Origin of the sequence: Pseudomonas rhizozeae, assembly GCF_031583775.1 — a bacterium.
Classification (GTDB): Bacteria; Pseudomonadota; Gammaproteobacteria; order Pseudomonadales; family Pseudomonadaceae; genus Aquipseudomonas.
Genome location: NZ_JAVLSB010000059.1, coordinates 169,502 through 226,763 on the forward strand (window position 1 = coordinate 169,502; position 57,262 = coordinate 226,763).

Annotated in this window: 49 protein-coding genes (2 of these 49 cut by a window edge); 18 read left to right on the forward strand and 31 right to left on the reverse strand. The window is 62.5% G+C overall.

Going from position 1 to position 57,262, the window contains the following annotated elements:
• The 8 genes from RG836_RS21130 to RG836_RS21165 form a co-directional block, all read right to left on the reverse strand.
• A protein-coding gene (locus RG836_RS21130) for a transporter substrate-binding domain-containing protein (protein ID WP_310849213.1) crosses the window boundary here: on the reverse strand, positions 1–1,046 show its 5' portion. Its footprint begins 2,578 nt before the window's first position; the window shows 1,046 of its 3,624 coding nt (coding positions 1–1,046); it begins with the start codon at positions 1,044–1,046; its stop codon lies off the left edge, out of view.
• Between the two features lie 10 nt (positions 1,047–1,056).
• On the reverse strand, positions 1,057–1,683 hold the full coding sequence (locus tag RG836_RS21135; RefSeq protein WP_310849214.1) for a response regulator transcription factor: 627 nt from the start codon (positions 1,681–1,683) through the stop codon (positions 1,057–1,059).
• A gap of 189 nt (positions 1,684–1,872) precedes the next feature.
• Entirely contained in the window at positions 1,873–2,328 is a 456-nt protein-coding gene (locus RG836_RS21140) for a response regulator (RefSeq protein ID WP_310849216.1), read from the reverse strand.
• Between the two features lie 278 nt (positions 2,329–2,606).
• On the reverse strand, positions 2,607–3,935 hold the full coding sequence (locus RG836_RS21145) for a deoxyguanosinetriphosphate triphosphohydrolase (RefSeq protein ID WP_310849218.1): 1,329 nt from the start codon (positions 3,933–3,935) through the stop codon (positions 2,607–2,609).
• Positions 3,936–4,004: 69 nt separating this feature from the next.
• Positions 4,005–5,168 (reverse strand): EAL domain-containing protein, encoded by a 1,164-nt coding sequence (locus RG836_RS21150; RefSeq protein WP_310849220.1) that lies wholly within the window; start codon positions 5,166–5,168, stop codon positions 4,005–4,007.
• Between the two features lie 133 nt (positions 5,169–5,301).
• Positions 5,302–5,643 carry a hypothetical protein gene (locus RG836_RS21155; RefSeq protein WP_310849222.1) on the reverse strand — a complete coding sequence of 114 codons (342 nt, stop codon included), beginning with the start codon at positions 5,641–5,643 and terminating at the stop codon, positions 5,302–5,304.
• Entirely contained in the window at positions 5,640–6,023 is a 384-nt protein-coding gene (locus RG836_RS21160) for a phage holin family protein (protein ID WP_310849223.1), read from the reverse strand. The genes RG836_RS21155 and RG836_RS21160 overlap by 4 nt, the downstream gene beginning before the upstream one ends.
• A 1-nt stretch (position 6,024) precedes the next feature.
• Positions 6,025–6,339, reverse strand: a complete 315-nt coding sequence (locus tag RG836_RS21165) for an ElaB/YgaM/YqjD family protein (protein WP_310849225.1) — start codon at positions 6,337–6,339, stop codon at positions 6,025–6,027.
• A gap of 312 nt (positions 6,340–6,651) precedes the next feature.
• On the opposite strand from RG836_RS21165, the gene RG836_RS21170 reads away from it, so the two are divergent.
• The 3 genes from RG836_RS21170 to RG836_RS21180 all read left to right on the forward strand — a co-directional run bounded on the left by RG836_RS21170 (position 6,652) and on the right by RG836_RS21180 (position 8,282).
• A complete protein-coding gene (locus tag RG836_RS21170) occupies positions 6,652–6,888 on the forward strand; it encodes a glutaredoxin family protein (RefSeq protein ID WP_310849227.1) in 237 nt (78 codons plus the stop codon).
• Between the two features lie 107 nt (positions 6,889–6,995).
• Positions 6,996–7,316, forward strand: a complete 321-nt coding sequence (locus tag RG836_RS21175; protein WP_310849229.1) for a transcriptional regulator — start codon at positions 6,996–6,998, stop codon at positions 7,314–7,316.
• A gap of 75 nt (positions 7,317–7,391) precedes the next feature.
• Positions 7,392–8,282 carry a pseudouridine synthase gene (locus RG836_RS21180; RefSeq protein ID WP_310849231.1) on the forward strand — a complete coding sequence of 297 codons (891 nt, stop codon included), beginning with the start codon at positions 7,392–7,394 and terminating at the stop codon, positions 8,280–8,282.
• A 73-nt stretch (positions 8,283–8,355) separates the two neighbouring features.
• Here RG836_RS21180 and RG836_RS21185 read toward each other — a convergent pair whose 3' ends face one another.
• Both RG836_RS21185 and mobA read right to left on the reverse strand, forming a co-directional pair.
• Entirely contained in the window at positions 8,356–8,577 is a 222-nt protein-coding gene (locus tag RG836_RS21185) for a YgdI/YgdR family lipoprotein (RefSeq protein WP_310849233.1), read from the reverse strand.
• 93 nt (positions 8,578–8,670) lie between these two features.
• The gene (mobA, locus tag RG836_RS21190; RefSeq protein WP_310849235.1) at positions 8,671–9,273 is read right to left on the reverse strand and encodes a molybdenum cofactor guanylyltransferase MobA; all 603 of its coding nucleotides are present in this window, start codon (positions 9,271–9,273) and stop codon (positions 8,671–8,673) included.
• Between the two features lie 81 nt (positions 9,274–9,354).
• On the opposite strand from mobA, the gene moaB reads away from it, so the two are divergent.
• Together moaB and RG836_RS21200 are read left to right on the forward strand one after the other, a co-directional pair.
• Positions 9,355–9,894 carry a molybdenum cofactor biosynthesis protein B gene (gene moaB / locus RG836_RS21195; protein ID WP_310849237.1) on the forward strand — a complete coding sequence of 180 codons (540 nt, stop codon included), beginning with the start codon at positions 9,355–9,357 and terminating at the stop codon, positions 9,892–9,894.
• 22 nt (positions 9,895–9,916) lie between these two features.
• Positions 9,917–11,104, forward strand: a complete 1,188-nt coding sequence (locus RG836_RS21200; protein ID WP_310849343.1) for a molybdopterin molybdotransferase MoeA — start codon at positions 9,917–9,919, stop codon at positions 11,102–11,104.
• A gap of 51 nt (positions 11,105–11,155) precedes the next feature.
• Here RG836_RS21200 and RG836_RS21205 read toward each other — a convergent pair whose 3' ends face one another.
• Positions 11,156–11,458 carry a hypothetical protein gene (locus tag RG836_RS21205; protein ID WP_310849239.1) on the reverse strand — a complete coding sequence of 101 codons (303 nt, stop codon included), beginning with the start codon at positions 11,456–11,458 and terminating at the stop codon, positions 11,156–11,158.
• A 356-nt stretch (positions 11,459–11,814) separates the two neighbouring features.
• Here RG836_RS21205 and yegS point away from each other — a divergent pair, with 356 nt between their 5' ends.
• Positions 11,815–12,732 carry a lipid kinase YegS gene (yegS, locus tag RG836_RS21210; protein WP_310849241.1) on the forward strand — a complete coding sequence of 306 codons (918 nt, stop codon included), beginning with the start codon at positions 11,815–11,817 and terminating at the stop codon, positions 12,730–12,732.
• On the opposite strand, the gene RG836_RS21215 is transcribed toward yegS, so the two are convergent.
• The 3 genes from RG836_RS21215 to RG836_RS21225 all read right to left on the reverse strand — a co-directional run bounded on the left by RG836_RS21215 (position 12,716) and on the right by RG836_RS21225 (position 15,138).
• Positions 12,716–13,375: a response regulator transcription factor gene (locus RG836_RS21215; protein ID WP_310849242.1), complete on the reverse strand. Its 660-nt coding sequence runs from the start codon at positions 13,373–13,375 to the stop codon at positions 12,716–12,718. The two genes, yegS and RG836_RS21215, sit on opposite strands and share 17 nt — an antisense overlap.
• Positions 13,372–14,265 (reverse strand): sensor histidine kinase, encoded by an 894-nt coding sequence (locus RG836_RS21220; RefSeq protein WP_310849344.1) that lies wholly within the window; start codon positions 14,263–14,265, stop codon positions 13,372–13,374. Before RG836_RS21220 ends, RG836_RS21215 begins: the two co-directional genes overlap by 4 nt.
• 411 nt (positions 14,266–14,676) lie before the next feature.
• On the reverse strand, positions 14,677–15,138 hold the full coding sequence (locus RG836_RS21225) for a hypothetical protein (RefSeq protein WP_310849244.1): 462 nt from the start codon (positions 15,136–15,138) through the stop codon (positions 14,677–14,679).
• Between the two features lie 460 nt (positions 15,139–15,598).
• Here RG836_RS21225 and RG836_RS21230 point away from each other — a divergent pair, with 460 nt between their 5' ends.
• A complete protein-coding gene (locus RG836_RS21230; protein WP_310849246.1) occupies positions 15,599–16,534 on the forward strand; it encodes a chemotaxis protein CheV in 936 nt (311 codons plus the stop codon).
• Between the two features lie 77 nt (positions 16,535–16,611).
• Entirely contained in the window at positions 16,612–17,418 is an 807-nt protein-coding gene (locus RG836_RS21235) for an MOSC domain-containing protein (RefSeq protein ID WP_310849248.1), read from the forward strand.
• Between the two features lie 73 nt (positions 17,419–17,491).
• Here RG836_RS21235 and ppnP read toward each other — a convergent pair whose 3' ends face one another.
• The 8 genes from ppnP to RG836_RS21275 all read right to left on the reverse strand — a co-directional run bounded on the left by ppnP (position 17,492) and on the right by RG836_RS21275 (position 26,820).
• Positions 17,492–17,776: a pyrimidine/purine nucleoside phosphorylase gene (ppnP, locus tag RG836_RS21240; protein ID WP_010461229.1), complete on the reverse strand. Its 285-nt coding sequence runs from the start codon at positions 17,774–17,776 to the stop codon at positions 17,492–17,494.
• 61 nt (positions 17,777–17,837) lie between these two features.
• Entirely contained in the window at positions 17,838–18,389 is a 552-nt protein-coding gene (locus tag RG836_RS21245) for a 3'-5' exonuclease (protein ID WP_310849253.1), read from the reverse strand.
• Between the two features lie 69 nt (positions 18,390–18,458).
• Complete coding sequence (locus RG836_RS21250; protein WP_310849255.1) at positions 18,459–20,423, reverse strand: acetyl/propionyl/methylcrotonyl-CoA carboxylase subunit alpha; 1,965 nt, start codon at positions 20,421–20,423, stop codon at positions 18,459–18,461.
• Positions 20,424–20,541: 118 nt separating this feature from the next.
• Positions 20,542–21,339 carry an enoyl-CoA hydratase/isomerase family protein gene (locus RG836_RS21255; protein ID WP_310849256.1) on the reverse strand — a complete coding sequence of 266 codons (798 nt, stop codon included), beginning with the start codon at positions 21,337–21,339 and terminating at the stop codon, positions 20,542–20,544.
• Positions 21,336–22,493 carry a citronellyl-CoA dehydrogenase gene (gene atuD, locus RG836_RS21260; RefSeq protein WP_310849257.1) on the reverse strand — a complete coding sequence of 386 codons (1,158 nt, stop codon included), beginning with the start codon at positions 22,491–22,493 and terminating at the stop codon, positions 21,336–21,338. The genes RG836_RS21255 and atuD overlap by 4 nt, the downstream gene beginning before the upstream one ends.
• Positions 22,494–22,512: 19 nt before the next feature.
• Positions 22,513–24,129 (reverse strand): geranyl-CoA carboxylase subunit beta, encoded by a 1,617-nt coding sequence (gene atuC / locus RG836_RS21265; RefSeq protein WP_310849258.1) that lies wholly within the window; start codon positions 24,127–24,129, stop codon positions 22,513–22,515.
• Between the two features lie 3 nt (positions 24,130–24,132).
• Positions 24,133–25,017 carry an SDR family oxidoreductase gene (locus RG836_RS21270; protein WP_310849260.1) on the reverse strand — a complete coding sequence of 295 codons (885 nt, stop codon included), beginning with the start codon at positions 25,015–25,017 and terminating at the stop codon, positions 24,133–24,135.
• Positions 25,018–25,029: 12 nt separating this feature from the next.
• Positions 25,030–26,820, reverse strand: a complete 1,791-nt coding sequence (locus tag RG836_RS21275; protein ID WP_310849262.1) for an acyclic terpene utilization AtuA family protein — start codon at positions 26,818–26,820, stop codon at positions 25,030–25,032.
• Positions 26,821–26,998: 178 nt separating this feature from the next.
• Here RG836_RS21275 and RG836_RS21280 point away from each other — a divergent pair, with 178 nt between their 5' ends.
• The 3 genes from RG836_RS21280 (at position 26,999) to RG836_RS21290 (ending at position 29,601) form a co-directional block, all read left to right on the forward strand.
• Positions 26,999–27,619 (forward strand): TetR/AcrR family transcriptional regulator, encoded by a 621-nt coding sequence (locus RG836_RS21280; protein WP_310849263.1) that lies wholly within the window; start codon positions 26,999–27,001, stop codon positions 27,617–27,619.
• 116 nt (positions 27,620–27,735) lie between these two features.
• Positions 27,736–28,497: a substrate-binding periplasmic protein gene (locus RG836_RS21285; protein WP_310849265.1), complete on the forward strand. Its 762-nt coding sequence runs from the start codon at positions 27,736–27,738 to the stop codon at positions 28,495–28,497.
• 90 nt (positions 28,498–28,587) lie between these two features.
• Positions 28,588–29,601, forward strand: coding sequence for a GNAT family N-acetyltransferase (locus tag RG836_RS21290; protein ID WP_310849266.1), 1,014 nt, complete (start codon positions 28,588–28,590; stop codon positions 29,599–29,601).
• Between the two features lie 207 nt (positions 29,602–29,808).
• On the opposite strand, the gene RG836_RS21295 is transcribed toward RG836_RS21290, so the two are convergent.
• Positions 29,809–30,357 (reverse strand): RNA polymerase factor sigma-70, encoded by a 549-nt coding sequence (locus RG836_RS21295; protein WP_310849268.1) that lies wholly within the window; start codon positions 30,355–30,357, stop codon positions 29,809–29,811.
• 392 nt (positions 30,358–30,749) lie between these two features.
• Here RG836_RS21295 and RG836_RS21300 point away from each other — a divergent pair, with 392 nt between their 5' ends.
• Positions 30,750–43,751, forward strand: coding sequence for a non-ribosomal peptide synthetase (locus RG836_RS21300; protein ID WP_310849269.1), 13,002 nt, complete (start codon positions 30,750–30,752; stop codon positions 43,749–43,751).
• Positions 43,752–43,938: 187 nt separating this feature from the next.
• On the forward strand, positions 43,939–44,751 hold the full coding sequence (locus RG836_RS21305; protein ID WP_310849270.1) for an alpha/beta fold hydrolase: 813 nt from the start codon (positions 43,939–43,941) through the stop codon (positions 44,749–44,751).
• 90 nt (positions 44,752–44,841) lie between these two features.
• Here RG836_RS21305 and dsbG read toward each other — a convergent pair whose 3' ends face one another.
• The 4 genes from dsbG to RG836_RS21325 all read right to left on the reverse strand — a co-directional run bounded on the left by dsbG (position 44,842) and on the right by RG836_RS21325 (position 49,275).
• Positions 44,842–45,609, reverse strand: coding sequence for a thiol:disulfide interchange protein DsbG (dsbG, locus tag RG836_RS21310; protein ID WP_310849271.1), 768 nt, complete (start codon positions 45,607–45,609; stop codon positions 44,842–44,844).
• Positions 45,585–46,451: a TlpA disulfide reductase family protein gene (locus RG836_RS21315; RefSeq protein ID WP_310849272.1), complete on the reverse strand. Its 867-nt coding sequence runs from the start codon at positions 46,449–46,451 to the stop codon at positions 45,585–45,587. The genes dsbG and RG836_RS21315 overlap by 25 nt, the downstream gene beginning before the upstream one ends.
• On the reverse strand, positions 46,451–48,190 hold the full coding sequence (dsbD, locus tag RG836_RS21320) for a protein-disulfide reductase DsbD (RefSeq protein WP_310849274.1): 1,740 nt from the start codon (positions 48,188–48,190) through the stop codon (positions 46,451–46,453). Before dsbD ends, RG836_RS21315 begins: the two co-directional genes overlap by 1 nt.
• A 131-nt stretch (positions 48,191–48,321) precedes the next feature.
• Positions 48,322–49,275, reverse strand: coding sequence for a tetratricopeptide repeat protein (locus RG836_RS21325; protein ID WP_310849276.1), 954 nt, complete (start codon positions 49,273–49,275; stop codon positions 48,322–48,324).
• A 225-nt stretch (positions 49,276–49,500) separates the two neighbouring features.
• Between RG836_RS21325 and RG836_RS21330 the strand changes: the two genes are divergently transcribed.
• The 5 genes from RG836_RS21330 (at position 49,501) to RG836_RS21350 (ending at position 53,899) form a co-directional block, all read left to right on the forward strand.
• Positions 49,501–50,181: a response regulator gene (locus tag RG836_RS21330; RefSeq protein WP_310849278.1), complete on the forward strand. Its 681-nt coding sequence runs from the start codon at positions 49,501–49,503 to the stop codon at positions 50,179–50,181.
• Positions 50,178–51,503 (forward strand): ATP-binding protein, encoded by a 1,326-nt coding sequence (locus tag RG836_RS21335; protein ID WP_310849280.1) that lies wholly within the window; start codon positions 50,178–50,180, stop codon positions 51,501–51,503. The genes RG836_RS21330 and RG836_RS21335 overlap by 4 nt, the downstream gene beginning before the upstream one ends.
• 106 nt (positions 51,504–51,609) lie before the next feature.
• Positions 51,610–52,122 (forward strand): GNAT family N-acetyltransferase, encoded by a 513-nt coding sequence (locus tag RG836_RS21340; RefSeq protein WP_310849282.1) that lies wholly within the window; start codon positions 51,610–51,612, stop codon positions 52,120–52,122.
• 54 nt (positions 52,123–52,176) lie between these two features.
• On the forward strand, positions 52,177–53,589 hold the full coding sequence (locus tag RG836_RS21345; protein ID WP_310849284.1) for an aspartate aminotransferase family protein: 1,413 nt from the start codon (positions 52,177–52,179) through the stop codon (positions 53,587–53,589).
• An 82-nt stretch (positions 53,590–53,671) separates the two neighbouring features.
• On the forward strand, positions 53,672–53,899 hold the full coding sequence (locus tag RG836_RS21350; RefSeq protein ID WP_310849286.1) for an MbtH family protein: 228 nt from the start codon (positions 53,672–53,674) through the stop codon (positions 53,897–53,899).
• A 139-nt stretch (positions 53,900–54,038) separates the two neighbouring features.
• Here RG836_RS21350 and RG836_RS21355 read toward each other — a convergent pair whose 3' ends face one another.
• The 4 genes in view from RG836_RS21355 to RG836_RS21370 are tightly spaced (each overlapping or abutting the next) and all read right to left on the reverse strand, a layout consistent with a single transcriptional unit that may run on beyond the window.
• Positions 54,039–54,944: a metal ABC transporter solute-binding protein, Zn/Mn family gene (locus RG836_RS21355; RefSeq protein ID WP_310849288.1), complete on the reverse strand. Its 906-nt coding sequence runs from the start codon at positions 54,942–54,944 to the stop codon at positions 54,039–54,041.
• Positions 54,945–55,844, reverse strand: coding sequence for a metal ABC transporter permease (locus RG836_RS21360; RefSeq protein WP_310849290.1), 900 nt, complete (start codon positions 55,842–55,844; stop codon positions 54,945–54,947).
• The gene (locus tag RG836_RS21365) at positions 55,844–56,689 is read right to left on the reverse strand and encodes a metal ABC transporter ATP-binding protein (protein WP_310849292.1); all 846 of its coding nucleotides are present in this window, start codon (positions 56,687–56,689) and stop codon (positions 55,844–55,846) included. The genes RG836_RS21360 and RG836_RS21365 overlap by 1 nt, the downstream gene beginning before the upstream one ends.
• Positions 56,686–57,262, reverse strand: the 3' portion of a protein-coding gene (locus RG836_RS21370; protein WP_310849293.1) for a metal ABC transporter substrate-binding protein. Its footprint extends 353 nt past the window's final position; only the last 577 of its 930 coding nucleotides appear in the window; its start codon lies beyond the right edge, outside the window; its stop codon occupies positions 56,686–56,688. The genes RG836_RS21365 and RG836_RS21370 overlap by 4 nt, the downstream gene beginning before the upstream one ends.

Here is a 57,262-nt window from a genome sequence, read left to right on the forward strand (position 1 = left end):
CGCTGGATCTCGAAGCGCAGACCAGTGCGCAGGCGAATCAGCTCCAGAAGGTCGGCGGTGATGCCTCGCAGGTTGCCCTCGGCATCGAAAAAGGTCAGCGGGGCGAACGCCTCGTTGACCACCACTCGTACCACAGGGTGCCCGGCCAGCCAGCGCTCCTCGCGCTCGGTCAGCTGCAGTTTCTGATCGGTCAGCAGCACGTCGCTGCCGGCGCTCCAGCGTTTAGCGATGTTTTCCCGTTCGCTGGCCGGTACGGCCGCCAGCACCGCGTTGACAACGTTGAGCAACACAGGGTTGCCGCGCTTGACGGCAAAACCGAAGCCGTAGGCTTCATGGCGACTGAAGTTGGCCATCCGAATGTTGTTCAGGTAACCCTTGTTGATCATGTAGTGGGTGGAAATGGTGTCGCCGAGAAAGACGTCTGCCTGGCCGAACGCCACGGCATTGATCGCATTCTGATAGGAGGGATAGGTGCTGATGATCGCCTTGGGGTAAAGGGCTTTGATCTCGTCCGGCGGCAGGTAGTGATACATCGTGCTCAGGCGCAGGCCGGCGAGACCATCGGCCAATGAGCGGGTTTCATCTTCGCGGGTGACCAGCACCGGTTGGTCCACCGCGTACGGCCTGGACAGCACTAGGTCAGGATCATGCGCCTCGTAGCCGTTGGCACTGCCCAACAGATCGATGTCGCCATTCTTCAAGGCGTTGATCGCGGTGTCGCGGGAAGTAAAGCGTTTGACCTTGATCGCCAGGCCTGTTGCATCGCTGAGGATACCGGCGTAATCGGCGGTGAAACCTTCGTAGTCGTGACCGCTGACGGTCAAGTCGAAGGGCGGGTAATCCGGCACGGTGGTGCCGAGGATCAATTGGCGTTTATTTTGAATCCATTGGCGTTCGCTGCCATCGAGCGGTACTTGCAACGGTCCTACAGTCGAACGGCTGAGCAGCCGGTAGTTTTCGCCGGGAATCGACGCTGCTGACACGCAAGTGCAAACGCATAAACCTGCACCCAGTAATAGTAGATAGTCCTTTAAACATGTGGGCATCCTGTTTTTCTCACACTAATGCGTTGCGTTTTGCCATCTCGATGAGTTCTACCAGGGAGCCGGCCTTGAGTTTCTGCATGAGTCTTTTCTTATAAGTGCTGACTGTTTTATTGCTGAGGAACATGCCTTTGGCGATTTCCTTGTTGGTCCGACCCTGGGCAAATAATTGCAACACCATTAGTTCACGGTCGTTAACCGCTTTGAACAACTCGAGTTCGGCGTAACGCGCATCATCTCCGCGTACAGGATTCAAGGCCTCACTCGGGAAATAGTTGTATCCGGATAACACTGCCTTGATCGCGCTCACCAGTTCGCTGAGGTCTTCTTGTTTACACACATAGCCTGAAGCCCCGGACTGCATGCATCGCACGCCAAACAACGTGGGGCACTGCGCGGTCAGTACCAAGGTTTTCAGGGGAATGCCCATGGCGTTGAAGCGGGCCAATACTTCCAGTCCGTCCAGTTTGGGAATACTGATGTCGAGAATGATCAGATCCGGCATGCACTCGCGAACCATCTGCATGGCATCGACCCCATTATCCGTCTCGCCGACTACCTTGTAGCCTTCATGTTCCAGCAACATTCGGACAGCCAAACGAATGACGGGGTGATCGTCGACAATAAAAACGGAGTTCATAATCAAATCCCATACGTACGCGAATAAAGCGCGCACCTTAGCTCAGATAAGTGAGCAGCCGCATGGAGCGACAGGCTCGGGACCGCAATATAGGAGGATTCCTACATGTAAATGGGCATCGGCCTACGGGCAAACTAGGTTTTGGTTAAGCTAGTTAAAAATATATAGGCCGATTGTTCTGAAAAAACTTTAGTCGTTGAGCGGCGTTGAGCGCGAGCTGGATGTTGAACAAGCGTGGGGTTGACACTTCGGTTGTTGGTACAGGGAACCCAGGAGTCTGTGCAGTTCCACTTGTTGCAAGGGTTTAATTAAATAACCCAGCAATGGAAGTTGCCGCTGGCGCGCGGTTTGCGACAACGCCTCGAGTTCCGGGCTGGTCAGGCTGCTGAGCAGGATTGCCTGCCGCGCCAGTCCGCGATGGCTGGCGGCGCTGATCAATTCCAGCCCCGGCAGATCGGGCAGGCATTGGTCACAGATCAACAGATCGAAAGGCGTGGCCGATTGCTCGAGTTGCAGCAGGGCATCCGTCGCGCTGGTGGCGACCGTCAGGCAAGTGAAGCCGTAACTGTGCAACAGGCTTTGGGTCGCTTTGAGCTGAAAGGGGTGATCTTCCACCAGTAAGATGCGCAGGTTGTGTTGGGACATATGAATTTCCATGCAAAAGAACGTGCCCGTGCCGAGCGTGAGCAGGTCCCCGTTGAAGTACCGGCATTCCGTTTGCCGTACAGGAGATCTATTTAGTAAGCGCCGCTGGGGGTGTGTCGAGCGGAGATGGCCGGATTATTCAGCGATAAGGCGGAATAATCGATCAGCTACCTCTGTTTTGCTTGTAGGGCGATTCCTTCGACGAAGAATTTCGTTTGGCGATTCAGATATGTCGGCCTTCCATATAGAAAAATCCCACATGAAAGTCCGACGGTTTCCTAATGACGGGAACGTCCCGTCAGCTCCAGGGCCATTTCACTGGCGTAGCTGTCGGTCATGCCGGCGATGAAGTCGATCATCCGAAGGAATGAGGTGTGCAGCGGCCCATCGGGATTCGGCGCGTTGTTGCCGAGCAGGTCGAGAATGCGCCGATTCTTGAACGACGGTGTGCGCCCGCCGTGTTGCTCCAGCGCAGCACCGCAGAACGCATTAAGCAATATTTCCAAGGTGGTGTAGGCGCCGATTTCATGCAACGTCTTGCGCTTGTCCTGGAAGATTTTCTTGCGCGCCATGTCCTTGGCGTTCAACACGCAGCGTTTGGCCGGGCCGTGCATGTGTTCAACCAGGTCACCGTGCAAGGTCCCGGCGAGCAACGCCTCCTGCTGCTCGACGAAGGCGCGGGCGGCGGCGTTGGTCAGGTGCTCGATGGCTTTGCCGCGCAGGATCGCCAGTTTGCGTCGGCGCGAGTCGAGTGGGCCCAATTGGCGATAGGTTTCCGGCAGGTCATCGCCGACCAGGTCGAGCAACAGCGACTCGACTTCGGCGTACTCCAGCAGCTCCATTTCCAGACCGTCTTCAAGGTCGATCAACGCGTAGCAGATGTCATCGGCGGCTTCCATCAGGTACACCAGCGGATGCCGCGCCCAGCGCTGATCCTCGATCTGCGGCAAGCCCAGTTTGTGGGCGATCTGCTCCAGCAGCGGCAGTTCGCTCTGGTAGCAGCCGAATTTGTGTTTCTTGTAACCGAGAGAGTCGGCGTGACGCGCGGTCCAGGGGTATTTCAGGTAGGTGCCGAGGGTGGCGTAGGTCAGCCGCGTACCGCCCTCGAACTGGTGGTACTCCAGTTGCGTAAGCACGCGGAAACCCTGGGCATTGCCTTCGAAATTGAGAAAGTCATTGCGTTCGGCGTCGCTCATCGCATCGAGCCAGCCGCGCCCGGCGGCCTGCTGGAACCAGTGACGGATCGCGTCTTCACCGGAGTGACCGAACGGCGGGTTACCGATGTCATGGGCCAGGCAGGCGGATTGCACCACCATGCCCAGGTCACTGGGGTCGCACCAGTCGGGCAGGGCGCTGCGAATGGTTTCACCGACGCGCATGCCCAGGGAGCGGCCGACGCAACTGACTTCCAGCGAATGGGTCAGGCGCGTGTGGATATGGTCGTTGCTGGTCACCGGATGCACTTGGGTCTTGCGCCCCAGGCGCCGGAACGCGCCGGAGAAAATGATGCGGTCATGGTCTTTGTGAAACGGGCTGCGGCCGAGCTCTTGCGGGCTGTGCAGCGGTTTTCCGAGGCGTTCGCGGGTAAGCAGGGTAGGCCAATCCAAGGCAGGGCTCTCCGTTAGGTGACTGATGCTCTAGCTTCGGGGTTCCGGCTCGCGCCTGCAAGCGCGGCGCTACAGTCCCGCGGCGTCAATATCGATCAGCAGCAACCGCTCGCCGTTATCGAAGAATTGCCCGGCGGTCAGGCAATACTGGTTGCTGGTGGCGTCACGGTAGGTGTTCGACAGGGTCAACCGGCGCTCGTCCCAGCCTTCGGCGAGCAAATGGTAGAAGTACGGGCGCCACGACCAGTTGTGGCCGAGGTAGCGGGTGTCGGCCTCCCAGCCGTTGTTGCGCCACTCCAGGTTGGGCGTCAGTTGCGTGCCGTGGCGGTCGCACTGGTAGAAGCGCAGCAGCCAGGGAAAGGCGTCCAGTTGCGGCAGTTCGCTGAGCGGTGCCTGGGCCTTGGCCCACGCTTGCAGGATCGCCATCAGCTCACTGAGCTGCTGACGCATGAGCATCAGCCGCCCACGCTCGTCGAGTTTTTGCCGGACGTAGCGCTCGCGCAAGGCGGCAAATCGATCGACAAAGGCATCGGTGCGGAAGAAGTCTTCTTCGGCGCGGGCGAAAAGGAATCCCTGGACGAATCGCGAGCCGCACTCCAGGGCAAAATTCAGTTCGGCCTCGGTTTCCACGCCTTCGGCAATGATCCAGCAGCCGGTTTTCTCGGCCATTTGCGCCAGGGCCTTGACCACATCGCTACTCGGGCCGCCCCGGGCCGCCGCCTGGAACAGGCGCATGTCGAGCTTGAGGATGTCCGGCTGCAAGGCCAGCACGCGATCGAGTTGTGAATAGCCGGCGCCAAAATCGTCAATGGCGATCCGCGCCCCGGCCTGCCGATAGCGCGCCACGACTTCCGCCAAGCGTTGGCTGTTGCCACCCAGTTCGGTGATCTCGAACACAATGCGTTGCGGATCGACACCGTGCCGCGCCAATTGCTTGAGGCTCGGCAACGGTTGCTCTGGGCGAAGTCGGCTAATCCAGCGCGGCGACATGTTCAGGCTCAGGAACCAGTCGGCCGGCGCTTCATGCAAACGGCTCAAGGCGTTATCGCGGATTTGCCGGTCGAGCCGTCGCAGGGTAATGGCGGGCATGCGTGGGTCGGCGAACAGCGGCCCGACCGACGTCAGTTGCCCGTCGGCCTGACGCAGGCGGCCCAATGCTTCAACGCCAGCGATACGGCCGGTGGCGGTATCGATGAACGGCTGAAAGCAGGCGAGCGGTTGCCCGTCGATCACGAGGCCTCCTTAGTAAGGTCTTGTTATTGAAAGTCCGCAACGGCTAGACGTGCAGGATCAAACCTCTGGTTCAGAGGTTTGATCTGCCGATGTTGCAAGAATGCAGCCAGATATCAATTGGCCAGGAATTGTCTCAGGGTTTACGCGACGAGCCTTGCATTGCCAGTTTGATCAGCGGCACCAGGCTGGTCCCGAGTCGCACCAGCCGGGTCAGGCCGCCGATTCCACCGCCCTTGGCGCCTTTGCCGGTGAGGAAGCCCAGCAGGGTCACCCCGGCCATGCCCCAGAGCGGGGCATGCTTGATGCCCAGGCCCTGCTGGAAGTTTTGCCCCATCCCGCGAACGCGTTGCAACGGTAGGAGTAACTGCTGGGACTCGTGGCGGATTTCCTGGCGATGCATTTCCATGCGCAGGCGAATCAGGGCCTTGCGCATTTCACGGCGGGAGAGGTTTTGACCGATCTCGGGCAGGCTCATGGCAACAGACGCTCCCTGTCATTGGCCAGCTCTTCGAGCGTGCCGTGAAACGGTGAGGACTCATCGAAAATGGCGGCCCGCAAACGCATCCCGCAGAACACTGCCGCCAGGGTATAAAAGGTGCACAGGCCAATGATGCCGGCCAGTTTGTAGGTGTCCCACAGCAGAATCAGCACCAGCGTCGATAACCCCACCAACAGCAGCAAGGCAAACACTAGCGCCAGCCCGGCGAACAGCAGCAGGCTGACGGTACGGGCCTTTTGCTCTTGCAGCTCGATGCCGAACAACTCGACATGGCTGTGCAGCAGGCCGAGGACGGCGGCGCCCAGGCGCCGCGATGACGAACTTGCACCGGTCGCGCCGGTTTCCCCGATAGCCATATCAGCGCCGAGTGGCCAGCAGGCCGATCAGGAAGCCCACGCCAGCGGCGATGCCGACCGCTTGCCAAGGGTTGGTCTGAACGTAGTCCTCGGTCGCGGTGACGGCAGCTTTGCCGCGCTCGCGCAGGGAGTCTTCGGTTAACTTCAGGGTTTCACGGGCACGTAACAGGCTGTCGTGGATCTGGCTGCGCAGTTCATCCGCTTGATCACCGGCCAGGGTCGCGGTGTGTTCCAGCAACCGCTCGGTATCGCTCACCAGTGTTTGAAAATCGTCCATCAGAATTTCTTGAGCAGTCTTTGCCTGAATGCTGGCCATGTGTGATCTCCGTAAGTGGCGTCTTTTGCGTTCGAGTGTGCGTGCAGCGTTAAGGTTCAGTGCAAGTGGCGGGTCCAGGTTTTGCCGTGTCGTGGTGCGCCGGACCGGGCTCGTGCGCCGTTGGCGGGCATGCGGATTGTGCGCTGGCCGGGCAATCGCTCGCCGGGTTTTCACAGGCTACTGGATTTCTCCCGCAGAGACCTTTATGTCATTGCCGGCGTATCAGCTCAAGGCTGCGGTCAGTCAACACTCGGTCGACGCGCGTTTTGCCTGAGCCTAGAATAATGGCCTACCTTTTCGCGGTTTGTCGTCATGTCTCCTGAATGCCAGCTGTTGGGTACCCTGGGGTGCCATTTGTGTGAAGTCGCCGAAGCCGTGTTGATGCCGTTGGTCGAACACGGCCTGATGGTGGAATTGGTGGACATCGCCGAAGACGAGGCACTGTTCGAACGCTACAGCCTGCAAATTCCGGTGCTGCGGCGCGTCGATAGCGGCGCGGAGCTGTTGTGGCCGTTCGATGATGAACAGGTCGTTGCCTTCCTCATATAAAAGCAGCCCTTGGCGAGAGACGGGAGCATCGGTTACTGTATGCGCATACAGTAAATCGAAGTGCTGGCCGCTGTGTCGGCTGGACGCTACGCCAGAGGGGATACACCGTGGTCAATGTCGAACAATTGAAGAACAGCGTGAACCGGATGTCCGCCGACGTGGTACGCGAGGCTGTCCTTGAATTGCGCCTCGACGGCTTGGTCACTGAAGGCAAGACGCCGTTCAACAAACTGCACTTCAACACTTGCTTCGCGGAAATCGAAGCCTTGTTTCAGCGCGCCGGTTATCATCGCCAACTGGACGTGGTGGGCTATCAAGGTCTGATGTATGCCTTGTATGACCCGGGCCGCTGGGAAGCCGTCGATGTGTTGCGCTGGCTCAAGGAGTTCACCGACGCCGCAGCCAAGGCCGATTCGCTCAGCGCTTGAGGGGCAGGTTTCCCTAGGCTGGGTTTCGCTGCTGCTGGATAATGCCGGCCTGTCTTGAGTGTCCCGAGCGTCCGTATGTCCACATCCAGTTTTTCCGCTGCGCAGTCTCAGGCCAGCACCTTGTACCTGCCGCCGGGTTCCTGGGAGACGGTGCTCGATTGCCTGTGCGGTCATTTCCGGGCGATTGGCCGCGAGCAATGGCTGGATCGCATCGCCCGTGGTCGGGTGCTGGACGCAGACGGCGTCCCGATCAGCCTCGATTTGCGATACAAGGAAGGCCTGCGCATTCACTATTTCCGCGAAGTGCCCGATGAGCAGCCGATCCCGGTCCTCGAGTCGATTTTGTACGCCGATGAACATCTGGTGGTGGCGGACAAACCGCATTTCCTGCCGGTGACGCCCGCTGGGGAATATGTCGAGCAAACCTTGCTGCGGCGTCTGATCCGACGCCTGGGCAACCCGCACCTGGTACCGCTGCATCGCATCGACCGGCACACCGCCGGGTTGGTGTTGTTCTCCGCCAATCCGCAGAGCCGTTCGGCTTATCAGTCACTATTTCCAACACGAGCAATCGAAAAACGCTACGAAGCGATTGCCCCGGCGTTACCTGAGCTGCGGTTTCCCTTGCTTCACAAAAGCCGCCTCGTGGAGGGGGAGCCGTTTTTCCGCATGAAGGAAGGCCCGGGTAGCGCCAACACCGAAACAGCGATTGAGGTCCGGGAGCAAAACGGCGAGTGGTGGCGCTACGGCCTATACCCGGTGACCGGCAAAAAGCATCAGTTGCGCGTGCACATGGCGGCGTTGGGGGCGGGGATCCAGAACGACCCGTTTTATCCGCAGGTGCTCAAGGATGCACCCGATGATTTTGCCCGGCCCCTGAAGCTGCTCGCCCAAGGGCTGAAGTTCCGCGACCCGATCACCGCAGAATTGCGTGAATTTGCCAGCAGCTTGACACTGTCCTGGTAGTACGTGCTTTTGGAGCGCCCAAGAAAAAGCCCGCATCAGATGCGGGCTTTTGCGTTTCAGTCGCTCGCCGGGATCACAGATCCTTGACGGTACGTACCTGATCTTTATTGATGCGGGTTTGTTTGCCGTCCAGCTGTTCGAACTCGTAGAAACCGGTATCGGAATCGAATTGCGGGGTGTCGACAGCCTGGATTTCCCGACCGTCATTCAAGGTGATCACAGTCGGCGAGGCGCAACCGGCGAGGGTGGCCAGGCCCAGTGCGAGCATGAAAGTGGCGAGGGTCCGATGAGTCATGGTGTTTCTCCGTCAATGAATTCTTGAGTGACTAAATTCTGTGGTTACTGAGGCTGTAGACGTGAAGCGCGGCTGCAAGTTCCTTGGCTAGTGTCACTCTGACACGTTGCGGGCCTGGTTTAACAGCTCAACCGTATTCAGGTTAGCCAGTCGCGGGTCGTCTTCCGGGCATTGCAGGGCCGTGGCATTCAAGCCGCGCATGACCCGACCGGGGCTGCGTTCGCCTTGTGCCCAGGCACTTTCAAACGCACCGCCCAGGGCGACCGGGATGATACAGAGCAACGGCTCCCAATGATCGCCCTGGCGCAGCATCAGGGGAAGCGTCGGATTCTGGAAGGCTGTGTTGCGCATACTGTCGATTAATTCAGCAGTGATGCGCGGGACGTCGCACGGCAACACCAGCAGATGCGAATGCCGGGCCGCTTTCAGCCCCGCGCGAATGCCCGCCAGTGGCCCGGGGAAATCGCCTTCATCGTCATGCACCAGTTGATCGGCGTAGAGCGCATAGCTTTCCAGGTTGCGATTGCAGGAAATGATGAGGTCATCGCTGAGCGCCCGAACCTTGCGGTGCAGGTGCGCGATCAGTGGCTCGCCATGCCAGTGCACGAGGCCCTTGTCTTGGCCACCCATGCGTTGGCCGCGGCCGCCGGCCAAGAGCAGAATGGAACACGTCGGCTCGGGGCTGTTCGAGGTCATGACGCTTCTCCTTTGGGGCGGCGGACATTCGGAGCGCTGTGATATAACACCGGCCTGTTTTCACTACAACTGGACGAGCCTATGAAAGCCAAGGCTGATGTACCTTTCGCGCCACTCAACATTGCGGTGCTGACGGTCAGCGACACCCGAACCCTGGAAACCGATACCTCCGGCCAACTGTTTGTTGATCGCCTGACCGCCGCTGGCCACCTGCTGGCCGAGCGAGTGTTGCTCAAAGATGACCTGTACAAAATTCGCGCGCAAGTCGCCCACTGGATCGCCGAAGACGTGGTGCAGGTGGTGTTGATCACCGGCGGCACCGGGTTTACCGGCCGCGACAGCACGCCAGAAGCGGTCACTTGCCTGCTCGATAAACAGGTGGATGGTTTTGGCGAACTGTTCCGGCAGATTTCCGTGGCGGACATCGGCACCTCCACCGTGCAATCCCGGGCCCTCGCGGGGTTGGCCAACGGTACGTTGGTGTGCTGCTTGCCGGGCTCGACCAATGCTGTGCGCACCGGTTGGGATGGCATACTCGCCGAGCAACTGGATTCGCGGCATCGCCCGTGCAATTTCGTGCCTCATCTGAAACAGGCGGCGCCTTGTGAATCCCGCGGGTAAGCCGGGCAAGACCGGTAGCCTGATGGCCGTGGAAGTCGCGCTCGCGCGTTTGCTGGAGATGGCCGAAGCCTCGCCAGTGCTGGAGCGCGAGCGTTTGCCGCTGGCCCAGGCCGAGGGCCGGGTGCTGGCCGAAGACCTGGTGTCGACCCTGGACCTGCCGCCGTGGCCCAACAGCGCCATGGACGGCTTTGCGCTGAATCTGGCCGACTGGACGGGCGAACCCTTGGCGGTCAGCCAGAAGGTGTTTGCCGGTCAAGCTCCGGAGCCGCTGAAGCCTGGAACCTGTGCGCGGATTTTTACTGGCGCACCGGTGCCGGCCGGTGCCGATTGCGTCGAGATGCAGGAGAACGCCGAACTTCAGGCTGACGAGCGAGTGCGCTTTACCGAGCCCATGACGGTCGGGCAGAACATCCGGCCGCAAGGTCAGGAAACCACCGTCGGCGAGTTGGTGCTGTCGGCTGGCACGCGCCTGGGCCCGATCGAACTGGGCCTCGCGGCGTCGCTCGGGCGCGCGCAGCTGGACGTGGTGCGCAAAGTGCGGGTCGCCGTGTTGTCCACGGGTGACGAACTGGTGGAGCCGGGAACTGCATTGGGTCCTGGACAGATCTACAACAGCAACCGGGTGTTGCTGTGCAGTTGGTTGCGACGCCTGGGTTGTGACGTCATCGACGCCGGGATCCTGGTGGATGACTTGCAGTCCACCCGTGATCGCCTGACCGAGTTGCAAGCCGTCGACCTGATCCTGTCCACCGGCGGCGTGTCGGTGGGGGAGGCGGACTTCCTGGGCATTGCCCTGCGTGAGGCGGGTGAGCTGAGTTTGTGGAAGCTTGCGATCAAGCCCGGCAAACCACTGACGTTTGGTCATTTCCGTGGTGTCCCTGTGATTGGCCTGCCGGGCAATCCGGCCTCGACCCTGGTGACCTTCGCTCTGTTGGCGCGACCGTATTTGCTGCGTCGGCAAGGCGTGAGCGATGTCGAGCCGCTGAAATTCCCGGTGCCCGCCGGATTTGCCTGGCCCAAAGCGGGTAATCGTCGTGAATACCTGCGGGGCCGCCTGGAAAACGGTCGAGCGATCATCTATCACAACCAGAGTTCGGGCGTCTTGCGCAGTGCTGCCTGGGCGGAAGGCCTGGTCGAAGTGATGGAAGACCGCACGCTCGTCGAAGGCGAGTGGGTCAACTTCATTCCGCTGAGCGAAGTGATCGGCTGAGACCTTCGCGATCGCCGCCGGGCCTGGTGCAACAGGCCCGGCGGCGGCACCTCACGGGGTCAGCATTGCCACCACCTGATCAAACCGGCTGTTGGCGATCCAGCCCAGCAAACCGATGACGACTGTCGCAACACCGGTGGAATACGCAATCCGGTGCTTGATGCTTCTGACATCGCCTCGCACTTCATCCATGTCTCGACGGATGTATTTGAGGTGGGTCTCCAACTCTACGACACGTGGTTCCATACTGTTGACTCCGATAGGTAAGCCATTGATCGATGGATCAGCCTGCGCGTTGTCGTCCTTGAGCGGTGCCACCCGGCTGAGCGGTGATCGGCGATCATGACCTGGCATGCTGACCACCGACTGTAATCTGGCGTTTGCTGACGGCCCGTGGTGACGGGGCCCTGAACTGTCCAATGGCCCAGGAGGCGCATTCATCCATGTGCTTCACATCCCTGTTTATGAATTGTTTCGGTTCTGGTGGCGCAGCAAAATTGCCGCCGTCGTCACGGTCTCCCATTCCCGCTGCACGGTCAATTGAGCCAATTCGGCAATATTTGTAAGAAAAATCACGAATGCGTGAAGGCTTTTAAGCGAGGCCCGCCAGCACGGCGCTTTGCCGCGCAAATTAATTTGCGCGGCGTGCGACTTTTTCCGCATGTGTCGGGGTCAACAGTGCTAGTGGATATTTCGTAAGGATGAAACGTATGAGTGAACGCAAAGCGATGTTGATTCTGCATGGCAAGCAGGCACTCAACGAAGAGGTGCGCGCCGCCGTGCTGGCAAAGCGCGAGCAGGGCTGGGAACTGGCAGTGCGCCTGACCTGGGAGGGCGGCGACGCGCAGCGTCTGGTGGAGGAAGCACTGGCTGCCGGTTATACGCAGTTGATCGCCGGGGGCGGCGATGGCACCTTGCGCGATATCGCCGAAGCCATGGCCAAGCAATCGTCCGACGCCAGCCTGGTGTTGATGCCGTTGGGCACCGCCAACGATTTCGCCCGCGCCGCCGGTGTGCCGCTGGAGCCGGAGGCTGCGCTGGAGTTACTCGACGTGCCGCCGCGGGCCATTGACCTGGGTGAGGTAGGCGGGCAGATATTCCTCAACATGGCCACTGGCGGCTTTGGCAGCCAGGTCACGGCTAATACCTCTGAAGATTTGAAGAAAATTCTCGGCGGCGCGGCTTACCTGTTCACCGGCTTGACCCGGTTCAGCGAGTTGCACTCAGCCTATGGCGAGCTGCAGGGACCGGATTTCCATTGGCATGGCGACTTGCTGGCGCTGGGCATCGGCAATGGCCGGCAGGCCGGTGGCGGGCATGCGTTATGTCCCGACGCACTGGCGGATGACGGGCTGCTGGACATCAGCATCCTGCCCGCACCGCAGGAATTGGTCGGCACCTTGCGCGATTTGCTGACGGAAGGCTGGGGTATCAGCAATATGTTTGTGCGGGCGCGGTTGCCCTGGGTCGAGATCAAAGTCGCGGAGGGTTTAGACATCAACCTCGACGGCGAACCCCTGCAAGGCGACAGCTTGCGCTTTTCCGCACGGCCAGGCGCTTTGCGAGTGCACCTGCCACTCGGTTCACCCTTGCTCAGTGATTCGCCAGTGCTTAATCATCCAGACTGATGATCTGCTCACGCACGGCGAACAGCACCAGGCCGGCGACGTCAAAGATCTGCAGGCGTTTCATGATCTGCGAGCGGTGGGTTTCCACGGTTTTGATGCTCAGGGCCAGGCCCTGGGCGATTTCCCGGGTCGACTTGCCGCGCACGATCAACCGCAGGATTTCCAGTTGCCGAGCCGTCAGATTATGGGTTTGCGCCAGTTCCGGCTGGCTCTTCTGCGCGCGAGTCAGGGCCTGGCTGATCACCGTGTGGGCGATGGCCGGGCTCAGGTAGCGTTCGTTGTTGCGCAGGGCTTCGAGGGCATGTTCAAGCTCGGTCGCCGTGGTGTCCTTGAGCAGGTAACCATGGGCACCGGACTCCAGCGCTTGCATGATCAGCACCGGGTCGGTGTGCATCGACAGGATCAGCACCTTGCTTTGCGGGCGTACGCGCTTGAGCCGTTGCAACGCTTCGAGGCCGCTGGTCTCCTTCATGGAAATATCCAGCAGCACAATGTCCGGCGACAGTTTCTCGACCATCTCCAGCAGTTGCGAACCATCATTGGCTTCGCCGATCACCGCATAACCGGGGATATCCAGGACCAGGGCGCGCACGCCGGCCCTGATGAGCGAGTGGTCATCCACCAGAAGTAAGTTACAAGTCAATGCAAAACCTTATTCGAACTGGCTCGTTCGAGCGCGCGGGGCGCCCAGGGGAAAATTGCTTCGATTTGCGTACCTTTGCCCGGCTCACTGGTCACGGTCAAGCGCCCGCCAAGCTGTTCGATCCGCTCGCCCATGCCGGCCATGCCTCGTTGCCCTTCGCGGCCCGGATTGTCCGCCGGGGCGAACCCCAGGCCGTCATCGCTGATGTGCAGCGCCAGGCCATCGGGCAGGCGTTGCACGCGCACCAGCAGATTATTCGCCTGGGCGTGGCGAAGGATGTTGGTCACCGCTTCCTGGGTGATCCGGAACGCTGCCACGGCCATTTCCTCCGGGATGCCGGTCAGGCGCTGGTGGCACTCCAGGCTCCAATGCACCGACGTGTTGGCCAGGGTCTTGAGCAGGTGCGCGCGCAGGCTGGCTTCCAGGCCCAGGCTGGTCAATTGCCGGGGATTGAGGATTGCCGAGACGTCGCGGACTTTATTCAGGGTTTCATCGAGGGTGTCGCACAGCACCGCACATTCGCTTTGCAAATCTTCGGGCATGCGCCGCTTGAGCCACTCACCCTGCAATTTGGCCGCGGTGAGTAACTGGCCGATGTCGTCATGCAGTTCACGGCTGAGACGATGGCGTTCGTTTTCCTGGACTTCCAGCAGGCGATCGGCCAATTCCTGCGGCTGGAAATTGATCGAGGTGCGCGACAGGCGATGTTGCAACCACACGCAAGCGACGGCTGTCAGGTTCAAGACCAGCAAGCTCAGCGGCCAGTTGTTGGAAATCTTGTAGATCAGCAGACTGCCCAGCGCCGAACAGGTGCACAGCACCAGAATGAAACGGCGAGCGCTGGTTTGGGAAAGGGGCCAAGAGATCAATGACTTGAGGCTGGCGTACATAGCGGATGGAGCCATTGAATGTTCGCTGCGGGCAGACCGGTCAGAGGTATGACGGTCCCTGTGTGGGCAAATGTGGGGTGTGAATCAATCAATTCAAGTCGAGCCCCTGATAATGACAGGGCGTTTTTTGTGGGGCCATCCTGTGAGTAAACGAGCCAACTACCGGCCGGCATAATAACACCTAGCTACCGCCGGTCGCGTGAACTTATAGCGCGATGCCGTCAGAAATTTACTGTTTCGAGAACCTTGTCTCGCTCAGTAAAGTCGAGTCCGCAATAACCTTGTTTAATGTGAGCGCCGAGGGCTGGATACACGCACTGACAATACTCGGACACGACGTATTGCCGCTTAATCGGCAGGCTTTTTATTGAAAGACTTAAGGTCAACCGCGCTGACGTGGCCGGGCGTGGGTCAGGCCTGTCGCTCGGCATAAGTGACGAGGGTAAACGGCTTGGACTGGGAGGGTGGATGAAACTGGCTCTGGCCCATCTGGAACGCAAAGGCTTCGAGCAGTGAGGTCTGTTCCGAGGTGTCCAGCCCCAATTGCCCGGTGCGCTGGTCGATCAGCTCCAGTTGCCATGCCATCAAGGTGAAGCAGTCTTTCAGCGCGGTCAGGGCCTGGTCGTGCAGCTCCAGCTCGGTGTGGCTGAGCAGGCTGTGGATGTGCAGGGAGAATTCCGACACGGCTTCCAGTGCCAGCGCATCGGCTTTGTTCGCCAGTTTGAGCAGCGTGCTGAGCATGCAGTCGATGGCGTCCTTGTCATTGCTGATCAACTGCAAATGACTCAGGCATTCTTCTGATTTGGCCAGCAACGTTTCGGCTTCGACCAGAAACTCCGGCAAGCGCAGATGCCATTCTTTGCGATTCGGCATGCTTATCTCCACAACGTCATGTCAGGTGATGGAAGGGCACGAGTGGCGAGGGCGGTGCCAGAAGTGCACGCACGCCTGTGGCACAGGTCCACAAGGCCGCGAACCTGCAGGCAGGTCGCAGAACTTGAGCGAGGGGATGGCCACTTTCCTGCGATCGCACACAAAAGCCTGACTCCGTTCATGCAATGAGAATGGCGTCACATTAATGGCTAATGGATATTGCGAATATCAGGTTGGACCTGATTGTTGCTAGGGGAATCCCTTACGCGGGGGAACCAACGGAAAGAATTAGAGTCACGCGAGGGTTGATACAGCAGATGAAATCATATCGCCAGTAAAGCATGATGTTAATGTGACATCAATGCTCGATAATGGCATTTTTAACCGGGGTCAAGGTAAGTGGTTGATTGCCGATAACCTTCTTTAGTGAATTCATCTGAACAAGCCCAGGAGTCATTTGATGGCCGGCATTCTCGACACGGTAGACCAACGCACGCAACTGGTGGGTGAGAATCGCCTGGAAATTCTGATGTTCCGGCTCGCCGGTCGGCAATTGTTTGCGATCAACGTGTTTAAAGTGCAAGAAGTGCTGCAACTGCCCAAGTTGACCCTGATGCCCCAGCGCCATCCGTTCGTCTGCGGTGTGGTCAACCTGCGCGGTCAGACGTTGCCGGTGATCGACCTGTCGCAAGCCATCGGCATGCGTCCGCTGGTGCCGGGGCCCAACAGCACCATCATCGTCACCGAATACAACCGCTCGGTTCAGGCCTTTCTCGTCGGTGGCGTCGACCGCATCGTCAACATGAATTGGGAGGCCATCCTGCCACCGCCCACCAGTGCCGGTCGCCAGCATTACCTGACTGCCATCAGCAAGGTCGACGATCAGTTGGTGGAAATCATCGATGTGGAAAAAGTCCTGGCGGAGATCGTCCCCTACAACGCCAAAGTCTCCCGCGAAAAGCTTGAGGACCCGGTGCTCGAACGTGCCCGTGGCCGCGAAGTGCTGCTGGTGGACGACTCCAACGTCGCGCTCTCGCAACTGCGTGACACGCTGGGGCAACTGGGGGTAAAGATGCACATCGCCAGCGACGGCCTCAAGGCCTTGAAGATGCTCAAGGCCTGGGCCGACACCGGCGTGAACATGACCGACAAACTGCTGATGGTGTTTACCGACGCGGAAATGCCGGAAATGGACGGCTACCGCCTGACCACCGAAATCCGTAACGACCCGCGCCTGCGTGGTCTGTACGTGGTGTTGCACACCTCGCTGTCAGGCAGTTTCAACGATTCGATGGTGAAGAAGGTTGGCTGCGACAATTTCCTCTCTAAATTTCAGCCCGACAAGTTGGTGGACGTGGTGCGCCAGCGCCTGATGCTCGACGCTGTGCCGGCCTGAGACACGGTTTGCGTGCCGGACTTTATTCGGCGCGCCGGCTCGTATAGGGTGTCGCTTTTGCCCTTCAGGAACTGGCCATGCTGCGGCTGAGCGCGCTTTATCGATACCCGTTGAAATCCGCCAAGGGCGAAGTCCTGAATCAGGTCAGCCTGGACAAACTCGGCCTCGACGGGGATCGGCGCTGGATGTTGGTGGACGAAGCCAGTGGGCGCTTCCTGACGCAGCGCGCGGTGGCGTCGATGAGCCAGTTGTCGGCGCTGTGGAATGCCCAGGGTGGCCTCACCCTCAGCGCGCCGGGCCGGGCGCCGATCGACATCGTCTTGCCCGGCAACGAAGCGCAGTTGCGCGGCGTGACCATCTGGCGCGACACCTTGCGCGTGCCTGATGCCGGCGATGCCGCCAGTGCCTGGGTCAGTTCGTTTATCGGTAAGCCGACGCGACTGGTGCACGTGCCGCTGGAGCGCGCCCGCAGCACCCAGGCCGGTTACGGCAAGGATGATGACCAAGTGGCGTTCGCCGATGGTTTCCCGCTGCTGCTGATCGGCCAGGCCTCGGTCGAAGATCTGTCGCAACGGGTCGGTCGACCGCTGGAAATGCTGCGGTTTCGTCCCAACCTGGTGGTCGAGGGCAGCGAGGCTTATGCCGAGGATGGCTGGAAGCGCATCCGCATTGGCGACGTCGAGTTCCGTGTGGTCAAGCCGTGCTCGCGCTGCATCCTGACCACCATTGACCCGCAAACCGGCGAGCGCAGTGCCGATCGCGAACCGCTGGCCACCCTGCAGGGCTACCGCGCCCAGGAGAACGGCGCAATGTTCGGCCAGAACCTGGTCAATGACGGCAATGGCCGCCTCGAAGTAGGCATGCCGATCACCGTCCTCGAATAAACCACAAGGCCTGAACGAAAAATGCCCGTCTCTGCTGGAGACGGGCATTGTTCATGGCGCTGGAAAACCCGGATCAGCCGCGGTATTCGCACAGGTAAGCGGTGTCGACCGCGACCTTCAACTGGAACTTGCTGTTGGCTGGCACGTTGAATTGGCTGCCGGCGGCGAAAGTTTCCCAATCGGTGCTGTCAGGCAGCTTAACGGTCAGTGCGCCGGTGACGACGTGCATGATTTCCCGCTGGCTGGTGCCGAATTCGTATTCACCCGGCGCCATGACGCCGATGGTCGCCGGACCTTCAGCGGTGCCGAACGCGATCGACTTGACGGTGCCATCGAAGTACTCGTTGACTTTGAACATGGGCGATTCCTCGAAAAGGGCTGAAAAAGGCCGGCCAGTATGCACAAGCCCCTGGGTGACGTCACCTGTCGGCGGGCGGGAGAATCAGCGGCAACAACCGTGCGGTATTGCGCGCATCTTCCAGCGCCCGGTGCTGCTGGCCGCTGAACTGCATGCCGGCCAACTGCAGCGCGCTGTTGAGGCCCAGCGGCCTTTCCAGGCGCCGTGCCTTGGCAAAGCGCTGCTTGAGGTTGATGTGCGGCACGCGGCTGAGGCCGCTGTCGAGGTTGAGCGTTTGCCATTCCTGCAGCAACTGTTTGCGGTCGTAATCGCCCCAACTGACCCAACCTTGCAAGTCCGGTTGGTGCGGGGCAAGCCAGCGTTCGAACGTGCTCCAAACGTCCGGCAGCAGTTGCGCGCTGTCGACATTGGCCTGGGTGATGTGCGTCAGTTCCCGACAAAACAGGGTCAGCAGCGGCCGTCGCGTCGGTTGCACGAAGCACTGGAAATGATCCTGCTCGCGACCGTTGCGGTCCACCAGGGTGGCGCCAATTTCGATGATCTCCATTTCAGTCACCGGCCAGCCACCCTCATCGGTGGTGGCTTCCAGATCAATAACCAGCCAGTGCGGCATTGCGGTGTTCCTGGTATCTGCGTCGAGTTGGTTTGAGCGTAGCCAAACCCGGCGGTTCCGCCCAGGCGCTTATTCCACTTCCAACAAAATCTGACGATTCTTGACCTGATCGCCCACCTGCACCTGCAAACGCTTGAGTACCCCATCGATGCCAGCCTTGAGCGGGTGCTCCATTTTCATCGCTTCCAGCACCACCAGCAGTTGCCCCTTGCTGACCGCGCTGCCCTCGCTGACCAACACGTCGACGATCGCCCCGTCCATCGGTGCTTTCAGCGTGCCGGAGCGAGCGCTGGCCTGTGCGTCGACGACAGGCGCCTGGGTGCGATCCTCGAAGCGCAGACCGCCGGGCCCGGTGCACAACCACAACTGGCCGGCCGCAAGTCGATAGGCGCAGCGCTTGCGCACGCCATCGACTTCGACCCGAGCAATACGCCCATCGGCCTCCAGCACGCGAACCGCGAGCGTCTGATCGCCGGTCAGAATCTGCAACGTACCGTTCGCCAGCGCGGTCAGTGCCACCGGCCACTGCTGTTCATCCTGGCCCAGTCGATAACTCAACGGCACGCTGGCATTGTTGCGCCAACCGGCCAAGGCCTTGGGCTGAGGCACGGCGGCGGCGTGATAGAGCAGGGCGGTGGCGATCGCCAGTTCGGCGGCGGTAGGTACTTGCGGGTGCAGGCAGGCATGCTCGGTGAAATGTTCACCGATAAATCCGGTGCTGAAATCGCCAGTGATGAAATCCGGATGATCGAGCAACGCTGCGAGCAGCCGCTGATTGCCCTGCACCCCCAGCAGCACGCAATCTTCCACCGCCCGCAGCAGTTTGCGCCGAGCCTCTTCGCGGGTAGCGCCGTGGGCGATGATCTTGCCCAGCATCGGGTCGTAAAACGGGCTCACGATTTGGCCTTCGAGCAAGCCATGATCGACGCGCACGCCCTCGCCCGACGCCGCTTGCCAGCCGTGCACATGGCCGGTTTGCGGCAGAAAGCCCTGGGCCGGGTCTTCTGCGTACAAGCGCACTTCCATGGCATGGCCGTTAAGTTGAACTTGTTCCTGGCGCAACGGCAGCGGCAGCCCGGCTGCGATGTGCAGTTGCCAGGCCACCAGGTCGAGGCCGGTGATCAGTTCCGTCACCGGGTGCTCGACCTGCAACCGGGTGTTCATTTCCAGAAAGTAGAACTGACCCCGGGCGTCGAGCAAAAACTCCACGGTACCGGCGCCGACGTAATCCACCGCGCGCCCGGCCTTCAGCGCGGCTTCGCCCATGGCTTGGCGCAGCTCGGCGGTCATTACCGGGCAGGGCGCTTCTTCGATGACTTTCTGATGGCGGCGCTGGATCGAGCAATCCCGTTCGCCGAGGTAAATCAACTGGCCGTGCTGGTCGCCGAACAGCTGGATTTCCACGTGGCGCGGATTGATCAGCGCCTGTTCGAGGATCAGTTCATCGCTGCCAAAACCATTGAGCGCTTCAGAGCGCGCAGTGCGGATCTGCGCCAGCAACTGCTCGCTGCCATGCACTAGGCGCATGCCGCGTCCGCCACCGCCGGCGCTGGCCTTGATCATCAGCGGATAGCCGATGCGTTCGGCTTCGCGGCTGAGGGTTGCATCGTCCTGCTCGGTGCCCTGATAGCCGGCGATGCACGGTACACCGGCGGCGAGCATGGCAATTTTCGACAGGCGTTTGCTGCCCATCAGCTCGATGGCAGCGGGGCTCGGACCGATAAAGGTCAGGCCGGCGTCCTGGCAGGCCTGGGCGAAACCGGCGTTTTCTGAAAGGAAGCCGTAACCGGGGTGGATGGCGTCGGCGCCGCTGCGTTTGGCCGCCTCGAGGATCGCCGCGCTGTTGAGGTACGACTGCTGCACCGGCGCAGGGCCAATGTGCACTGCTTCGTCGGCCATGCGTACGTGCAGGGCGTCGGCGTCGGCGTCACTGAACACCGCCACCGTGCGGTAGCCCAAGGCCTGGGCAGTGCGCTGGATGCGGCAGGCGATTTCACCGCGGTTGGCGATCAGGATTTTGCGGATGGCGGGCATGGGGACTGTCCTTGAGGTGTTCGGTGAAAGTCAGGGCTTATTCGCGAGCAGGCTCGCTCCCACACTGGATTTCGGCGCTCACGAAGCCCTTGTGGGAGCGAGCCTGCTCGCGAAGCTTTTAGGTGGCCCACCCCGGTTTGCGTTTCTGCATGAACGCCAGGGTCCCTTCGATCCCTTCCGCGCCGGCCACCGCTTTGCTGAACAGGTTGGCGGCTTCATCGAGCAAACCTGCCGGCAGCGGCGGGGCGCTGTCGAGCAGCAGTCGTTTGGTCACGGCATTGGCTTCCGGCGCGCAACACAGCACCTGCGCCAGCACTTCGTCGAGGCGCTCGGCCAGGGCCTGGGCATCCTGCTCAACGAAATGCACCAGCCCCAGTCGCTGGGCCTCCTGGCCGTCGAAACGCGCGGCAGTCAAGGCCAGGCGGCGGGTCTGGGTCAGGCCGATGCGCTGCACCACGAACGGCGCGATTTGCGCCGGCAGCAGGCCGAGGCTGGTTTCCGGCAGGCCGAATTGCGCCTGATGGTCAGTGAGGGCGATGTCGCTGACGCAGGCCAGGCCAAACCCGCCACCGAGCACCGCGCCCTGCAACACGGTGATCACCACTTGCGGCGCATGTTGCACCGCTTCGAGCAGGGCGCCGAATGCACGGTTCAGGTCGCGGTAAGCCGAGGGGCCACGGGCGCGCGCGTTGACCATGTCCTTGAGGTCGGCGCCGGCACAGAAGTGGCCCCCGGCACCGCCCAGCACAATCGCCCGCACATGGCGGTCGCCCTGCACGGCGGCGAACACCGCGCGCAGTTCGGCGACCATCTGCAAGCTCATGGCGTTGCGGCTGTCGGAGCGATTCAGAGTGATGTGCAGCACGCCGTTGTGCAGTTCGAGCAGCAGCGTCTCGCAGGCAGGTAGGGTGTTCATTTCTTTTTCCCCGGCAGGATGCCCATCAGTTTGCAGATGATCCCCAGCATGATTTCGTCGGCGCCGCCGCCAATCGACACCAGCCGCACATCGCGGTAAGCGCGGGCCACCGGGTTGTCCCACATGAACCCCATGCCGCCCCAATATTGCAGGCAACTGTCGCTGACTTCCCGGCCAAGGCGCCCGGCCTTGAGTTTGGCCATTGACGCCAGCCGCGTGACGTCCTGGCCCTTGATGTACTGCTCGGTGGCCTGATAGACCAGCGCACGCAGGCATTCGATTTCGGTTTGCAACTCCGCCAGGCGAAAGTGGATGACCTGGTTGTCGATCAGCGGGCTGCCAAAGGTCTGGCGTTGCTTGCAGTACTCAACGGTGCTGTCGACGCAATATTCCAGGCCTTTGAGCATGTTGGCCGCGCCGAACAGCCGCTCCTCCTGGAACTGCAGCATCTGCATCATGAAGCCCGCGCCTTCGTGGCCGATGCGGTTGCGCTGCGGCACGCGCACGTCGTCGAAAAACACTTGGGCGGTTTCCGAACTGCGCATGCCGAGTTTGTCGAGGTGCGCGCTGAGGCTGATGCCCGGCGTGTTCATCGGCACCATGATCAGCGACTTGTTGATGTGCGGCTTGTCGTCCGAGGTATTGGCCAGCAGGCAGATGAAATCCGCGCTCGGCGAGTTGGTGATCCACATCTTGCTGCCATTGATCACGTAATCGTCGCCGTCCTTGCGCGCCGTGGTCTTCAGCCCGGCAACGTCGGAGCCGGCGCCGACTTCCGAGACGCCGATGCAACCGACCTGCTCGCCGCTGATGGCCGGCCGGAGGAATTCTTCGCGCAATTCATCGGAGCCGAAGCGGGCGAGGGCCGGGGTGCACATGTCGGTCTGCACCCCGATCGACATCGGAATCCCGCCGCAATGGATGGTGCCGAACTCCTCGGCGGCGACGATCGAATAGCTGTAGTCCAGACCCATGCCGCCAAACTGTTCAGGCTTGGAAATCCCCAACAAGCCAAGCTCGCCGGCCTTGCGGAAGACGTCATGGATCGGAAAGCGTCCAGCCTTTTCCCATTCGTCGACGTGCGGATTGATCTCGCTGTCGACAAATTGCCGGACGGTGCGGCGTAGGGCCTGGTGTTCCTGGGTGATGATCATTGTTGTTGTTCTCCTCAGATCAAAAACGCGCGACGCCGAAACTGTTGGCCTGCAACGGGCGGATTTCAGCCTCGTGGCAGATGCCGAGCAAATAGCCGAGCAAGGTGCGGGTATCCCGTGGGTCGATCAGGCCGTCGTCCCATAGGTTGGCGCTGCCGTATAACGCGGTGGACTGGCTGTCGAGTTTCTGCGCGGTGACCTGTTCCAGCATGTCGAGCATCTTCGGGTCGGGCACCAGGCCGTCCTTCAACTGCTTGGCTTCGGTGACGATGCGCAGCACTTTGCCGGCCTGGGCGCCGCCCATCACCGCCGTGCGGCTATTGGGCCAGGCGAAGATGAAACGCGGATCGAGGCCCCGCCCGCACATCGCATAGTTGCCCGCGCCGTAGGAACCGCCAACCACCAGCGTCAGCTTCGGCACCCGGGCATTGGCCACCGCTTGAATCATTTTCGCGCCGTGCTTGATCACGCCTTGCTGCTCGGATTCGGTGCCGACCATGAAGCCCGTGGTGTTGTGGAAAAACAGCAGCGGCGTCTGGCTCTGGTCACACAATTGAATGAATTGCGCCGCTTTGGCCGCGCCTTGCGGGGTGATCGGACCGTTGTTGCCGATCAAGCCGCAAGGCCGGCCCTGGATCTGCAAATGGCCGCAAATGGTCTGCTGGTCGAACTCGCCCTTGAACTCGAGAAAGCGCGAACCGTCGGCGATGCGCGCGACGATTTCGCGCACGTCGTAGGGCTTTTTCGGGTCATCGGGAATCAGCCCCAGCAGTTCTTCGATCGGGTGCAGCGGCTCTTCAAAAGCAGGCGCGGGGGACAGCGGCAGACGCGCATTCCACGGCAACAGGCTGACAATCTCGCGCACCAGGCGCAGGCCATCGGCGTCGTTCTCCGCCAGGTACTCGGCGGTGCCGGCGACTTGCGCGTGCATCTCGGCGCCGCCCAGTTGTTCATCCGTGGCGATTTCCCCGGTGGCGGCTTTCAGCAACGGCGGGCCCGCGAGAAACAGCTTGGCCTTGCCGCGCACCACCACCACGTAATCCGAGAGCCCCGGCTGGTAAGCACCGCCGGCAGTGGCGGAACCGTGCACCACGGTGATCTGCGGCAAGCCCATGGCCGACATCCGCGCTTGATTGGCAAAGCTGCGCGCGCCTTCGACGAAAATCTCCGCCGCGTAATTGAGGTTGGCGCCGCCGCTTTCGGCCAGGGTGATCACCGGCAGTTTGTTTTCCAGGGCGATCTGTTGCAGGCGCAGGGATTTCTTCAAACCACTAGGGGAAATGGTCCCGCCCTTGATCGCGCTGTTATTGGCTATCACCAGCACCCGTACGCCGGACACATAGCCAATCCCGGCGATCAAGCCGCCGCCAGCGGCGCTGCCGTCCTTGTCGTCGTGCAGTTTGTAGCCGGCCAGGCTCGCCAGTTCGAGGAACGGCGCTCCGGGGTCGAGCAGCAGGTTCAGGCGCTGGCGCGGCAGCAGTTGCCCGCGCTTGTCAAACTTGGCCTGGGCTTCGGCAGCTTTGTTCAGCAGGTTCTGTTCGAGCTGGCGCAGGTGCGCGATGCCGGCCAGCATCACCTCGCGGTTCTGGGCGAATTGCGCACTGTGCGGGTCGAGCTGCGATTGAATCACCGGCATGGTTTATTCCTCACCCTTGGGATCGGCAGGCTTGAGCACATCCGGCAGATAGGCCCGGTGAAAGCCATTGAACGATTCGCTGTGCGACGCCTTGTGCAGCGGCCAGGCGCGGTTGCCGAGGCTGGCGGCGCCATCGATGCGCAGGGTGCTGCCGCTGATGAAGGAAGCGGCGGGGCTCAGCAGGAAGACGATCGCCGCGCTGACCTCCGACTCGGTGCCGATGCGCTTGAGCGGCACGTGCTCGCGCAAGGTCGGGATCACCGCTTTGAACGCGCCTTCGTAGGTGTCCATGCCGCTGGAGGCGATCCAGCCCGGCGCCACCGCGTTGACCCGCACCCCGGCGTAACCCCACTCGAACGCGGCGGTCTTGGTGAAGTTGTCCATGCCCGCACGCGCCGCGCCGGAGTGGCCCATGCCGGGCATGCCGCCCCACATGTCGGCGAGCATGTTGACGATGCTGCCGCCGTGTTTGCTCATCGATTGGTTGAACACTTCCCGGGCCATCAGGAAACCGCCCACCAGGTTGGTGCGCAGCACGGTTTCGAACCCCTTTTGATTGATCGACGCCAGCGGTGCCGGGTACTGGCCGCCGGCATTGTTAACCAGGCCGTGAATTGACCCGTGGGTGCGGATCAGCTCAGTGACCAGGGCCTTGACTGCCTCTTCATCACGAATGTCGCAGGCCTGCCAACTGGCGCGGCCGCCGTCCTCATGGATTTCGGCGGCGACTTTTTGCAGCTTCTCGGCCTTGCGTCCCACCAGCACGACATGGGCGCCGAGGGCCGCCAGTTCGTGGGCGGTGCAACGGCCGATGCCACTGCCGCCGCCAGTGACGATGTGCGTCTGGCCGGCAAACAGGCCGGCTCTGAAAATCGAATCGAAGGCCACGGTGACGCTCCTTTAGTTGACCTGGTCAGCGATGCTTTGCGGCACCGGAATCTGGATCTCGAGCAACTGCTGGGCGAACGCCTTGCCCTGCGGGTCGATGCGCAGACTGGCAATGCCGCCACCGCCAAGGGCGTTCTCCAAGAGGAAATTCAAACTGTGCGTGCCGGGCAAATACCAGCGTTCGACACGGCCATGGATCGGGTCGAGCACATGGCTCATCCAGTCGACCACCACCTCGGGCGTCAGCGCTTCGGCGATCCACGGCAGGTACTCCGGCTCGCGGGCCATGACCCCGATATTGCTGTGATTGCCCTTGTCGCCGGAGCGCGCTACAGCCAGTTTGATCAGCGCGACACTGGCGTCGGCGCGGCCCTGGGGCTTGGGCAATGGGTGGACGATGGGCAGGTCCGCCGGGTCGAGTTGATCGACCTCGGGCAGGGCGCAAGGATGGCGCGCGCCGCTGAAGTCGACCTCTAAATGGCAAGCCGATTTGTCGATCAGAAACGAGAACAGGCGGATCAGCGGATACACCGTTGGCCGCCCGCCGACGATCCCGGTCAAGCCTGGCGCCATGCCGGTGGCGGCCTGGGCGATTTCCCGGGAGAACAGGATCAGCGCCTGTTTGCTCGGGTGCCGCACGGCGAGTTTGATCACCACTTCACGGCTGTCCTGGCGCTGGCCGTGGGCGCCGTAGGTGGCTTCGCTGCCGAGCAGTTCGATATTGACTTCGGTGTAGGGCGGCCAGCCCCGTTGGCTGAACATCTCCGAGGTCTTGGTGATGATCGCCTGGCTGACCCGCTGCGCCTTGGCCACCGCATCGATGCCGGCGATCAGGCAACTGGCGGTGCAGCGAAAGCCGTCGGGGTAGGTGGCGCTGACCTTGTACTGGTCGGTGGTCGGCAAACCTTTCGCGCCGTGGACCTGCACACTGTGTTTGCCTTGCTGCAGCAACTTCACCTGGCTGAAATCACAGACCACGTCGGGCAGCAGATAGCCTTGCGGGTCGCCGATTTCGTAGAGCAATTGTTCGCCGACGCTCAGCGGCGTGACCAATCCCCCCGAGCCTTCCGGTTTGCTGACGGTGAACTGGCCGTCGGGGCTCACCTCGACGATCGGGAAGCCGATGTGCTCGTAGTCCGGCACGTCGCGCCAATCGGTGAAGTTACCGCCGGTGCATTGCGCGCCGCACTCGATCAAGTGCCCGGCCAGCGCCGCTTGCGCCAGTTTGTCGTAGTCCTGCCACGACCAGCCGAACTCATGCACCAGCGCCGCGCTGACCACGGCGCTGTCGACCACGCGGCCAGTGATCACAATATCGGCGCCCAGCTTCAGCGCTTCGACAATGCCCGGTGCGCCGAGGTAGGCGTTGGTCGACACGCACATGGGCGGCAGTGGCGCGCCGTTGAACATTTCCCGCAGGCCTTGGCTGGCCAGATGCTTGAACTGCGGTTGCAGGTCGTCGCCCAGCAGCACGGCGATCTTCAGGTTGACGCCAGACTTGTCGCACGCCGCTTGCAGCGCGGCGGCACAGGCCTGCGGGTTGATGCCGCCGGCGTTGCTGATCACGCGGATCTGCTGTTCGGCCAGTTGCGGCAGCAGCGGCACGAGCACGTCGATGAAGTCCGTGGCGTAGCCGGCCTGCGGATCTTTCATCCGCGCGCCGGCCATGATCGACATCGTGATCTCGGCCAAATAGTCGAACACCAGGTAGTCCAGGCGGCCGCCGTGGACCAGTTGCGCGGCGGCGGTCGAGGTGTCGCCCCAGAACGCGCTGGCGCAACCGATGCGAATGGATTCAGGCATTGTCACCTCCGACAGAAGTGCGTCGAGACTACCAAGCAAGCGCTTGGTTTGTAAACGTCTAAACTTATCTATGGCCAAGCGCTTGCTTGGTTGTGCTGGCCGGCTTAAATTGCCCGCGCAATCACGCCGCTTTGATCCGGCGTTTGCGCCTTGATCGAACGACTGTAGGAGAGAACGGGTGGACGAGCAAAAAGCCCTTGGGGTGATGCGCGATCTGGTCGACAGCGGCCAATTGACCGACCCGGACAGCGCCCGTGGCAAATTGCTGCAAACCGCGGCTCACCTGTTCCGCAACAAAGGTTTTGAGCGCACTACCGTGCGCGACCTGGCTGGCGCGGTGGGGATTCAGTCGGGGAGCATTTTTCATCACTTCAAGAGCAAGGACGAAATCCTCCGCGCCGTGATGGAAGAAACCATTCGCTACAACACTGCGCTGATGCACGCGGCGTTGGCCGAGGCGACCAATGTGCGCGAGCGGGTGCTGGCGCTGATCCGTTGTGAGTTGCAGTCGATCATGGGTGGCAGCGGCGAGGCGATGGCGGTGCTGGTCTACGAATGGCGCTCGCTGTCCGATGAGGGCCAGGCGCAAGTGCTGGCCCTGCGCGATATTTATGAAGATCTGTGGCTGCAGGTACTGGGCGAGGCCAAGGCCGAAGGCTATATTCGCGGGGATGTGTTCGTGACCCGGCGCTTTCTCACCGGGGCGCTTTCGTGGACCACGACCTGGTTCCGTCCGGACGGCAGCATGAACCTCGATCAGTTGGCCGAAGAGGCGTTGATTCTGGTGTTGGAAGAATAACCGGCACAAAAGTGGCGAAGTGCGCGAAACCGCCTAGCTTGAATGGATTGCAGCGTGTCTTTATCGGGGAGTGAGTGGTCTTGAGGTTTTCGCCAATCCGGATGGCATCGCGAGCAATGCTTGCGGCCTTGGTCGGGCTGATCGTTCCTGAGGTGTCTGCGGCGCAACTGGTGCGGGTCGGGGCGGCGCATTTTCCGCCGTACACCGTGCGCCCCGAATCGGGCGCCGACACCGGATTGCTGCCGCAATTGGTCGAGGCGCTGAACCGCTCGCAGCAGGACTATCAATTTGTCCTGGTCCCCACTTCGATTCCCCGGCGCTTTGGCGACTTCAAGCAGGGCCGGGTCGACATGGCGATTTTCGAAAACCCCAATTGGGGCTGGGAAGACATCCCTAATACCAGCGTCGATATGGGCCTGGAAGATGCAGAGATCTTCGTCGCCCAACACCAGCCGGATCGTGACCAGACCTATTTCGCCGACCTCAAGGGCAAGCGCCTGGCCTTGTTCAGCGGCTACCACTACGAATTCGCCAACTTCAACGCCGAACCGAAATACCTGGCGAAAAACTACAACGCCACGCTCACCTATTCCCACGACAGCAACCTGCTGATGGTGCTGCGCGGCCGCGCCGACATCGCGTTGGTCACGCGTTCGTATCTGAGCGATTACTTGCTGCGCAACGAAAAAGTCGGCGACCAATTGCTGGTGTCCGAGCGTATCGATCAGGTCTACCACCACTACGCAATCATCCGCCCGGCCGCACCCATCAGCGGCGAAGCGTTCGGCAAACTGCTGCAGGGCCTGCGCGACAATGGCGAGCTGCTGAAGATTTTCGATCCGTACAAAATCAGCCTGGTGCCTGTGCCCAAGCCCTGATACATCCACTGATTGCTGGCCGCGCCTAAATTTCCGCGCTCGGCTCACGTCACATCGTTGAACTGTCGACGATTACGTGAGCCCCGACCCATGTCCCTTCCGAATGACCTGAGCACCCTCGCATTGCCCTTTGGGCGCTGCCTGCACGCCGATGAAAGCGAAAACCGCGTGAGCGTGAGCCTCGACGGTCAGCCGCTGATCCACTTGCAACTGAGTCGTGAGCACGATGCGCCGCTGCAAGTGCTCGAGCACGCCAGCGGTGCGTTGGCCCAGGGGCTGTGGGCCGGATGTTATTGGCTGTTTGCCCGTGATCCGGACTGCCAACGCCTGACCTTGCAGTTGGCCGAGGTGCCGACCGAGGTGTTGCTCAGCGGTTTGTTGCTGCGCAGCGAGGTGGCCGGCCAGTTTCGCTGCGAGCGCACGCTGTTCTGGCAATTGCCGCAGCCGTGGCTGGCACACACGGGCAGTGGCCATTATCCACAGCAACTGGTGATGAGCGGCGGCAAACGCCATCCGCTGCGGGCGCCGAAACCACAGGGCGAAGTGTATCGGCGCTTCGACGCGCGGTTGGGAGCCTGGGTATCGCTGCGCACGGTGGATGTGGAGCGAGATCTGCCGCGTTTCAATCGCTGGCAGAACAACCCGCGGGTCGCCAGCTTCTGGCAGGAGCAGGGCAGCCTCGAACAGCATCGCGCGTACCTGGAAAAACTCGCGGCCGACCCGCACACCGTGACGTTGATTGGGTGTTTCGACGATCAGCCGTTTGCCTATTTCGAAGCCTATTGGGTCAAGGAAGATCGCCTGGCGCCGTTCTATGACGCCGGCGATTACGACCGTGGCATTCACATGCTGGTGGGTGAGGAAAACCATCGCGGCCCGCATAAAGTGGCGAGCTGGTTATCGGCGTTGGTGCACTACCTATTCCTCGACGACCCGCGCACTCAAAGGGTGGTGGCCGAGCCCCGCGCCGACAACGCGAAGATGATCGGCTACATGCAGGGACAGGGTTTCCATCACGAGAAAGAATTCGACTTCCCGCACAAGCGCGCGGCGTTGGTGATGGTGGGGCGTGAGCGATTTTTTGAGCGGTGCAGTTTGGCTTGATTCACTCCAGTGACCAGGCCTGTGGGGTGAGCAGGCTCTTAAAAAATGATCCTGCTGACAAGCTTTTGTGGCGAGGGAGCTTGCTCCCGCTTGAGTGCGAAGCACTCACAAAAATTGCCTGTGCCGGCAAATTTTTGGGGCCGCTTCGCAGCCCAGCGGGAGCAAGCTCCCTCGCCACAGATAAGCCCGTCACCACAGCAAATTTCCTCAGCGCCGGGCAAACGTATCGCTGCGCGTCCCCGAGACCTTGCGGCAATGCACCAGCGCGTCGCGAATCATGAAGTTGACCAGGGTCGGCGACACCCCCAGTTCCTTGGCGATGTCCTTCTGTGGCACGCCGTGCAAGCGATACATCTCGAACGCGTAGCGGGTGCGGCTCGGCAGTTCGGTCAGGGCATCGGCAATGTTCTCCAGGGTGGAGAAATTGATGTGTGACGTTTCCGGCGACGCACCGTGAATCACCACGTTCAACCCTTCCTCTTCAGTGCCGGAATACTTCTGCTCCAGGGCCTGCTTGCGGTAGTGATCGATCGCCAGGTTGCGCACGATCTGGAACAGGTAACTGAGCTGAGCCTTGATGGAAGAGGTGATCTGCGGCGCCGATTGCAGCCGAAAGTAAGCGTCTTGCACCACGTCTTCAGCACGGGAGCGGCAACCCGTGATTCGCGCGGCAATCTTCACCAGGATCAGGCGGTTGTCGACGAACGCTTGAAGTAAGGGTGAATCGCACCTGCTTGTGGACAGTTGTTCCGTCATGGAAACCACCTTGCTGCAAAAAGTTAGTAGGCGACGGACAGGGGCGAGTCGGCCTACACATCGAGCGACAAATTAGGTTGAATGATAATGATTGTCAATTGAGAAAGAGAATTAATGATTCACGAAGGTGCAGACTGAGAACTGCGGCACGCTGACGCAGCACGGCGCCGATCCGCACGCGCCCCGGCCCCGCTGACTGGCGAGGTTAATGACTAATTATTTCAAGATCCCATCCGTTCTCATTGGTGAATGGTTGCGGGCAACGCCCCCGCTGACACCACGTTCCCAATGCCTTGCGCGGTCGGCCAAAGACCACGTCCTGCATGCCCCGAAGCGGCGTGCGCAGTACTCGACCGATTCCACTTGCAAGCCGAATTCAGGCAGGAAACCTCATGATCGACGCGTTCGAACTCCCCAGCACACTGGTCCAAGCCCTTCAGCGCCGCGCGGCCCTGACGCCGGACCGGGTAGCCCTGCGTTTTCTCGCCGACACCCCAGAGCAGGCCATCGTCCTGAGTTATCGCGACCTCGATCAGCGCGCCCGCACCATTGCCGCAGCGCTGCAGAGTGAGGCAGCCTTCGGCGATCGCGCGGTGCTGTTGTTCCCCAGCGGCGCGGATTACGTCGCGGCGTTCTTCGGTTGTTTGTACGCCGGGGTGATCGCGGTGCCGGCCTATCCGCCGGAGTCCGCCCGTCGTCACCATCAGGAGCGCCTGCTGTCGATCATCGCCGACGCCGAACCGCGTCTGCTGTTGACCAGCGCGCACTTGCGCGACGCCCTGTCGCAGATTGAACAAGCGCCGCCGCTGCTGTGCGTCGATACCCTCGACCCCGCGCTCGCCCAGCACTGGCAAGCGGTGGACCTGCAGGCCGATGACTTGGCCTTCCTGCAATACACCTCCGGCTCCACCGCGCTGCCCAAGGGCGTGCAAGTCAGCCACGGTAACCTGGTGGCCAATGAACTGCTGATCCGCCACGGCTTCGGCATCGACCTGAACCCCGACGACGTGATCGTCAGTTGGCTGCCGCTTTATCACGACATGGGGTTGATCGGCGGCCTGCTGCAACCGATTTTCAGCGGCGTGCCTTGCGTGTTGATGTCACCGGCGTACTTCCTCGCGCGGCCGTTGCGCTGGCTGGAAGCAATCAGCGAATACGGTGGCACCATCAGTGGCGGGCCGGATTTCGCCTACCGCTTGTGCAGCGAACGGGTCAGCGACTCCGCGCTGGCGCGGCTCGACCTCAGTGGCTGGCGCGTGGCTTATTCGGGCTCGGAGCCGATCCGCCTCGACAGCCTGGAACAATTCGCCGACATGTTCGCCGCGTGTGGCTTCAGCCCTGACAGCTTCATGGCCTCTTACGGTTTGGCCGAGGCGACCCTGTTCGTCGCCGGCACCGCCCGTGGCCAAGGCATCGGCCATGTGCGCATCGACAACGCGGCGCTGGCGCAAAACCGCGCCGAGGCAGGCGAGGGCGCGGCGATCATGAGTTGCGGCATCAGCCAGCCAGAGCACGCGATATTGATTGTCGACCCCGCCAGCCTGGCGGAACTGCCCGACAACCAGATCGGCGAACTCTGGGCCGCCGGGCCGAGCATCGCCCACGGCTACTGGCGCAATCCCGAGGCCAGCGCCGAGACCTTCGTCCAACATGCCGGCCGCACCTGGTTGCGCACCGGTGACCTGGGTTTCCTCCGCGACGGCGAATTGTTCATCACCGGGCGCCTGAAAGACCTGCTGATCGTCCGTGGTCACAACCTCTATCCGCAGGACATCGAGCAAACCATCGAGCGTGAAGTGGACGTGGTGCGTAAGGGCCGGGTCGCCGCATTTGCGGTCAACGTCGATGGCCAGGAAGGCATCGGCATCGCGGCAGAGATCAGCCGTAGCGTGCAGAAAATCCTCGCTCCAGAAACCCTGATAAACGCCATTCGCCAAGCGGTGGCCGAAGCCTGCCAGCAAGCACCGAGCGTAGTGGTGCTGCTCAATCCCGGCGCGCTGCCGAAAACCTCCAGCGGCAAGCTGCAACGTTCGGCCTGCCGCGCGCGCCTGGCGGAGGGCAGCCTCGACAGCTACGCGGTATTTGACGCCAGCCACCCTGAAGCGCCAGCCTCCACTGCCATGGTCATCGACGGTGAACTGCAACAGCAGATCGCCGCGATCTGGTGTGAGCAATTGGGCCGTCCGCAGATCAACGCCGACGAGCACTTCTTCCTGCTCGGCGGCAACTCGATCGCTGCCACTCAAGTGGTCGCCCGTTTGCGCGACACCCTCGGCCTGGCGCTGAACCTGCGCCTGCTGTTCGAAGCCCCGACCCTCGGCGCATTCGCTGCGGCGGTGGCCCGGCAGCAACAGGACGATGGCCTCGGCCAAGGCGCCATCAGCCCACTGTCGCGCCAGCAAGCGTTGCCGCAATCCCTGGCGCAAAACCGTTTGTGGATCACCTGGCAACTCGACCCGCAGAGCAGCGCCTACAACATTCCCGGCGCGTTGCGTTTGCGCGGCGAGCTGGACCAGGACGCCTTGCGCGCCAGTTTCCAGCAGTTGATCGAACGCCACGAAGCACTGCGCACGCGGTTCTTCGAGCGCGACGGCATGGCCCTGCAACAGGTGCTGGCGGCCGATCCATTCACGCTGCAGGTCATCGACCTCAGCGACTTGCCCGCCACCGAACGGGACGCCCGCGCGGCGCAGATTCGCGAGGAGCAGGCTCACACCCGGTTCGATCTGGAAAACGGCCCGTTGCTGCAGGTCACACTGCTGCGCCTCGACGACGAAGACCACCAGTTGCTGGTGACCCTGCACCACATCATCGCCGACGGCTGGTCGCTGACGGTCCTGCTCGACGAATTCTCGCGCCTGTACGCCGCAACTTCCCAAGGCCAGAGCCTGGAGCTGCCAGCACTGCCAACCCAATACGCCGATTACGCCAGTTGGCAACGGCAATGGCTGGCCCAGGGCGAAGGCGAACGGCAACTGGCCTACTGGAAACACCAGCTCGGCGACGAGCATCCGTCCCTTAGCCTGGCCACCGATCACCCGCGTTCGGCGCAACAACGACACAGCGCCGCGCGCCACAGCCTACGCCTGGACGCGAGTTTCAGCACCGCCATCCGCCAAACCGCGCAAGCCCACGACGCCACCACGTTCATGCTACTGCTGACCGCGTTCCAGGCCTTGCTGCATCGCTACAGCGGCCAGTGTGATATCCGCGTCGGCGTGCCTAACGCCAACCGTCCGCGCCTCGACACCCAAGGTCTGATCGGCTTTTTTATCAACACCCAAGTGCTGCGCGCGCAAATCGATTCGCGCTCGCCGTTCAGCGAACTGCTGCTGCAAACCCGCGAGGCCGCGCTGGGCGCGCAAGCCCATCAGGACCTGCCGTTCGAACAACTGCTGGAAGCCCTGCCGCAGGCTCGCGAGCAAGGCTTGTTTCAAGTCATGTTCAACCACCAGCAACGGGACCTCAGCGCGCTGAAACGCTTGCCCGGGCTGCTCGCCGAAGAACTGCCGTGGCACAGCCGCGAAGCCAAGTTCGATCTGCAACTGCACAGTGAAGAAGACCGCAACGGCCGCTTGAGCCTGTCGTTCGACTATGCCGACGAACTGTTCGATGCCGCCACCGTCGGGCGCCTGGCCGAGCATTTCGTCAACCTGCTGCGCGACGCCTGCGCCCAGCCGCACCGAGCTGTCGGTGATCTGCAACTGCTCACCACCCCTGAGCTGCAACAGCAGGCGCAATGGAGCGTGGCCCCGGCGCCGGCGGCGCAGCAGTGGCTGCCAGAACAACTCAACGAGCAGGCGCGGCTGACCCCGCAACACGTTGCCCTGATCTGGGACGGCGGTCAGTTGAATTTCGCCGAGCTGCACGCCCAGGCTAATCGCCTGGCGCATTACCTGCGCGACAAAGGCGTCGGCCCGGACGTGTGCGTGGCGATCGCCGCCGAGCGTTCGCCGCAACTGTTGATTGGCGTACTGGCGATCATTAAGGCCGGTGGCGCCTATGTGCCGCTCGATCCGGATTATCCCGCCGAACGCCTGGCCTATATGCTCAGCGACAGCGGCGCCGAATTGCTGCTGACGCAAACTCCGTTGCTCGAGCGTTTGCCTGCCAATGACGGCGTCTGCGTGATCGCCATGGACACCCTGCACCTGGAGAACTGGCCGAGCCACGCGCCGGGTCTGCATTTGCACGGCGAAAACCTGGCCTACGTGATTTACACCTCGGGCTCCACCGGGCAACCGAAAGGCGTCGGCAACACCCATGGCGCGCTGGCCGAACGCCTGCAATGGATGCAGGACACTTATCGCCTGGACGACAGCGACGTGCTGATGCAAAAGGCGCCGATCAGTTTCGACGTCTCGGTCTGGGAATGCTTCTGGCCGCTGATCAGCGGTGCGCGTTTGCTGCTCGCTGGCCCCGGCGAACACCGCGACCCCCGGCGCATCGCGCAACTGATCCAGGCCTACGGCGTGACCACGCTGCACTTTGTGCCGCCGCTGCTGGCGGTGTTCATCGACGAGCCGTTGAGCGCCGACTGCGCCAGCCTGCGCCGACTGTTTTCCGGTGGTGAAGCCCTGCCGGCCGAGTTGCGCAACCGCGTCCTGGAACACCTGCCGGCGGTGCAACTGCACAACCGCTACGGCCCGACCGAAACCGCGATCAACGTCACCCATTGGCAGTGCAGCGCTGCGGACGGCGAGCGTTCGCCGATTGGCCGGCCGTTGGCCAACGTGGTTTGCCGGGTGCTCGACGCCGACCTCAATCCACTGCCGGTCGGTGTGCCCGGCGAGTTGTGCATCAGCGGCGCGGGCCTGGCCCGGGGTTACCTCGGCCGGCCGGCGCTGACCGCCGAGCGCTTCGTGGTCGATCCCTTGAGCGAGGCGGGCGCGCGTTTGTACCGCACCGGTGACCGCGTGCGCTGGAGCACCGATGGGGTGCTCGAATACCTCGGGCGGCTCGATCAGCAGGTCAAGTTGCGCGGCTTCCGCGTCGAACCCCAGGAAATCGAAGCCCGGTTGCTGGCCCAGGACGGCGTGGCGCAAGCCGTGGTGCTGGTGCGCGGCAGCAGCGCCGGAGCGCAATTGATCGGCTACTACACCAGCGTCGATGGGCAAGATGAGGCGACACAAAGCGCGACCCTGCGCAGTGCATTGGCGGCTGAGTTGCCGGAGTACATGGTCCCGGCGCACCTTATGCGTCTGGCACAAATGCCCCTGAGCCCCAGCGGCAAACTCGACCGCCGCGCCTTGCCGGAACCGCAATGGCAAATCCGCGAGCACGTCGAACCGGTCAGCGCCCTGCAACAGCAGCTCGCGGCGATCTGGCGCGAAGTGCTGGGTCTCAAACAAATCGGCCTGCGCGACGATTTCTTCGCCCTCGGCGGTCACTCGCTGCTGGCTACGCAAATCATCTCCCGCAGCCGTCAGGCCTGCGACGTGGAGTTACCGCTGCGCACGCTGTTCGAGCACAGCGAACTCGGCGCGTTTGCCGAGCAGGTGCGCTTGATTCAGGCCAGCGGCCAGATCAACCAACAGCCACCGATTGCCAGGGTTGACCGGGATCAGCCGGTGCCGTTGTCCTACTCGCAACAACGCATGTGGTTCCTCTGGCAAATGGAGCCGGATAGCCCGGCTTACAACGTCGGCGGCATGGCGCGCTTGCGCGGGGTGCTCGATGTGGCGCGTTTTGAAGCGGCGTTGCAGGCATTGATCAGCCGTCACGAAACGTTGCGCACCACCTTCCCGAGCGTCGATGGCGTGGCCCGGCAACAGGTGCATGCCGACAGCGGCGTGCGCCTGCAATGGCGCGACTTCACCGCGCTGGCGGCTGCGGAACGCGAGCAGCAGGTGCAGCACCTGGCGGACGCCGAAGCCCACACGCCGTTCGACCTGGAAACCGGGCCGTTGCTGCGCGCCTGCATGGTCAAGACCGCCGCGCAGGAGCACTACTTCGTGCTGACCCTGCACCACATCGTCACCGAAGGCTGGGCGATGGACATCTTCGCCCGGGAACTGAGCGCGCTCTACGAAGCGTTCGTCGATGACCGCGAATCGCCACTGGCGCCGCTGCCGGTGCAATACCTCGATTACAGCGTGTGGCAGCGCCAATGGCTGGAGGCCGGCGAACGCCAGCGTCAGCTCGATTACTGGACCACGCAACTGGGCCGCGAACATCCGTTGCTGGAGTTGCCGTCCGATCGGCCGCGTCCGGCGGTGCAAAGCCATCAGGGCGAACTGTTCCGCTTCGACCTCAGCGACGAGCTCGCCGCGCGAGTCCGCGCCTTTAATGCGCAGAACGGCCTGACGCTGTTCATGACCATGACCGCCGCGCTGGCGACCTTGCTCTACCGCTACAGCGGCCAGACTGATTTACGCATCGGCGCCCCGGTGGCCAACCGCATTCGTCCGGAAAGCGAAGGGCTGATCGGCGCGTTCCTCAACACTCAGGTGTTGCGTTGCCAAGTTGACGGGCAGATGACCGTCGGCCAGTTGTTCGAGCAGGTGCGCCACACCGTGATCGAAGGCCAGTCGCATCAGGACTTGCCCTTCGACCACTTGGTGGAAGCCTTGCAACCACCGCGCAGCGCCGCCTACAACCCATTGTTCCAGGTGATGTGCAACGTGCAGCGCTGGGAATTCCAGCAGAGCCGCACCCTGGCCGGGATGACCGTCGACTACTTGGCCAACGATGCGCGGGCGACCAAGTTCGACCTGAACCTGGAAGTCACCGACCTCGACCATCGCCTCGGCTGCTGCCTGACGTACAGCACCGATCTGTTCGACGAACCGCGCATCGCGCGCATGGCCGGGCATTGGCGCAATCTGCTGGAGGCCTTGCTGGCCGATCCGCAACAACGCCTCAGCGAACTGCCGCTGCTCGAAGCCAGCGAGCAACAAGCGCTGTTCGACAGCCTCGGCGCTGAGCCGGGGGAGCACCGCCTCGATCAGTCCATCCAGCAGTTGTTCGGCGAGCAAGCCTTGCTGCGCCAGGACGCGCCGGCCCTGACCTTCGCCGGGCACACCCTGAGCTACACCGAACTCGACAGCCGCGCCAATCGCCTGGCCTGGATGCTCCGTGAGCGGGGCGTCGGGCCGCAAGTGCGGGTTGGCCTGGCGCTGCCGCGTTCGCTGGAGATGGTGGTGGGCCTGCTGGCGATCCTCAAGGCCGGCGGCGCCTACGTGCCGCTGGACCCGGAATACCCGCTGGACCGCTTGCACTACATGATCGAAGACAGCGGCGTTGGCCTGCTGCTGAGCGACGCGGCGATGTTCGCCGCACTCGGCGAACTGCCGCCAACCGTCGGCCGCTGGTGCCTGGAAGAAGACGCCGAGCACCTGCTGGATTACCCGGCCACTGAGCTGCCGCTGATCACCTTGCCGCAGCATCAGGCCTATCTGATCTACACCTCCGGTTCCACCGGCAAGCCGAAAGGCGTGGTGGTCAGCCACGGCGAAATCGCCATGCACTGCCAAGCGGTGATCGAGCGTTTCGGCATGCGCCCCGACGACTGCGAACTGCACTTTTATTCGATCAACTTCGACGCCGCCACCGAGCGCCTGCTGGTGCCGCTGCTCAGTGGCGGCCACGTGGTGTTGCGCGCCCAGGGCCAATGGGACGCCGAGGACATCTGCGGGCTGATCCGCGACCATCGTGTCAGCATCCTCGGTTTTACCCCAAGCTATGGCAGCCAATTGGCGCAATGGCTGGCGACCCAGGGTGAAACCTTGCCGGTGCGCATGTGCATCACTGGCGGCGAGGCGCTGACTGGTGAGCACTTGCAGCGGATTCGCGCGGCGTTCCGGCCGGCGCTGTTTTTCAACGCCTATGGCCCGACCGAAACCGTGGTCATGCCGCTGGCCAGCCTGGCGCCGGAGGTGTTGGAGGAGGGCGCCGGCAGCGTGCCGATCGGGCGCATCGTCGGCGCCCGCGTCGCCTACATTCTCGACGCCGACCTGGCGCTGGTGCCGCAGGGCGCGAGCGGCGAGTTGTACGTCGGCGGCGCTGGCCTGGCGCAGGGGTATCACCAGCGTCCGGGCATGACCGCCGAGCGTTTTGTCGCTGACCCGTTCAGCCGCGAAGGCGGGCGCCTGTACCGCACCGGCGACCTGGTGCGCCAAGGCGCCGATGGCCTGGTGGAATACCTCGGGCGCATCGACCACCAAGTGAAGATTCGCGGCTTTCGCATCGAACTCGGCGAGATCGAAAATCGTCTGCTCGAACACCCCGCCGTGCGCGAAACGGTGGTGCTGGCGCTGGATTCACCGAGCGGCAAGCAGTTGGTCGGTTACCTGGCCACCGAGCTGGCCGCGCAGGATGAAACTCAGCAAACCGAGTTGCGCGAAGCGCTCAAGGCGCACCTGAAATCGCAATTGCCGGAGTACATGGTGCCGACGCACCTGATCCTGCTGGCGAGCATGCCGCTGACTGCCAACGGCAAACTCGATCGCCGTGCGCTGCCGGCGCCGGACCCGGAACTCAACCGCCAACACTACGTGGCGCCGAGCGACCCGTTGCAGCAGAGCCTGGCGAAGGTCTGGGGCGAGGTGCTCAACGTCGCCCGGGTCGGGCTCAACGACAACTTCTTCGAACTGGGCGGCGATTCGATCCTGTCGATCCAGGTGGTCAGCCGCGCGCGGCAGCAGGGCATTCACTTCAGCCCGCGCGACCTGTTCCAGCACCAGACCGTGCAGACCCTGGCCGCCGTCGCCAGCCGCAGCGAGCAGGTGATCGCCGAGCAAGGCCTGGTCAGCGGCGCCTCGGCGCTGACGCCGATCCAGCATTGGTTCTTCGACACCGCCATGCCCCAGCGCCAACACTGGAACCAGGCCTTGCTGCTGGAACCGACGCAAGCGCTGGACGCCGCTCTGCTCGAGCAGGCACTGCGCGCGGTGCTCGAACAGCACGACGCCTTGCGCCTGCGCTTTACCGACAGCGCCGGGCACTGGCGCGCCGAGCATCAGCCGCTTTCGGACGTGGCTTTGTTGCGGCAGGTTGCGGTAACGAGCCTGAAGCATTGCACCGTGCTGTTCGCCGATGCCCAGCGCAGCCTCGATCTGGCGCAAGGCCCACTGCTGCGGGTGTTGCTGGTAGACGCGCCGGACGCGGCGCAACGGCTGTTTATCGCCATCCATCACCTGGTGGTGGACGGGGTGTCGTGGCGGGTACTGCTCGACGATCTGCAAAGCGCCTATCGCCAACTCAGCGCAGGAGAGACGGTGCAGTTGCCGGCGAAAACCAGCGCGTTCAAGGACTGGGCCGGGCGCTTGCAGGCTTACGCAAACAGTGAGTCCCTGCGCGAAGAACTCGAGCTCTGGCAAACGCACCTGGCCGGGCCGAGCCTGCCGCTGCCTTGCGATCATCCCGAAGGCGGGCGGCAGAATCGCCACGGGCAAACGGTCAGCGTGCGCCTCGATGCCGAGCGCACCCAACAACTGCTGCAACAGGCGCCGAGTGCCTACCGCACCCAGGTCAACGATCTGTTGCTGAGCGCATTGGCCCGGGTTCTGTGCCGCTGGACGGGCGACACCTCGGCGTTGATTCAACTGGAAGGGCATGGCCGCGAAGCCTTGTTCGACGAGATCGACCTGACCCGCACCGTCGGCTGGTTCACCAGCGCCTACCCGCTGCGCCTGACCCCGCACAACGTCGAGGAAGCCGCTGGCCAGGGCGATTCGATCAAAGCCATCAAGGAGCAACTGCGCGCAGTGCCGCACAAAGGCCTGGGTTATGGCGTGCTGCGTTACCTGGCAGATGACGCCACCCGGCAGACGATGGCCGCGCTGCCGCAAGCGGCGATCACCTTCAACTACCTCGGCCAGTTCGACCAGAGCTTCGCTGATGACGCGCTGTTCCGCCCGCTGGACGAGCCCATCGGCGCAGCCCACGACCCGGACGCGCCGCTGCCCAATGAGCTGAGCGTTGACAGCCAGGTGTACGGCGGCGAACTGCTGCTGCGCTGGACCTTCAGCGCCGAACGCCACGACCTCGATACCATCCGTGAGCTGGCGGACGCTTACCTCAGCGAATTGCACAGCCTGATCAGCCATTGCCTGAGCGCCGACGCCGGTGGCCTGACGCCGTCGGACTTCCCGCTGGCGCGCCTGACCCAGACGCAACTGGATGCCTTGCCGATTGCCGCCGAGATGATCGAGGACGTCTACCCGCTGACACCGATGCAGGAAGGGATGCTGCTGCACACCCTGCTCGAACCGGGCACCGGCCTGTATTACATGCAGGACCGTTACCGCATCAACAGCGAGCTGGACCCGGAGCGTTTCGCCCAGGCCTGGCATGCAGTCATCGCCCGTCACGAGGCGTTGCGCGCGTCGTTCTGTTGGAACGTCGGCGAAGACATGCTGCAAGTTATACACGCGCCGGGCCGCACACCGATCGAGTTCCTGGACTGGAGCGACATCGCCGAGGCCGAGCAGGAGCCCAAGTTGCAGGCGCTGCTGAAAAGCGAGCGCGAGGCCGGGTTCGATCTGCTCAATGAGGCGCCGTTTCACCTGCGACTGATCCGGGTTGGCGCGGCGCGCTACTGGTTCATGATGAGCAACCACCACATCCTCATCGATGCCTGGTGCCGCTCGTTGCTGATGAACGATTTCTTCGAGATCTACCTGGCCCTCGGCGAAGCTCGCGAGGCGCAATTGCCGGTGCCGCCGCGCTACCGCGACTACATCAGTTGGCTGCAACGCCAGAGCTTGAGCGAAGCGCGGCAGTGGTGGGCGAGCAATCTGCAGGGTTTCGAACGCACCACGCCGATCCCCAGCGACCGGCCGTTCCTGCGCGAACACGCTGGCGACAGCGGCGGCATGGTGGTCGGCGACTGCTACACCCGCCTCGACGTCCGCGACGGCGCGCAGTTGCGGGAACTGGCCCAGGCCCATCAACTGACCATCAACACCTTCGCCCAAGCGGCGTGGGCGCTGGTGTTGCGACGCTTGAGCGGCGACCGTGACGTGCTGTTCGGCGTCACCGTGGCCGGGCGCCCGGTGGACATGCCGCAGATGCAGCGCACCGTCGGCCTGTTTATCAACAGCATCGCGTTGCGGGTAAAAATGCCCGAGGACTACCAGCCGCTCAGCGTGCGGCAGTGGCTCAGCGGCTTGCTCGATAACAACATGCAGTTGCGCGAGTACGAATACCTGCCGCTGGTGGCGATCCAGGAACAAAGCGAACTGCCCAAGGGCCAGCCGTTGTTCGACAGCCTGTTCGTGTTCGAAAACGCCCCGGTAGAAGTCTCGGTGCTGGACCGCGCGCAGCGCCTCAACGCCACCTCGGATTCCGGCCGCACCCACACCAACTTCCCGCTGACCGCCGTGTGCTATCCGGGCGATGACCTCGGCCTGCACCTGTCGTATGACCAGCGTTATTTCGACGCCAGCACCGTCGAACGCTTGCTCGGCGAGTTCAAGCGCTTGCTGCTGGCGCTGGTCGAGGACTTCCATGGTGACATGGCCGACTTGCCGTTGCTCGGCGCCGAGGAACAGGACTTCCTGCTGCACGGCTGCAACCAGAGCGAGCACGCCTACCCGCTGGAACAGAGTTACGTGGCGCAGTTCGAAGCGCAGGTGGCGCAGCAACCTCAGCGCATCGTCGCCAGTTGCCTCGATCACCAACTCAGCTATGCCGAACTCAACCAGCGCAGCAACCGCCTCGGGCATGCGCTAATTGCCGCGGGCGTCGGCCTCGATCAACCGGTGGCGTTGCTCGCCGAACGCAGCCTCGACCTGCTGGGGATGATCATCGGCAGCTTCAAGGCTGGCGCCGGTTACCTGCCGCTGGACCCGGTCCTGCCGAGCCAGCGCCTGGGGCAGATTCTCGACCTCAGCCGCACGCCGTTGCTGGTGTGCAGCGCCGCGTGTCGTGCACAGGCGCTGGCGCTGCTGGATGAATTCGCCTGCGCTCATCGTCCGAAGTTGCTGGTTTGGGAGGACGTGCAGGCTGAGGCCGTCGCATCGCGTAACCCGGGAATTTACAGCGGCCCGGATCACCTGGCCTACGTGATCTACACCTCGGGGTCCACCGGTTTGCCCAAAGGGGTGATGGTCGAGCAACGCGGCATGCTCAACAACCAGTTGAGCAAGGTGCCGTACCTGGCGCTGAGCGGCGCCGACGTGATCGCCCAGACCGCTTCGCAGAGCTTCGATATTTCGGTCTGGCAGTTCCTCGCCGCGCCGTTGTTCGGCGCCCGGGTCGACATCGTGCCCAATCACATTGCCCACGATCCTCAGGGCTTGCTGGCCCATGTCCAGGCTCAAGGCATTACCGTGCTGGAGAGCGTACCGTCGTTGATCCAGGGCATGCTCGCCCAGGAACGCATGCGCCTCGACGGCTTGCGCTGGATGCTGCCGACCGGCGAAGCCATGCCACCGGAACTGGCCCAGCAATGGCTGTTGCGCTACCCGGACATCGGTCTGGTCAACGCCTACGGCCCGGCGGAATGCTCGGACGACGTGGCGTTCTATCGCGTCAACCTGGCCTCCACCCGTGGCAGTTACCTGCCGATCGGCACGCCTACCGACAACAACCGGTTGTATCTGCTCGACGGCGCGCTGGACTTGGTGCCGTTGGGCGCGGTCGGCGAATTGTGTGTGGCGGGCACTGGCGTCGGTCGCGGCTACGTCAGCGATCCGTTGCGCACCGCGCCGGTGTTCGTGCCGGATCCGTTCGGGGCACCGGGCGCGCGCCTGTACCGCACCGGCGACCTGGCCCGGCGTCGCAGCGACGGTGTGCTGGAATACGTCGGGCGGATCGATCATCAGGTAAAAATCCGTGGCTACCGCATCGAACTCGGCGAAATCGAAGCGCGCCTGCACGAACAACCGGAAGTGCGCGATGCCGCGGTCGGCGTGCAGGAAGGCGTCAACGGCAAGCACCTGGTCGGTTACCTGGTTGCCACCGACAACGCGCTGACCCCGAGTGAACGCCTGGAACGCATCAAGCAACGCCTGCGCGCCGAACTGCCGGAGTACATGGTGCCGCTGCACTGGTTGTGGCTCGAGCAGTTGCCGCACAACGCCAACGGCAAACTCGACCGCAATGCCTTGCCAGCCCTGGAAATCGGCCGGTTGCAGGGCCAGGTTTACCTGGCACCGCGCAATCCGCTGGAGCAAAGCCTGGTGGATATTTGGGCCGAGGTGCTGAAGGTCGAGCGGGTCGGGGTCGAGGACAACTTCTTCGAACTGGGCGGGCATTCGTTGCTCGCCACGCAGATTGCCTCGCGGGTGCAGAAAACCCTGCAACGGGACGTGCCACTGCGGGCGATGTTCGAGTGCAGCACCGTGGCGGAACTGGCGACCTACATCGATGGCCTGGCGGCCAATGAGATGACCGAGGACAAGGTCGATCGGTTGAATGATTTGATGGCTGAGCTGGAGGGTTTCTGAAGATCACCCAGCTCCCACAGGGTCCAGTGGTGGGTCTCCATTCTTGTGAACACCAAAGATCCCTGTGGGAGCGGGCCTCGCGAAGGCGTCTGCAGCGTCGCTACAAATCTCAGGTTGACGACCCCACCGCTCAAGCTCAGTCTGCCAAGGCTTTTTTGGCCGACTCAATAAAGAGAGGAGACAGTCGATGCCTGCGGTAACGGTTGACGGACAATCACTTCATTACCTTGATCAAGGCACGGGCCCGGCGGTGTTGCTGGCGGGCAGCTACTTGTGGGACCAGACCATGTGGGCGCCGCAGATTGCAGCGTTGTCGCAACAGTACCGGGTGATCGCCCTGGACCTGTGGGGCCATGGCCAATCCGGACCGTTGCCCGCCGGCACCACGTCGCTGGACGACATCGCCCGCCAGGCCTTGGCTTTGCTCGATCATTTGGGGATAGCTCAAGTGACGTTGGTGGGGCTGTCGGTGGGCGGCATGTGGGGCGCGCGCCTTGCGCTGTCGGCGCCCGAGCGCATCAATGGCCTGGTGCTGATGGATACTTACGTCGGTGTCGAGCCCGAGCAGACTCGCAACTACTATTTCTCGTTGTTCAAGATGATCGAAGAGACCGGGGTCATCGCGCCGCAACTGCTGGACATCGTGGTGCCGATCTTCTTCCGTCCGGGCATCGATCCGCAGTCGGCGCTGTATCAGGACTTCCGCGCCACACTCGCGGCGCTCCCCGCAGAGCGACTGCGCGAAAGCGTGGTGCCAATGGGCCGCATCACCTTCGGTCGCGACGATCTGCTGCCGCGCCTGAAAGAGCTGAACGCGGACAGCACGCTGGTGATGTGCGGCGACCAGGACAAGCCCCGTCCACCGTCGGAAGCCATCGAAATGGCTGAACTGATCGGCTGCCCGTACGTGCTGGTGCCTGAGGCTGGGCATATTTCCAACCTGGAGAATCCAGGGTTCGTGACTGAGCAGTTGCTGAAGTTTTTGGCTGATCGGGCGTAAAGCTTCGCGAGCAGGCTCGCTCCCACAAGGGGTGGAATCTTTGTGGGAGCGAGCCTGCTCGCGAAGGCGTCAGGACAGACACACCAGAGATTATTTAGGCCCGAGTATCTTCACCAATTTGTCCGGTGACGGCGCGCCTTGCTGTTGCTGCAGCTCACCTTTGTCGTCCAGATAGAAAATCGCCGGGGTGGCGGACAACTCCAGCTCGTCCATCAACTGCATGTTGGCATCCAGCTTGGCCTGGACCGCTGCGGGGATTTCTTTCAGCGCTTTGAGCGTGCTGGCCTTGCCAGCCTTCTCGTGGTCGTTGAGGGTCTTGCTCGGGTCCTTGGCCGCCAGCAGCGCGGCGGATTTGCCCGGGCTGTCTTCGCGGATGATGCCAACCATGATGTGCCGGAGTTGCACTTTGCCGGCGTCGACCCACGGCCGCGCCTGTTCCCAGAACATGTTGCAGTACGGGCAGTTGGGGTCGCTGAACAGGTACACGACGCGCGGCGCATCCTTGTTGCCATCGGCGATCCAGCTGCTCTTTTCGAATTTGGCCCAGACTTCCTTGGCCATCGGCGCATACACCAGTTTTTGCAACGGCGCGCTGCTCAAGTCATTGCCTTCGGCGTCATACAGGTTGCCCAGGATTACATGCTGACCGTCCGGCGTCAGGTACAGCGCCATGCCCCGGTTCTGGTACTGCGCGGCGTACCCGCGCAAGCCATCCGGTGCATCGAACTGGCCGACGATTTTCGCGCCCTTGGCTTCGATTTTCTTGATCGCGGCAGGCAGTTCTTCAGCCTGGACCGTGGGCAGGTGCAGCAGGGCAGCGCCCAGGGTCAGCGTCAGCAAGTGGCGGAAGCGGGGCATGGCAGGTTCCTTGAAAGCGTGGCCGGGTTAGCGGTTGAGGGTGTGTCGAAATTTTCCAGGGCGCGGGCCAGGCTGGCTTCGGATAACTCACCGAGGTGGCTGCCGAGCAATCGCCCGTCGGCGCTATAGAACAGTGTCGTCGGCAACGCCATGGAGCCGACGGCCTGGCCCAGGCGACCGCTGCCATCGAATAGCACGTTGTCGAGGTTCAGCCCCTGAGTCGCCAGGAAGGTGCTGACGCTTTGCATGCTCTCGGCCTGGTTGACGAACAGGAAGGTCAGGTCCGGGCGTTGTTGCTGCGCGTTTTCCAGCACCGGCATCTCGCGCCGGCAGGGTGGGCACCAGGTGGCCCACAGATTGATCACCAACGGGCCGCCCTGATAGTCGCCGAGGTTGACGGTTTGCCCGGCGGCATCCCGTAACGCAATGTCCGGCAGGCGCGTGCCTTGTTCGTAGATCGTCAGGGAGAAAGACGCCAGCAACCAGAACAGCACGCCACTGACCACGCCATAGCCCAGCGGTTTGCGCAGCCCCGGTCGTTTCCAGCCGCGGTACAGCGCGATCAGCAGCACGCCGACGACACCGGGCCAGGCGAGGAAACCGCCGTCGCGCAGGTCGATGGTTTTCCACAGGTCATTGCGGTAGTGCGGCCAGTAGGCGATCACAAATCCGATACGGGCCGTGAGCAACCCCAGCAAAAACAGGCTGAACAACACCGACTCGGGATTTTCACCACCACGCTTGGCCACCCGCCAGCCGACGAAGGTCGCGAGCGCCAGGGCGCTGATCAGCAATAGGTGGTTGAGCGCGATGGCAAAGGTGCCGAGGGTGAACGTCAGCATTAACGGGCTTCTCGGGTGGTGTTCCAGCGTTGCAAGAACGTGGCGGCATCGACTTCGCCAGTGATGCGCTGGCTGCGCCGCTCGTTACCGTCGGCGCCGATCCACAGCAGGCTCGGCGGGCCGGGCACCTGGTAGCGCTCCAGCAGTTCGCGGCTGGCGGCATTGTCGGCAGTGACATCGAGCCGTAGCAAGCGCACGCCTTGCAGGGCAGCCAGCACTTCGGCCTTGGCGAACACGTTTTTTTCCATGTCCTTGCACGCCACGCACCAGTCGGCGTAGTAATCCAGCAACACCCATTGGCCCTGGGAGCGGGCGGCGTCCAGTTCCCGCTGCAAACCGGCCGGGTCGTTGACCGTGGTGAACGCATCGTGGGTGGAGGGCGCGCCGGCCTGGGTCGAGCGCGAGCCGCTGTACACTTGCAGCGGCTGGTACAGGTCGTCGCTGCCGCCGGCCGCGCCGATCACCAGCAAGCTGCCCCATAACCCCATCAGCAGTGAACTGATGCCGAACAATTGCGCCACCCGGCCAAACCCCTGGGCCTGGCGCCAGGCGCTGTACGCGGCGATCAACAACAAGGCGCCGCACAAGCCCAGCCACAGCGAGGCATCCAGCACCGGGCGCAGCAGCAACAGCGCGGTGCCGAGGAACAGGAAGCCGAATACGCCTTTGAGCAGGTTCATCCAGGCGCCGGGCTTGGGCAGGAATCGATTACCGACCGTCACCAGCAATAACAGCGGCACGCCGATGCCGATGCCCAGCGCAAACAGGATCAGCCCGCCGAACAGCGCATTGCCGGTCTGTGCGATATAGAGCAAGGCGCCGGCGAGCGGTGCGGTCATGCACGGTCCGACCAGCAAACCGGACAGGGCGCCGAGCACGCCAGCGCCGATCAGGCTGCCACCGCGCTGATTGCGCCCGAGGTGTTCCAGGCGATCGCGCAGGGCCACCGGCAGTTGCAGTTCGAAGAAACCGAACATCGGCAACGCCAGCACCACGAACACCGCTGCGAAACTGCCCAGCAGCCACGGATTCTGCAACATCGCTTGCAGGTTAGCGCCAAGCAATGCTGCCAGCACTCCCATGGCGGCGTAGACCAGGGCCATGCTCACCACATAAGCGCCGGCCAACAACAACCCCCGGCGCGGCGAGGCTCCGCTGCCCACCACCAGCCCGGCGAGGATGGGCAGCATCGGCAACGAACAGGGGGTAAAGGCCAGCAACAGGCCCAGGCCGAAGAACACCAGCAAGCTCCAACCCAATGCATGCTGTTGCAAGCCGCTGGCCAGCGCCTGGTCCGGTGCTTGGGCCGTCGGCGTGACGGCAGCAGCGGTGCCGCCGAGTTCGACCACTGCGGTTTGCGGCGGATAACACAGGCCGGCGTCGGCGCAGCCCTGGTAGCTGACTTTGATCTGTCCGCTGGCGCCCGCCGGGATTTTCAGCTCAAGGCCCTGCCGATAGACCTGCTGTTCGCCGAAAAACTCGTCGCTATGGGCTTCGCCTGTAGGCAAGGGCGGTTTCTGCGCGTCGGTCAACCCGACGAACTTCAGGCGCTGCTGATACAAGTAATAACCGTCGGCGATCTGCCAATACAGCTGGGTTTCACCGCTGTCCAGGCGTTCGGAGGTAAAGACGAACGCTTTGCCGACGGGAAGGAAATCAGGTTTTGTGTCGAATGGATTGCTGCTGGCCTGGGCCAGGCCCGCCAACAGCGTCAAGAAGAGCATAAAAAGGTAACGCATCAACGACGCCTTGAGATTCTCAGATGCCGGCCACAATGCTGGCCAGCGATTAACCGGGTGTTAACAGCACCTTAGCCCGGCTTGCGCAGAAAAACGACGGTCCATGGTCAACACCATGAACCGTCAAAATCTTAATTGATGTCGTTATAGCTCAAGCGGTACTGCGACATGGGCACATGAGCCTGAGTCCATTGTTGCGCAAAGTCTTTCGCGGCGCTGATTTGAGTTTCGGTCATCTCCGTGGCCAGTTCACTGAGAAAGGCACGCGCCGTAGCGTGACGGGACAGTTCCCGGGTCGACTCGACCACCAGCCAGACCAAGCCATAGCCTTTGACCACGTCCCTTTCGAAACCATATTCCTCATCGACCCCTTCGTCGTTTTCGTACATGCCGCTGAGGATAAAGCCATAGTCCAGCACGCCGTTGACGTCATTGAGGTGCGCGCGTTTTTCCACCCATTGGCGACGGACTGGCAGATCCCGGCTGATGGGCTGGCGGTTGGCGTACCAAAACATGGCTTTGGACAGTCCGCCTTCGGCGGCCTTTTTCAGCAGCCCGTCGATGGCGATGCGGCGTTCGTTGTCATCGGGCAGCAAGGTCCGGTCGCGGTCGTACTTGTCGGCCAGGATATATTGGCCTTCGAGGGAGCCTGCGTCGGCGGCCTTCTTCAGCCAGGCGAGGTCGAGCGTCAGCTCATACATCAGCAGCATGCCCGAGGCTTCTTTTCGATCAACGCTGGCCTGGGCGACGGCCGTGGCTGTCTTGATGGAAGCGGCGTCGCCCAGGCGCATCAGTGCGTACACATGGCCCTGCGCGGCCGCCAGGGCATACCAGTCCTTGGCGTCCTCGTGGAGCGGCGTGTGTTTGCCGCGGATCACTTCGGCCAGCGCGTATTGCGCGTCAGCGTTGCCGGCGCAGGCACCGATCGTCAGATAGTTTTTCGCCTGGGCAAACTCACCAAGGTTGTAGAGCTGCTGGCCTTTGAGCGTGCTTTGTCGTTGCTGGTCCTCACTCTGGTTAATCAGAGCCTTGAGGTTGTCGCACAGATTGAACAGCGTTTTTAGTGCACTTGCGTGGGAATACATGGGAATACCTGTGTTGAAGGGTTAAGTGAGGTGCTACCAGACACAGGCTAGGGAAATGAGTAGGTTGAAGTGCGGTACATAGTTATTGCACTGAAGATTGCTTTTTCGTTGATTATGGTCAGCGGCCATCGATCGCTTCAGCACTGTCGAGTCGCGAGGGGCACGGGCATAATCCGCGGTTAATCGGCGGGCTTCTTAATCGCCACTTTTCATGAAGGTCTCACCATGCACGTACTGGTTTGCGAAGACGATGAGTTGATCGCCAGCGGCATCGTCGCCGGGCTCACCGCCCAGGGCCTGACGGTGGAGCACGTGGCCACGGCCTCGGCGGCGCGGGCGATGCTCAAGGTCGCCGAGTTCGACGTGATGGTGCTCGACCTGGGATTGCCCGACGAAGATGGCCTCAAGCTGCTCCAACAACTGCGGCATCAGGGGCTGGAGCTGCCGGTGCTGATCCTGACGGCGCGGGATTCGGTCACCGATCGGGTCGATGGCCTGCAAGCGGGCGCCGACGATTACCTGCTTAAACCCTTCGACCTGCGCGAACTGGCGGCGCGCCTGCACACGTTGTTGCGGCGAGTGGCCGGGCGCAGCGTCAACCTGATTGAGCACGGTCCATTGACGTACGACCCGAGCAGCCGCGAAACCACCCTCGGCGGCCAGCCGGTCGACCTGTCGCGGCGCGAACAGGCACTGCTGCAAGCCTTGCTGCACAACCGCGGCCGGGTGTTGTCCACCGAGCAACTGAAGGACAGCGTTTACGGTTTCAACGACGAACTGGAAAGCAACGCCCTCAACGTGCACATCCATCACCTGCGCAGCAAACTGGGCAAAGGCATTGTTGAAACCGTGCGTGGCCTGGGCTATCGCCTCGGCCCGGCGGACGGTGGAGAACCCGGCAAGTGATGAGTCTGCGATTGCGCCTGAGCCTGACCCTCGGCGCCGCGTTTGCGCTGATCTGGGCGCTGGCGGCGGCGTGGATGCTCAGCGACCTGCGCAATCAAATGATGTTTTCCCTCGATCAGCGTCTGGTAGCGTCCGCGCGTATGGTCGCCGGGCTGCTGGAGCAACTGCCGGCGTTGCCGAGCAAGGGCGATGGCACCCATTTCAGCGCCGAGCAGTTGAATATCCCCGGCGGCATGGCGTGTCAGGTCAGTTCGTTGCGCGGGGAAATCCTCGCCCGCAGCCACACCGAGCCGGGACAGGCCTTGGAAGCGCAGACCATGGGCTTTCACGATCAGATGATCGACGGCGCGCCGTGGCGTACCTTCACCCTGACCCGCGGCGATGTGCGCATCACCACCGCCGACCGGGCAATTGAACGGGAAGCCCTGAACCTCTCGGTGTTGCTGGCCGCGTCAGTGCCGGTGGGCGTGGCGCTGCTGGGCTGTTTGTGCCTGCTGTGGCTGGGGATTGGTCAGGGCCTGGCGCCGCTCAACCGCATGCGCGATGCCTTGATGCGGCGCAGCGCCGATTCCCTTGAGCCGTTGCAAATCCAGCCCTTACCCAGCGAACTGCAACCCTTGCTCGACACCCAGAATCAATTATTCCAGCGCATTGGCAAGACCATCGAGCGCGAGCGCCGCCTGACCGGCGACGCCGCCCATGAACTGCGTAGCCCGTTGACCGCGATCAAGACCCACCTGCAAGTGGCGCGCATGACCGATGGCGCGGCGCGGGATCAATCCCTGGCCCGGGCCGAGGAGGGCGCCGACCGTCTGCACCGGACCCTTGAGCAGTTGCTGCTGCTGGCGCGAGTCGAGGGCAGCCTGTCGTTTGACGATGGCAAACAGTGCAATGCCGAGCAGGTGGCGCGCCTGGCGATTCAGGATGCGGCGACCGGTGACCGGCGGCGGATCAAGTTGCAGTTGCCGGCTACCCTGTCTCAGGCCCCGGTGCAGATGCCGGCCGTGTTGTCGATCGCGGCGCTGCGCAACTTGCTCGACAATGCCTTGCGCCACACACCCGCCGATGCGGACGTGGAGCTGAGCCTGGAAACCACCGGCAAACGCGTGCGCTTCGTGGTTCGCGATCATGGCCCAGGCATCGCTGAAGACGATCTGCAACACCTGACCCAACGTTTCTGGCGCAACGGCCAGAGCACCGGCTGCGGCTTGGGCTTGGCGATCGTGCAGGCGATCGTCCAGCGCTGTGGCTGCAACCTGCATTTCGATAGCCGAGCAGATGGGTTGCGGGTTGAATTGACCATGCCATTGCAGGCCGCGTGAACGCAGGCTGCGCACATCAAATGTAACGTCTGCAGATTCGCGACCTCGCCTCCCCACAGCTATGGTTCAGACGGCAAGACTCAATGGATTGAGGAGACACCGCGCCATGGAAGCATCGCTTCAGGTCAGCAACGCTTGCGCTGCCGACGCCGGGATTATCAGCCGCATCATCGAGCAGTCGATTCGCCTCGGCTGCGCCATCGACCACCGCAATGACCCACGGATCGTAGATACCTGGACCCGCACTAAAACCCTGGAACACATCGAGCACTGGTTCTGCGACTCACGGTTGTACGTGAACCTGGCCCGGCTGCAGGACAAACCGGTGGGCGTCGCCATGGCGGCCAGCAACGGTCGCCTGGCGTTCTGCTACGTGCAGCCGCAATGGTTTCGCCGGGGCGTGGGCCGGGCGCTGGTCCGTGACCTGGAAACCTGGCTCGGCGCTCGGGGGTTAGCCCAAGTGCACCTCAACAGCACCCGCACCAGTGAGGCCTTCTACCAGCGCCTGGGCTATTGCCACGCTGCGCCTTCATTCAATGTGGCCGGGTTGCAAGCGATCCCGATGTATCGCGAGCTCGATGGTGACGCGGGCAAAGCCGACCGGGGGCCTAAATCCTGAGTGCGCTGGTGCGTTTCCAGAACAGGAAAATCATCAGCGTATTGAGGGGTCGAGATGTCAGTCGCTACCAGCCTTATTCAAGAGCAGCCTGCCCGCAGTGTCGCGACGGCCGCCGAGACGCTTTACCAGTTCAATGAATCGCCGTTGCTCGCCCGTCAAAACCGCCAGGAGTCCAATGCCCGCAGCTACCCGCGACGCATTCCCCTGGCCCTGAAGCGCGCCAAGGGCTTGTATGTGGAAGACGTCGAGGGCCGGCGTTTTATCGATTGCCTGGCGGGGGCGGGCACGCTGGCGCTGGGGCATAACCACGCGGTGGTGATCGAGGCGATCCAGCAAGTGCTGGCCGATGAACTGCCGCTGCACACTCTCGATCTGACCACGCCGGTCAAGGATCAGTTTGTCCAGGACCTGTTCGCACTGTTGCCGGCTGACCTGGCGCGGGAAGCGAAGATCCAGTTCTGCGGGCCGACCGGAACCGACGCGGTTGAAGCCGCGCTGAAACTGGTGCGCACCGCCACCGGACGCAGCACTGTGCTGTCGTTTCAGGGCGGCTACCACGGCATGAGCCAGGGCGCGCTGAGCCTGATGGGCAGCCTCGGGCCGAAGGAACCGCTGGGTGCCTTGCTCAGCAATGGCGTGCAGTTCATGCCATATCCCTATGATTACCGTTGCCCGTTCGGTGTCGGCGGCGAGCTGGGCGTGCAGATCAACCTCAACTACCTGGACAACCTGCTCAACGACCCCGAGGGCGGCGTGCAATTGCCGGCGGCGGTCATCGTTGAGGTGGTGCAGGGCGAGGGCGGGGTGATTCCGGCCGATCTCGACTGGCTGCGCGGCCTGCGGCGGATTACCGAAAAGGCCGGGGTGGCACTGATCGTTGATGAAATCCAGAGTGGCTTCGCCCGCACTGGCAAGATGTTCGCGTTCGAACACGCCGGGATCATCCCGGATGTGGTGGTGATGTCCAAAGCCATTGGCGGCAGCCTGCCGCTGGCGGTGGTGGTCTATCGCGACTGGCTCGATACCTGGCTGCCGGGCGCCCATGCCGGTACCTTCCGTGGCAATCAAATGGCCATGGCCGCCGGTTCGGCAGTGATGCGTTATCTGGTCGAGCACAACATGTGCGAGCACGCCGCAGCCATGGGTGAACGCCTCAGCGAACACCTGCGCCTCCTGCAACGTGACTTCCCGCAGCTGGGCGACATTCGCGGACGAGGGTTGATGCTCGGCGTCGAGTTGGTGGACCCTGACGGCTTGCCCGACCGCCAGGGCCATCCGCCGGCCTTCGCGCGCCTGGCGCCGTTGGTACAACGGGAATGCCTCAAGCGCGGGCTGATTCTCGAATTGGGTGGGCGCAATGGCGCGGTGGTGCGCTTTCTGCCGCCATTGGTGATTACCGCCGCCGAGATCGACACCGTGGCGGAGATTTTCGGCCGGGCCCTGAGCGCGGCGCTGAAGGCCCTGTAAATTTTCCCGGGGCCGATACGTTCCTTCTACATCACCGCCGCGTCCCTCGCGCGGCCGACTCATTTAGCGACGGAGACCTACCATGACTTCAGTTTTTGACCGCGAGGACATCCTCTTCCAAGTGGTGGTCAACCATGAAGAGCAATACTCAATCTGGCCCGACTACAAAGCCGTGCCGCAAGGCTGGCGCACCGTGGGCAAAAGCGGCTTCAAAAAAGAATGCCTGGCCTACATCGAAGAAGTCTGGACCGACATGCGCCCGCTGAGCTTGCGGCAAAAAATGGAAGAGCAGGCCGCCGTGGCTCATTGAGCTACCGGCCTATAAAAAACCCGCTGAACCGGTGACGGTCAGCGGGTTTTTCAGTTCTGGGGGGTATTGTCAGTTGTGACGCTTTCGCGAGCAGGCTCGCTCCCATACAGGGGCGCCAGGCTGCCAGTGCGAGGAGGGGTCAGGCGCCGTTCAGGCCCTTGATCACCGCATCCACATTCCCTTCCAGTTCCGCCACCGGGTCTTCGCCGTCGGTGCTCAGCACCAGCAATCGGCTGCCACTCTCGGCAATCGCGGCTTTGACGGGGTCGGACGGTTGGCGATGGTGCAACACCAACGCTACGTCGTTGGCCTTCAAGTCTGCGCTCAACTGCTTCAGCGCTTCAGGTGTCCATTCGGCATCGGCGCGGGCGTCGACGCCGCTCAGTTCCAGATTGAGACCGCTGACCAGGTAGGCGAAGTGATCGCTGAGGCTCATCACGCTGAGGTTGTCGGCGCTGGCCAGGCGCGCTTCGCTGTCGGCGCTGAGTTTGAGCAAGCGCTGCTTGAGGGTCGCCAGGTTACTGTCGATCTGCCCTTTGGCGCTCGGTGCCAGGCGTACCAGGTCGGCTGCCATTACGTCGGCCATCCGTCCCATGTTGTTACTGGCCTGCCAAGGCTGGCTGTTCAAGCCGTCGACCTTGAGCCCCGGTTGCACGGCGATGCCGGGCAGGGCGCCATCCACCGGGCGGGCGGCGTCGACTTCGACGATGCGGATGTTGCTGCGCCGGGCGAATGGATACAGCGGGTCATCGGCCCACAACGAGCGCACGCCGATCACTGCGTCCGCGCCGTTGGCCAGTTCGGCCAGGGCCGGGCCGCCACGGGTGGAGAAGTAGGCGGTTTGCCGTGAGCCCGGCAGGTTGGCCGGTGCCGCGCGTTCGAGTTTGACCGGGGTGCCTTTGAGCAAGGCTTCGCCCAGGCCGAACGTGATGGGCAACGAGGCCAGGACCTTTACCGGTTTGGCCGCGTCGGCGGCATACAGCGAAGGCACCACGGCGCTGCACAGCACCATGGCCAGGGTCAGTTGACGCAACGAAAAAGTCATTTATCCGAGGTTCCCTTTCAAGCTTGGGACGACACCGCGCGCGATGGCGGACAGGGCGAAGGCGAGACCGGCAACCAGAATGATCGCGGCGCCGGACGGGATCGGCAGGTCGAAGACGATCGGCGCGAGAATCCCGCATAACGTGCTGACTGTGGCGATCACCACCGAACACCAGAAAAAGCCTTTGAGCGACTGGCTGAGCAAACGCGCGGCCGCCGCCGGGATCACCAGCAGGGCACCGACCAGAATCGCGCCGATGACTTTCACCGCCGCCACTGTGATCAGAGTCACCAGAATCACGAACAGGTAGTCCAGAGTCTTCACCGCCACCCCGCGCACCGCCGCCAATTGCGGGTTGAAACTGGCGAGCATGATGCGGTTATACAGCGGCAGGGCCAGGGCCATGACCAGCGAGCCGACCACCGCGAGCACCGCCAGGTCATTGCCGTTGACCGTCAGCACTGAGCCGAACAACACGTTTTCCAGAATGTGTACGTTGATCTTGCCGGCCAGAATCAGCAGCAGGCTCGCGCCCAAGGCCAGCGATACCGAAAGGAACACGCCGATCAAGGTATCCGGTGCCAGGCCAGTGCGGTTGCGCAGGTAATTGAGCAGAATGCCGAACAACAGGCAGTAGCCGAACAGCGCGCCGTAAGGCCCGGTGTAGGGTTCGCCGAGCAGAATGCCGATGGCGACGCCGGTCAGCGCAGCGTGGCCCACCGCTTCAGAAAAAAACGCGAAGCGCTTGACCACCACCAGGGTGCCAAGGCCGCCAAGCACTGGGCCGATCAGCAATCCGGCGAGCAAAGCGTTGACCACGAACCCATAGGCCAGGGCTTCCGGCAGGTAGCCGGACGAGGCCCAGCCCTGGACCATCAAACGGAAGGCTTCGTAACTCATCAGGCAGCGCTCCCGCGTGGATGGGTGGAAAACAGCGTCAGCAGACGCTCCGGGGTCAGCGCTTGTTGTGGCGTGGCGTCGAACAGCACCCGGCGGTTGAGCCCGGTGACGCGGTCGGCCAGGCGCCCGACGGCTTCCAGATCGTGTTCGATCCACAGCACGGTGATGCCGCTCTGGCGCCAGTCACCGAGCAGACGCTCGAACACCTGAATCCCTGCTTCATCGAGTGCTGACATCGGTTCGTCCAGCACCAGCAATTGCGGCGCCGGGATCAGCCCTTGCGCCAGCAACACCCGTTGGCGTTCGCCACCGGACAATGCGCCCATGCGCCGCTTGCGTTTGTCCTGCATGCCGACTCGCTCCAGCGCCTCGCCGATGGCGGCGGCGTAGTGCTTGCTCAGGCCGAGAAAGGCCGGACGGCGCTGGACCATCGCCGCCATGAAGTCGTCGACGGTCATTGGCAAGCCACGGTCAAACTCCAGCGCCTGGGGCACGTAGCCGATGGTGCCGGGCTCGCCGGGCCATTGCAGGCTCAGGGTGCCCTGGTGCGGCATCTGCCCGAGCAGGGTCTTGATCAACGAACTCTTGCCACCACCGTTGGGGCCGACCAACGCATGCACGCTGCCGGGCTGCACCTGGAAGGTCACGTTGTCGAGGATTGCAGTGCGGCCGAGGGTCAGGCCGATCTGGGCGAAATCCAGTGTCGGTCCCGAAACCCGTGGGAGCGAGCCTGCTCGCGAAGCCGCTGTGTCGTTCACAGCCGATGTCGACGGATCCGCAGTATTCGCGAGCAGGCTCGCTCCCACCGTGGATTCATTGTCGATCAGGGGTTCTTTCGCCGTCATGCGCCCGACTCCTGAATCGCCCGGACCACGGTGTTGAGGTTGCCGGTCATTTCCTTTTCGTACTTGTCGGCGGTGTACTCGCCGTAAGAAATGTGCGACAGCGGGTACAGCTTGACCCCGGACTCGCGCTGGATGGTGTCGACATAGGAAGAGGGGAAATCCATCTCCGAGAAGATCACCTTGACGTCCAGTTCACGCAACTGGTCGATGGTCTTCTTCAACTGGCTCGGGCTCGGCTCGATGCCGTGGGCCGGCTCGACCACCGCCGTGACTTCCAGGCCGAACTCGCGCAGCAGGTAGTCGTACGCCGCGTGCACGGTGGCGACGCGCAACTCGGCGTTCGGCGCCTGGGTCAGTTTCGCCAGGGCGTCGGCGCGCATCTGCCGCAGGCGCTTGCCGTAGGCGCGGGCGTTCTGGGTGTAGGCCTTGGCGTTGTCCGGGTCGAGCTTGCCCAGTTCCCGGGCGATGTTGTTGACCTGGGCAATCGAGGCGCTGATCGACAGGAAGGTGTGCGGGTTAACCACTTTGCCGGCGCCGCGGGCAGCGACCCCGGTGGCGGCCAGCAGGGGCACG

Bases quoted from the DNA above. Each gene is read 5' to 3' on its own strand.
- RG836_RS21135 (WP_310849214.1), bottom strand. From the start codon at position 1,683: ATGAACTCCGTTTTTATTGTCGACGATCACCCCGTCATTCGTTTGGCT.
- RG836_RS21140 (WP_310849216.1), bottom strand. From the start codon at position 2,328: ATGTCCCAACACAACCTGCGCATCTTACTGGTGGAAGATCACCCCTTT.
- RG836_RS21155 (WP_310849222.1), bottom strand. From the start codon at position 5,643: ATGAGCCTGCCCGAGATCGGTCAAAACCTCTCCCGCCGTGAAATGCGC.
- RG836_RS21160 (WP_310849223.1), bottom strand. From the start codon at position 6,023: ATGGCTATCGGGGAAACCGGCGCGACCGGTGCAAGTTCGTCATCGCGG.
- RG836_RS21165 (WP_310849225.1), bottom strand. From the start codon at position 6,339: ATGGCCAGCATTCAGGCAAAGACTGCTCAAGAAATTCTGATGGACGAT.
- RG836_RS21170 (WP_310849227.1), top strand. From the start codon at position 6,652: ATGTCTCCTGAATGCCAGCTGTTGGGTACCCTGGGGTGCCATTTGTGT.
- RG836_RS21180 (WP_310849231.1), top strand. From the start codon at position 7,392: ATGTCCACATCCAGTTTTTCCGCTGCGCAGTCTCAGGCCAGCACCTTG.
- RG836_RS21185 (WP_310849233.1), bottom strand. From the start codon at position 8,577: ATGACTCATCGGACCCTCGCCACTTTCATGCTCGCACTGGGCCTGGCC.
- mobA (WP_310849235.1), bottom strand. From the start codon at position 9,273: ATGACCTCGAACAGCCCCGAGCCGACGTGTTCCATTCTGCTCTTGGCC.
- moaB (WP_310849237.1), top strand. From the start codon at position 9,355: ATGAAAGCCAAGGCTGATGTACCTTTCGCGCCACTCAACATTGCGGTG.
- RG836_RS21200 (WP_310849343.1), top strand. From the start codon at position 9,917: ATGGCCGTGGAAGTCGCGCTCGCGCGTTTGCTGGAGATGGCCGAAGCC.
- RG836_RS21205 (WP_310849239.1), bottom strand. From the start codon at position 11,458: ATGCCAGGTCATGATCGCCGATCACCGCTCAGCCGGGTGGCACCGCTC.
- yegS (WP_310849241.1), top strand. From the start codon at position 11,815: ATGAGTGAACGCAAAGCGATGTTGATTCTGCATGGCAAGCAGGCACTC.
- RG836_RS21220 (WP_310849344.1), bottom strand. From the start codon at position 14,265: ATGTACGCCAGCCTCAAGTCATTGATCTCTTGGCCCCTTTCCCAAACC.
- RG836_RS21225 (WP_310849244.1), bottom strand. From the start codon at position 15,138: ATGCCGAATCGCAAAGAATGGCATCTGCGCTTGCCGGAGTTTCTGGTC.
- RG836_RS21230 (WP_310849246.1), top strand. From the start codon at position 15,599: ATGGCCGGCATTCTCGACACGGTAGACCAACGCACGCAACTGGTGGGT.
- RG836_RS21235 (WP_310849248.1), top strand. From the start codon at position 16,612: ATGCTGCGGCTGAGCGCGCTTTATCGATACCCGTTGAAATCCGCCAAG.
- ppnP (WP_010461229.1), bottom strand. From the start codon at position 17,776: ATGTTCAAAGTCAACGAGTACTTCGATGGCACCGTCAAGTCGATCGCG.
- RG836_RS21245 (WP_310849253.1), bottom strand. From the start codon at position 18,389: ATGCCGCACTGGCTGGTTATTGATCTGGAAGCCACCACCGATGAGGGT.
- RG836_RS21250 (WP_310849255.1), bottom strand. From the start codon at position 20,423: ATGCCCGCCATCCGCAAAATCCTGATCGCCAACCGCGGTGAAATCGCC.
- RG836_RS21255 (WP_310849256.1), bottom strand. From the start codon at position 21,339: ATGAACACCCTACCTGCCTGCGAGACGCTGCTGCTCGAACTGCACAAC.
- atuD (WP_310849257.1), bottom strand. From the start codon at position 22,493: ATGATCATCACCCAGGAACACCAGGCCCTACGCCGCACCGTCCGGCAA.
- atuC (WP_310849258.1), bottom strand. From the start codon at position 24,129: ATGCCGGTGATTCAATCGCAGCTCGACCCGCACAGTGCGCAATTCGCC.
- RG836_RS21275 (WP_310849262.1), bottom strand. From the start codon at position 26,820: ATGCCTGAATCCATTCGCATCGGTTGCGCCAGCGCGTTCTGGGGCGAC.
- RG836_RS21285 (WP_310849265.1), top strand. From the start codon at position 27,736: ATGCTTGCGGCCTTGGTCGGGCTGATCGTTCCTGAGGTGTCTGCGGCG.
- RG836_RS21290 (WP_310849266.1), top strand. From the start codon at position 28,588: ATGTCCCTTCCGAATGACCTGAGCACCCTCGCATTGCCCTTTGGGCGC.
- RG836_RS21295 (WP_310849268.1), bottom strand. From the start codon at position 30,357: ATGACGGAACAACTGTCCACAAGCAGGTGCGATTCACCCTTACTTCAA.
- RG836_RS21300 (WP_310849269.1), top strand. From the start codon at position 30,750: ATGATCGACGCGTTCGAACTCCCCAGCACACTGGTCCAAGCCCTTCAG.
- RG836_RS21305 (WP_310849270.1), top strand. From the start codon at position 43,939: ATGCCTGCGGTAACGGTTGACGGACAATCACTTCATTACCTTGATCAA.
- dsbG (WP_310849271.1), bottom strand. From the start codon at position 45,609: ATGCCCCGCTTCCGCCACTTGCTGACGCTGACCCTGGGCGCTGCCCTG.
- RG836_RS21315 (WP_310849272.1), bottom strand. From the start codon at position 46,451: ATGCTGACGTTCACCCTCGGCACCTTTGCCATCGCGCTCAACCACCTA.
- dsbD (WP_310849274.1), bottom strand. From the start codon at position 48,190: ATGCGTTACCTTTTTATGCTCTTCTTGACGCTGTTGGCGGGCCTGGCC.
- RG836_RS21325 (WP_310849276.1), bottom strand. From the start codon at position 49,275: ATGTATTCCCACGCAAGTGCACTAAAAACGCTGTTCAATCTGTGCGAC.
- RG836_RS21330 (WP_310849278.1), top strand. From the start codon at position 49,501: ATGCACGTACTGGTTTGCGAAGACGATGAGTTGATCGCCAGCGGCATC.
- RG836_RS21340 (WP_310849282.1), top strand. From the start codon at position 51,610: ATGGAAGCATCGCTTCAGGTCAGCAACGCTTGCGCTGCCGACGCCGGG.
- RG836_RS21345 (WP_310849284.1), top strand. From the start codon at position 52,177: ATGTCAGTCGCTACCAGCCTTATTCAAGAGCAGCCTGCCCGCAGTGTC.
- RG836_RS21350 (WP_310849286.1), top strand. From the start codon at position 53,672: ATGACTTCAGTTTTTGACCGCGAGGACATCCTCTTCCAAGTGGTGGTC.
- RG836_RS21355 (WP_310849288.1), bottom strand. From the start codon at position 54,944: ATGACTTTTTCGTTGCGTCAACTGACCCTGGCCATGGTGCTGTGCAGC.
- RG836_RS21360 (WP_310849290.1), bottom strand. From the start codon at position 55,844: ATGAGTTACGAAGCCTTCCGTTTGATGGTCCAGGGCTGGGCCTCGTCC.
- RG836_RS21365 (WP_310849292.1), bottom strand. From the start codon at position 56,689: ATGACGGCGAAAGAACCCCTGATCGACAATGAATCCACGGTGGGAGCG.